The 57,671-nt window shown below is 53.0% G+C and carries 48 protein-coding genes, 4 tRNA genes and 1 pseudogene (2 of these 53 only partly in view); 35 read left to right on the top strand and 18 right to left on the bottom strand.

What is annotated here, in order from left to right:
* The 3 genes from fliD to FE845_RS02765 all read left to right on the top strand — a co-directional run.
* Positions 1-963, top strand: the 3' portion of a protein-coding gene (gene fliD / locus FE845_RS02775; protein WP_200361639.1) for a flagellar filament capping protein FliD. It extends 1,011 nt beyond the left edge of the window; 963 of the gene's 1,974 nt are visible here — the last part of the coding sequence; its start codon lies off the left edge, out of view; it ends in the stop codon at positions 961-963.
* Positions 964-1,017: 54 nt separating this feature from the next.
* Positions 1,018-1,419, top strand: a complete 402-nt coding sequence (gene fliS / locus FE845_RS02770) for a flagellar export chaperone FliS (RefSeq protein WP_200361638.1) — start codon at positions 1,018-1,020, stop codon at positions 1,417-1,419.
* 257 nt (positions 1,420-1,676) lie between these two features.
* Positions 1,677-2,888 (top strand): argininosuccinate synthase, encoded by a 1,212-nt coding sequence (locus tag FE845_RS02765; RefSeq protein WP_200361637.1) that lies wholly within the window; start codon positions 1,677-1,679, stop codon positions 2,886-2,888.
* A gap of 152 nt (positions 2,889-3,040) precedes the next feature.
* On the opposite strand, the gene FE845_RS02760 is transcribed toward FE845_RS02765, so the two are convergent.
* Together FE845_RS02760 and FE845_RS02755 are read right to left on the bottom strand one after the other, a co-directional pair.
* Positions 3,041-4,066 (bottom strand): AraC family transcriptional regulator, encoded by a 1,026-nt coding sequence (locus FE845_RS02760; RefSeq protein ID WP_200361636.1) that lies wholly within the window; start codon positions 4,064-4,066, stop codon positions 3,041-3,043.
* Between the two features lie 309 nt (positions 4,067-4,375).
* A complete protein-coding gene (locus FE845_RS02755) occupies positions 4,376-5,347 on the bottom strand; it encodes a response regulator (RefSeq protein WP_200361635.1) in 972 nt (323 codons plus the stop codon).
* A 116-nt stretch (positions 5,348-5,463) separates the two neighbouring features.
* On the opposite strand from FE845_RS02755, the gene FE845_RS02750 reads away from it, so the two are divergent.
* The 9 genes from FE845_RS02750 to gspD all read left to right on the top strand — a co-directional run bounded on the left by FE845_RS02750 (position 5,464) and on the right by gspD (position 14,390).
* The gene (locus tag FE845_RS02750) at positions 5,464-5,946 is read left to right on the top strand and encodes a YajQ family cyclic di-GMP-binding protein (RefSeq protein WP_200361634.1); all 483 of its coding nucleotides are present in this window, start codon (positions 5,464-5,466) and stop codon (positions 5,944-5,946) included.
* A 78-nt stretch (positions 5,947-6,024) separates the two neighbouring features.
* Positions 6,025-7,371, top strand: coding sequence for an AmpG family muropeptide MFS transporter (locus tag FE845_RS02745; RefSeq protein WP_200361633.1), 1,347 nt, complete (start codon positions 6,025-6,027; stop codon positions 7,369-7,371).
* Between the two features lie 5 nt (positions 7,372-7,376).
* Positions 7,377-7,694, top strand: coding sequence for an MGMT family protein (locus tag FE845_RS02740; RefSeq protein ID WP_200361632.1), 318 nt, complete (start codon positions 7,377-7,379; stop codon positions 7,692-7,694).
* Between the two features lie 116 nt (positions 7,695-7,810).
* On the top strand, positions 7,811-8,353 hold the full coding sequence (locus tag FE845_RS02735; RefSeq protein WP_200361631.1) for an FxsA family protein: 543 nt from the start codon (positions 7,811-7,813) through the stop codon (positions 8,351-8,353).
* Positions 8,354-8,547: 194 nt separating this feature from the next.
* Positions 8,548-8,835, top strand: a complete 288-nt coding sequence (gene groES / locus FE845_RS02730; RefSeq protein ID WP_200361630.1) for a co-chaperone GroES — start codon at positions 8,548-8,550, stop codon at positions 8,833-8,835.
* Between the two features lie 78 nt (positions 8,836-8,913).
* Positions 8,914-10,566: a chaperonin GroEL gene (groL, locus tag FE845_RS02725; protein WP_200361629.1), complete on the top strand. Its 1,653-nt coding sequence runs from the start codon at positions 8,914-8,916 to the stop codon at positions 10,564-10,566.
* 175 nt (positions 10,567-10,741) lie between these two features.
* Entirely contained in the window at positions 10,742-11,533 is a 792-nt protein-coding gene (gspN, locus tag FE845_RS02720) for a type II secretion system protein N (RefSeq protein ID WP_200361628.1), read from the top strand.
* Positions 11,533-12,396 carry a type II secretion system protein N gene (locus FE845_RS02715; protein ID WP_200361627.1) on the top strand — a complete coding sequence of 288 codons (864 nt, stop codon included), beginning with the start codon at positions 11,533-11,535 and terminating at the stop codon, positions 12,394-12,396. Before gspN ends, FE845_RS02715 begins: the two co-directional genes overlap by 1 nt.
* 32 nt (positions 12,397-12,428) lie before the next feature.
* Positions 12,429-14,390: a type II secretion system secretin GspD gene (gspD, locus tag FE845_RS02710; protein ID WP_200361626.1), complete on the top strand. Its 1,962-nt coding sequence runs from the start codon at positions 12,429-12,431 to the stop codon at positions 14,388-14,390.
* Between the two features lie 10 nt (positions 14,391-14,400).
* Here gspD and FE845_RS02705 read toward each other — a convergent pair whose 3' ends face one another.
* From FE845_RS02705 to purE, 6 genes are all read right to left on the bottom strand, one after another.
* On the bottom strand, positions 14,401-16,410 hold the full coding sequence (locus tag FE845_RS02705) for a M48 family metallopeptidase (protein ID WP_200361625.1): 2,010 nt from the start codon (positions 16,408-16,410) through the stop codon (positions 14,401-14,403).
* Positions 16,411-16,421: 11 nt separating this feature from the next.
* Complete coding sequence (locus FE845_RS02700) at positions 16,422-17,009, bottom strand: LemA family protein (RefSeq protein ID WP_200361624.1); 588 nt, start codon at positions 17,007-17,009, stop codon at positions 16,422-16,424.
* A gap of 23 nt (positions 17,010-17,032) precedes the next feature.
* A complete protein-coding gene (locus FE845_RS02695; protein WP_200361623.1) occupies positions 17,033-19,093 on the bottom strand; it encodes a putative bifunctional diguanylate cyclase/phosphodiesterase in 2,061 nt (686 codons plus the stop codon).
* A 269-nt stretch (positions 19,094-19,362) separates the two neighbouring features.
* Positions 19,363-19,941, bottom strand: a complete 579-nt coding sequence (gene sodB, locus FE845_RS02690) for a superoxide dismutase [Fe] (RefSeq protein WP_200361622.1) — start codon at positions 19,939-19,941, stop codon at positions 19,363-19,365.
* Positions 19,942-20,030: 89 nt separating this feature from the next.
* The gene (locus FE845_RS02685) at positions 20,031-21,155 is read right to left on the bottom strand and encodes a 5-(carboxyamino)imidazole ribonucleotide synthase (RefSeq protein WP_200361621.1); all 1,125 of its coding nucleotides are present in this window, start codon (positions 21,153-21,155) and stop codon (positions 20,031-20,033) included.
* A 165-nt stretch (positions 21,156-21,320) separates the two neighbouring features.
* Complete coding sequence (gene purE, locus FE845_RS02680; protein ID WP_200361620.1) at positions 21,321-21,812, bottom strand: 5-(carboxyamino)imidazole ribonucleotide mutase; 492 nt, start codon at positions 21,810-21,812, stop codon at positions 21,321-21,323.
* Between the two features lie 325 nt (positions 21,813-22,137).
* Between purE and FE845_RS02675 the strand changes: the two genes are divergently transcribed.
* From FE845_RS02675 to FE845_RS02655, 5 genes are all read left to right on the top strand, one after another.
* On the top strand, positions 22,138-23,097 hold the full coding sequence (locus FE845_RS02675) for a hypothetical protein (protein WP_200361619.1): 960 nt from the start codon (positions 22,138-22,140) through the stop codon (positions 23,095-23,097).
* Between the two features lie 169 nt (positions 23,098-23,266).
* Positions 23,267-24,076 carry a DUF2846 domain-containing protein gene (locus FE845_RS02670; protein ID WP_200361863.1) on the top strand — a complete coding sequence of 270 codons (810 nt, stop codon included), beginning with the start codon at positions 23,267-23,269 and terminating at the stop codon, positions 24,074-24,076.
* A gap of 130 nt (positions 24,077-24,206) precedes the next feature.
* Positions 24,207-24,282, top strand: a tRNA-Val gene (locus FE845_RS02665).
* Between the two features lie 69 nt (positions 24,283-24,351).
* Positions 24,352-24,428: transfer RNA gene (locus tag FE845_RS02660), tRNA-Asp, on the top strand.
* Between the two features lie 8 nt (positions 24,429-24,436).
* Positions 24,437-24,512 (top strand) — tRNA-Val (locus FE845_RS02655).
* 39 nt (positions 24,513-24,551) lie between these two features.
* Here the strand turns inward: FE845_RS02655 and FE845_RS02650 are convergent.
* Entirely contained in the window at positions 24,552-25,958 is a 1,407-nt protein-coding gene (locus FE845_RS02650) for a 3-oxoacyl-ACP reductase (protein ID WP_200361618.1), read from the bottom strand.
* A gap of 230 nt (positions 25,959-26,188) precedes the next feature.
* Between FE845_RS02650 and FE845_RS02645 the strand changes: the two genes are divergently transcribed.
* A complete protein-coding gene (locus FE845_RS02645) occupies positions 26,189-27,526 on the top strand; it encodes an acetyl-CoA C-acetyltransferase (protein ID WP_200361617.1) in 1,338 nt (445 codons plus the stop codon).
* Between the two features lie 91 nt (positions 27,527-27,617).
* A tRNA-Met gene (locus FE845_RS02640) sits at positions 27,618-27,694 on the top strand.
* Between the two features lie 159 nt (positions 27,695-27,853).
* Here FE845_RS02640 and FE845_RS02635 read toward each other — a convergent pair.
* Positions 27,854-29,299 carry an esterase-like activity of phytase family protein gene (locus FE845_RS02635; RefSeq protein WP_200361616.1) on the bottom strand — a complete coding sequence of 482 codons (1,446 nt, stop codon included), beginning with the start codon at positions 29,297-29,299 and terminating at the stop codon, positions 27,854-27,856.
* Between the two features lie 321 nt (positions 29,300-29,620).
* On the opposite strand from FE845_RS02635, the gene FE845_RS02630 reads away from it, so the two are divergent.
* Positions 29,621-30,355: a ParA family protein gene (locus FE845_RS02630; protein ID WP_200361615.1), complete on the top strand. Its 735-nt coding sequence runs from the start codon at positions 29,621-29,623 to the stop codon at positions 30,353-30,355.
* A gap of 1 nt (position 30,356) precedes the next feature.
* Here the strand turns inward: FE845_RS02630 and ppk1 are convergent, their stop codons facing one another.
* Positions 30,357-32,582 carry a polyphosphate kinase 1 gene (gene ppk1 / locus FE845_RS02625; RefSeq protein WP_227714003.1) on the bottom strand — a complete coding sequence of 742 codons (2,226 nt, stop codon included), beginning with the start codon at positions 32,580-32,582 and terminating at the stop codon, positions 30,357-30,359.
* Between the two features lie 276 nt (positions 32,583-32,858).
* Positions 32,859-33,083, bottom strand: coding sequence for a hypothetical protein (locus tag FE845_RS02620; RefSeq protein WP_200361614.1), 225 nt, complete (start codon positions 33,081-33,083; stop codon positions 32,859-32,861).
* Between the two features lie 346 nt (positions 33,084-33,429).
* Here FE845_RS02620 and FE845_RS02615 point away from each other — a divergent pair, with 346 nt between their 5' ends.
* The 6 genes from FE845_RS02615 (at position 33,430) to FE845_RS02590 (ending at position 39,567) form a co-directional block, all read left to right on the top strand.
* Positions 33,430-34,536, top strand: a complete 1,107-nt coding sequence (locus FE845_RS02615) for a M14 family zinc carboxypeptidase (RefSeq protein ID WP_200361613.1) — start codon at positions 33,430-33,432, stop codon at positions 34,534-34,536.
* Positions 34,536-35,294 (top strand): alpha/beta fold hydrolase, encoded by a 759-nt coding sequence (locus tag FE845_RS02610; protein ID WP_200361612.1) that lies wholly within the window; start codon positions 34,536-34,538, stop codon positions 35,292-35,294. Before FE845_RS02615 ends, FE845_RS02610 begins: the two co-directional genes overlap by 1 nt.
* A 120-nt stretch (positions 35,295-35,414) precedes the next feature.
* Entirely contained in the window at positions 35,415-36,173 is a 759-nt protein-coding gene (locus FE845_RS02605) for a GNAT family N-acetyltransferase (RefSeq protein WP_200361611.1), read from the top strand.
* Entirely contained in the window at positions 36,170-37,006 is an 837-nt protein-coding gene (locus FE845_RS02600; RefSeq protein WP_200361610.1) for a lysophospholipid acyltransferase family protein, read from the top strand. The genes FE845_RS02605 and FE845_RS02600 overlap by 4 nt, the downstream gene beginning before the upstream one ends.
* 77 nt (positions 37,007-37,083) lie before the next feature.
* The gene (locus tag FE845_RS02595) at positions 37,084-38,697 is read left to right on the top strand and encodes a methyl-accepting chemotaxis protein (protein ID WP_200361609.1); all 1,614 of its coding nucleotides are present in this window, start codon (positions 37,084-37,086) and stop codon (positions 38,695-38,697) included.
* A gap of 6 nt (positions 38,698-38,703) precedes the next feature.
* A complete protein-coding gene (locus tag FE845_RS02590; protein ID WP_227714002.1) occupies positions 38,704-39,567 on the top strand; it encodes a diguanylate cyclase in 864 nt (287 codons plus the stop codon).
* Here FE845_RS02590 and FE845_RS02585 read toward each other — a convergent pair.
* From FE845_RS02585 to FE845_RS02570, 4 genes and pseudogenes are all read right to left on the bottom strand, one after another.
* Positions 39,516-40,109 (bottom strand): annotated as a pseudogene (locus FE845_RS02585) (ABC transporter ATP-binding protein); the annotation flags it as partial. The gene FE845_RS02590 and the pseudogene FE845_RS02585 sit on opposite strands and share 52 nt — an antisense overlap.
* A 14-nt stretch (positions 40,110-40,123) precedes the next feature.
* The gene (locus FE845_RS02580) at positions 40,124-41,212 is read right to left on the bottom strand and encodes a FecCD family ABC transporter permease (RefSeq protein ID WP_227714000.1); all 1,089 of its coding nucleotides are present in this window, start codon (positions 41,210-41,212) and stop codon (positions 40,124-40,126) included.
* The gene (locus FE845_RS02575) at positions 41,209-42,195 is read right to left on the bottom strand and encodes a FecCD family ABC transporter permease (RefSeq protein WP_200361608.1); all 987 of its coding nucleotides are present in this window, start codon (positions 42,193-42,195) and stop codon (positions 41,209-41,211) included. The genes FE845_RS02580 and FE845_RS02575 overlap by 4 nt, the downstream gene beginning before the upstream one ends.
* Positions 42,196-42,277: 82 nt before the next feature.
* Complete coding sequence (locus tag FE845_RS02570) at positions 42,278-43,234, bottom strand: ABC transporter substrate-binding protein (protein WP_200361607.1); 957 nt, start codon at positions 43,232-43,234, stop codon at positions 42,278-42,280.
* Between the two features lie 139 nt (positions 43,235-43,373).
* Between FE845_RS02570 and FE845_RS02565 the strand changes: the two genes are divergently transcribed.
* The 6 genes from FE845_RS02565 to FE845_RS02540 all read left to right on the top strand — a co-directional run bounded on the left by FE845_RS02565 (position 43,374) and on the right by FE845_RS02540 (position 52,026).
* Positions 43,374-44,330, top strand: a complete 957-nt coding sequence (locus FE845_RS02565) for a LysR family transcriptional regulator (protein ID WP_200361606.1) — start codon at positions 43,374-43,376, stop codon at positions 44,328-44,330.
* 129 nt (positions 44,331-44,459) lie between these two features.
* On the top strand, positions 44,460-46,481 hold the full coding sequence (locus FE845_RS02560) for a TonB-dependent receptor domain-containing protein (RefSeq protein WP_200361605.1): 2,022 nt from the start codon (positions 44,460-44,462) through the stop codon (positions 46,479-46,481).
* 11 nt (positions 46,482-46,492) lie between these two features.
* Positions 46,493-47,368, top strand: coding sequence for an ABC transporter substrate-binding protein (locus FE845_RS02555; protein WP_200361604.1), 876 nt, complete (start codon positions 46,493-46,495; stop codon positions 47,366-47,368).
* A 121-nt stretch (positions 47,369-47,489) separates the two neighbouring features.
* Positions 47,490-48,659 (top strand): efflux RND transporter periplasmic adaptor subunit, encoded by a 1,170-nt coding sequence (locus tag FE845_RS02550; protein WP_200361859.1) that lies wholly within the window; start codon positions 47,490-47,492, stop codon positions 48,657-48,659.
* Between the two features lie 2 nt (positions 48,660-48,661).
* Positions 48,662-50,596 (top strand): MacB family efflux pump subunit, encoded by a 1,935-nt coding sequence (locus tag FE845_RS02545; protein WP_200361603.1) that lies wholly within the window; start codon positions 48,662-48,664, stop codon positions 50,594-50,596.
* An 11-nt stretch (positions 50,597-50,607) separates the two neighbouring features.
* Entirely contained in the window at positions 50,608-52,026 is a 1,419-nt protein-coding gene (locus tag FE845_RS02540) for an efflux transporter outer membrane subunit (protein WP_200361602.1), read from the top strand.
* Between the two features lie 72 nt (positions 52,027-52,098).
* Here the strand turns inward: FE845_RS02540 and FE845_RS02535 are convergent, their stop codons facing one another.
* Complete coding sequence (locus FE845_RS02535) at positions 52,099-53,334, bottom strand: FAD/NAD(P)-binding oxidoreductase (protein ID WP_200361601.1); 1,236 nt, start codon at positions 53,332-53,334, stop codon at positions 52,099-52,101.
* 300 nt (positions 53,335-53,634) lie between these two features.
* On the opposite strand from FE845_RS02535, the gene FE845_RS02530 reads away from it, so the two are divergent.
* The 3 genes from FE845_RS02530 to FE845_RS02520 are packed head-to-tail and all read left to right on the top strand — an operon-like array spanning position 53,635 to position 57,378.
* Complete coding sequence (locus FE845_RS02530; protein ID WP_200361600.1) at positions 53,635-55,437, top strand: assimilatory sulfite reductase (NADPH) flavoprotein subunit; 1,803 nt, start codon at positions 53,635-53,637, stop codon at positions 55,435-55,437.
* Positions 55,437-57,134 carry an assimilatory sulfite reductase (NADPH) hemoprotein subunit gene (gene cysI, locus FE845_RS02525; RefSeq protein ID WP_227713999.1) on the top strand — a complete coding sequence of 566 codons (1,698 nt, stop codon included), beginning with the start codon at positions 55,437-55,439 and terminating at the stop codon, positions 57,132-57,134. Before FE845_RS02530 ends, cysI begins: the two co-directional genes overlap by 1 nt.
* A 25-nt stretch (positions 57,135-57,159) precedes the next feature.
* Positions 57,160-57,378, top strand: coding sequence for a hypothetical protein (locus FE845_RS02520; protein WP_200361599.1), 219 nt, complete (start codon positions 57,160-57,162; stop codon positions 57,376-57,378).
* 108 nt (positions 57,379-57,486) lie between these two features.
* Here the strand turns inward: FE845_RS02520 and FE845_RS02515 are convergent, their stop codons facing one another.
* Positions 57,487-57,671 carry the 3' end of an amidase family protein gene (locus FE845_RS02515; RefSeq protein WP_200361598.1) on the bottom strand. The gene runs 1,291 nt beyond the window's last position, so 185 of the gene's 1,476 nt are visible here — the last part of the coding sequence; its start codon lies off the right edge, out of view; its stop codon occupies positions 57,487-57,489.

The raw sequence follows: 57,671 nt of genomic DNA, 5'->3' as shown, positions 1-57,671 counted from the left end.
GCCGATGTGGGCATTACAACCGATTATGAAACCGGTGGTTTGACGTTTGATCGAGCTAAATTTGAAGAGCAACTTAAAGCCAACCCGGATGATGTAACGGCGCTTTTTGCTGAGCAGGGGCGTGTATCAGATTCTGGGGTGGAGTTTGTTAAAGCTGGATTGAATACGTCGCAGGGAAACTACGCGATTGATATTACCCAGCCAGCTACACGCGGTGGAGTTACAGGTAGCTCGCCACTATCGTCAGGAGTCACTATTGATGGAACGAATGACGAGTTGGAGCTAACAATTGACGGCAAAACAACGGTTAACCTGCAGCTGACCCAGCAAACCTACGCAACGGCACAGGAACTTGCCGATGAGATTCAGAGCCAACTAGATAGCAATACGGCATTGAGTTCGGCTGGCCAGTCCGTGCGAGTTGGTCTGGACGGGGCAGGAGCTCTTACGTTTACATCTGGCCTATATGGGAGTAGTTCGAACGTTAGTGTTATGTCTGTTGAGGATGGCGCTTCCCTCGGACTATCCGTTCAAACTGGAACACTGGGCAAAGATGTCGCAGGAACCGTAGGTGGCCAGGAAGCAACGGGCGAGGGCCAAATGCTTACGGTTGTGGGTGCTGGCGGCGCTAAGGGCATACAGTTGCGCATTAGCGGGGATGAAGCCCGCACCTATGGCAATGTGAAGTTTATCGAAGGAATCGGTGAGAGCGCTGTTAACTTGGTAACCAGCATTGTGGGGCCTGACGGAACGCTTGATACTAAAACCAGTAGTTTGACTCGCGATTTGGAGCGTATTCAGGAAGAGCGAGTTCGGCTGGATGACAGAATCGCTTCTTATCAGGAGCGCTTGGTTAGTCAGTTTACAGCCGCAGACTCACTGATTGCTCAGTTAAACAACACTGGGAATTATCTAACGCAGCAATTGGCTGCTTTAGCCCCTGAGAACTTTAACCAGAAGTAATTCCGGCTAACGCATTGATTTCTCCGGCGTAGCCGGTGACATACGAGGTTAATCATGAACGGTTTACAAGCTTACCAACGAGTAAATACTCAAACCAGCATCACCGATGCAGATCCGCATAAGCTGATTCAGCTTCTATATAACGGTGCACTGGAGCGTATCAATATGGCCAAGGCCCGCATGCAGGCTAATGATTATGCCGGCAAAGGTAAGCTGATCACCAAAGCTATTGAGATTATTGGCGGCTTACGCAGCTTTCTGGATTTTGAAAAAGGCGGTGATCTAGCCGAACGGCTAGAAGCTCTTTATGACTATATGGAGCGCACACTGTTTGAAGCCAACGCCAAGAACGATGTAGCCAAGTTGGACGAAGTTGCTGATCTGCTGCGTTCCATCAAAGATGGATGGGATGGCATTCGGGAAGAGGCCGTGGGGCAGTCTGCTCAGGTTGGTTAAAGATTGAAATAATCTTCACCCCCTCTCCCCAACCCCTCTCCCGCGAGGGGAGAGGGGCTTTAATTGCACTGCCTGCGACTATGGCGCACCTGTCTCAGGGATAGGCTTTTAGCTCCCCTCTCCCCTCGCGGGAGAGGGGCCGGGGGAGAGGGGGTGATCCCCCTCCTTTCCCCCAATAGCCAACTCCCCCACCATCCCGTACAATACGTCCCTTCTTTTCAATACATCCATTCTGTTCAGTCTGGAGCACAATAAGCATGTCTGATATTAAAAAGGTCGTTCTGGCCTACTCTGGTGGCCTGGATACCTCTGTTATTGTTCGGTGGTTGCAGGATACCTATAACTGTGAGGTGGTAACCTTCACGGCTGACATTGGTCAGGGCGAGGAAGTTGAGCCAGCCCGTGCTAAAGCAGAAGCTTTGGGCGTTAAGGAAATCTACATCGAGGACTTGCGCGAAGAGTTTGTGCGCGATTACGTGTTCCCGATGTTCCGAGCCAATACCATTTATGAAGGCGAATACCTGCTGGGTACCTCGATTGCCCGCCCGCTGATTGCCAAGCGTTTGATCGATATTGCGAATCAAACTGGCGCGGATGCTATTTCCCATGGCGCTACAGGCAAGGGTAATGATCAGGTTCGTTTTGAGTTGGGTGCCTACGCGCTTAAGCCGGGTGTAAAAGTGATTGCGCCTTGGCGTGAGTGGGATTTGAATTCCCGTGAGAAGCTTCTGGCTTACTGTGCCGAGCGCAATATTCAGGTAGACATGAAGAAGGGTAAGAGCCCTTATTCTATGGATGCCAACTTGCTGCACATTTCGTACGAAGGTATGAATTTGGAAGACCCTTGGTCTGAAGCCGAGGAAGATATGTGGCGCTGGAGTGTGTCTCCGGAAGCAGCTCCAGATACCCCTACCTACATCGAGCTAACCTACCGCAAGGGTGACATCGTCGCTGTTGACGGTGTGGAGATGAAGGCTCACGAAGTGCTGGAAAACCTGAACAAAGTTGCTGGCGCTAATGGTATCGGCCGTTTGGATATTGTTGAGAACCGCTATGTGGGCATGAAGTCCCGCGGTTGCTACGAAACACCAGGCGGCACGATTATGCTGCGGGCACACCGTGCCATTGAGTCCATCACTCTGGACCGTGAAGTAGCGCACCTGAAAGACAGCCTGATGCCCCGTTATGCCGAGGTTATCTACAACGGTTACTGGTGGTCGCCAGAGCGTGAAGCGCTGCAGGCATTGATCGATCAGACTCAGGAATACGTCAACGGTACTGTTCGCCTGAAGCTGTACAAGGGCAATGTTGATGTTGTTGGCCGTAAGTCTGAAGATTCCCTGTTCGATGAGACCATCGCGACCTTTGAAGAAGATCACGGTGCTTACGATCAGAAGGATGCAGAAGGCTTCATCAAACTGAATGCACTCCGCCTGCGGATTGCTGCGGGTAAAGGTCGCAAGCTTTAAGTTTTAGCTAAGCGGCTGGCAAACAGTCAGGCAGGTCGGGGCGGGCAGAGCCTCCCAGAAACGTGGAGCGCCAAGGATGGCGCGACCGAGCCCTACAGGGAAGTATTCACGGGCGTTTTCTGGGAGGCTCTGCCCGCCCAGGCCGTTTATGCTCAGCTAACAGGCTTCGATTGACGAAACTCCCCAGGCGTCATTCCCGCCACTGCTTTAAACTTCCGATGAAACGACGTAGTTTCACTGTACCCCAGCCTTAACGCTATATCCGGAATGCTCAGATCGCTGTTCAAAAGGTAATCCTCGGCCATTTTTTGGCGAACCTCATCCAGTAGCTTCTGATAAGAAACGCCTTCGTGGCTCAGCTTTCGTTGCAGAGTTCGGCTTGTAACACCCAGATCCTCAGCCACCATGTCTTGCCGGGTTATGCCGTGCATCAACTGTTTCTGAATGCTCTGTTTTACTTGAGATATCAGGTCTGTATCCGTGTCCAGCGAAGCCAGCTGGGTGAGGGCATGGGCTTCTAGAGTTTTGCGCAGTAAGGGGTCTGGTTGTCGCAGGCGAGTTTCCAACAGTTCCTGCTTTAAGGTTATGGAATCTTCATCGGCACCAAAGTGTACCGGGCAATTCCAGCGCTTTTGGTAAGCCTGTTCCAGATCCGTGCCGGGGGATTGTCGTTTCAATCGCACGTTGTTGGGGGAGGCGGCTGTATCGTCTGCAAGCCAGCGGGCATAGTTAACCCAGGAGGCGAAAACATTGTCTACAACTTGTGGTCGTACAATCGGGTCGTCGTAGTTGCAGTTCCAAGTGAGCTTGATAGAGCCTTGCGCCATGGTAAGGCCAGTTGTGCCCATGTCGCCCACCAGTTTTTCAAACGGTGCAATCCGGGCGACGGCTTCCCCCAGCGTAGCGCAGCTCATGGTGATGTAGCCCAACACACTGTAGGAGCCCGGCTGCACGAAATCCCCGGTTTCCAGACCAAGTATCGGGTTGTTGGTTTGCTGGCATAGTAAACGAATGAAGCTTTGAAACTGCTCACCGTTTATTCGGCCCTCATCGGAATCCAGAATGGCGGAATTAAGGCCTACTTTTTTAAAAAGGGCGGCAGTGTCGGCACCTGCAGATTCGGCGGCGCGGGTGTATTGCCGGAGCGCGGCGACAGAGGCGGTTCCAAGGTATTTCATGTTGGCTGCACAGTTGCTAGATGTTATGGCCAGAGTATAGCGAAACTTGCGCCGAACGACTTGAAGCGAGGGGGTTGTGTCTGGGTAAAAAACAAAAAGGCCAGCTAAGAAGCTGGCCTAAAAAAGGAGAACAAACGAAAGTGCCTGAAAAATTCGTTAATTCGGTGGATTTCCCATTTGGCGGCGGAGGTACAACTCGGCTCCTCCGCCATGGGGGATACTGCTTAAATCCACAATTTCAGAATAGGTCTTTCGCTTAAATATGTCTGTGTGTGATGTGTGTCTCAATGTTACAGATTGTTCTTTGCGTCAGGCGCTTGTTCCCAGCGTTGGTGTGGTATCGGTAAATCGCCGAGTTTCATAGGCATCTACTAAGCCGTGCACAGCTGCTTGCTCCATGTCTTGAATGGATGGCGTGCCATGCTGTGCATCTGCCTTGCATAGCGCCATACTTGCTTCAACGGAAATATAGCCAGCCGTGGTTTTCAGTGCTTTATGGTTAATACCATCGAAAACCCGGCGGAAGGCGGTTGTTGTGCAGTGATCGCTGTTGGAGAAATACGCAATAAGCGCGAACTGGTTGTCGCCCACACGGCATAAAACATCAATAGGGCGAATCAGGGTGCTTAGCCTGCGAGCGATACCAACCGCCAGTTCGGACATTACCGTGGGCGGGTGCTTGCGCTTCAACTCTTGCCAGTTTCGAATCCCGCACAATACATAGGCGGTTGCGCCGCCTCTGGACTCTGCATGCCGAAGCATTTTGGTAAGGCGGTCGCGGCCGTAACGGTGGTTGCACAGCCCGGTTTCCAGATCAATGATGTTGCTGGATTCCAGTTCGCGGTTGTTCTCGATGAGCAGGGCGTTGGCGCGCAACAGTGTGTTCTGGCGATCTGCCATACGATCCGCAGCAAAAATTCGTGGGATCAGTTGCTTGGTCATGTCGGACTTGTAAATGAAGTCATCCACGCCCCGATCAAAGGCCTCCGCCAAGGCTTCTACACTCTCCCGGGCAGTCAGGAGGATCACATAAGTATAGTGATTAATCTGTTCATCCTGCTGGCGCACCCGGTCGGTTAACGCCAACCCGTCCATTTCGGGCATCAGCCAGTCTGCAATCAGCACGCTCACTGGGCGCTGTTCCATCAGTTTTAGGGCCGCCAGAGCGTCGTTGGCTATACGTACGTCGCGATATCCGGCATTTCGCAGGGTTCGGCCAACGACCATACTGCTGAATTTCGCGTCGTCTACTACGAGGATAGGAAGATCCAGGTTTGGCATTGTTACCTACTTTAACCAGTCCATTGTCAGATGCGGGGAATTCCGGGGCTTGGTATGCTTGGCCCTCACTTTAAAGCAAAGAGTATACTCGCTACAGCTCCTGGAGAATAACGATCATGCCCTCTTTTGACATTGTTTCTGAAATTGACATGCACGAAGTCACCAATGCGGTGGATCAGGCCAAGCGTGATCTTGGTAATCGCTGGGACTTCAAGAACGTGGATGCGGATATTGAGCAGGATGAGAAAGGCCTTACCATCAGCGCTCCGGAGGAGTTTCAGCTTGAGCAGCTAATGGATATGCTGCGAATGGCGTTCGCCAAACGCAACATTGACGGCCGTGCCCTTGCTGAAGATGGCGAAAGCAAAGCTGGCAAGCTGGTAAAACAGCACCTGCTTTTGAAGCAAGGCATTGAAACAGACATGGCGAAGAAAATTGTGAAGCTCATTAAAGATGCCAAGCTGAAAGTGCAAGCCAGCATTCAGGGTGACAAAGTGCGGGTAACCGGTAAGAAAAGGGACGATCTACAAACCGCCATTGCGTTGTTGCGAGAGACGGAACTGGATGTACCTCTGCAGTTCAATAATTTTCGCGACTAACCCGGAGGCTCCACCATCTCAACCGGCACTCGCCTGGACCTAATCCGGGATACGCTATACACCTACACCCGTTGGCAGGTGATTGCCTTGCTGTTTCTCGGTTTTTCTGCCGGGTTACCGTTTTTGCTGGTTTTCTCCACTTTGAACGCCCGCTTGGCGGATGTGGGCGTGGAAACCGCCACTATCGGCTTTTTTAGTTGGTTGGGAATTACCTATTCCATCAAGGTGTTTTGGGCGCCGGTTGTGGACCGCCTGAAACTGCCGGTGCTGGATAAGCTACTGGGTAAGCGCCGTAGCTGGATCTTGTTCGCGCAAGCGGGAATTGCAACAGGCCTATACCTGATGGCCCATGTGGACGCCATTGCGGTACCTGAAACCCTAGCGCTTTGCGGGTTGCTGGTGGCGTTTTCCTCTGCAACTCAGGATGTGGCTATAGATGCCTACCGTATTGAGATTGCGGAGGAACGTCTGCAAGCAGCGCTAGCGGCAACTTACATTTTCGGCTATCGGCTGGCTTTGTTGGTTGCCGGGGCTGGAGCTTTGTATCTGGCAGAGTTCTGGTCCTGGCAGGTGTCCTATGAGGTTATGGCTGCTTTGGTTGGCGTGGGAGCTATAACCGTACTGATTGTGAAAGAGCCCAGAGTGAACCACTATTCTGCAGCTCAGGACATAGCGCACAAAATTGAGCAAGAAGCCGCTAAGCGAACCCACCTTGGCCCGCGGATAGCCCGCTTTGCGGGATGGTTTTATGCGGCTGTGGCCGGCCCATTTCTCGATTTCTTTCGCCGCTACAAAGAGTTATCCATTGCAATTTTGTTGATGGTTGCCGTGTACCGCATTTCCGATATCGCCATGGGTGTGATGGCAAACCCTTTCTATCTGGACTTTATGGGGTTCAGCAAAACCCAAGTTGCAGACGTTACCAAGATATTTGGATTTTTCATGACCATCGCCGGCTCCCTCGCGGGCGGTGTTTTAGTTGTGCGTTATGGCACAAGAAAAATTCTGCTTGTAGGCGCCATTCTGACTGCGAGCACCAATCTTCTGTTCGTGTTTCTGGCCCAGTATCCGCCTAATCTGGCCACCTTAGCGGTTGTGGTGAGTGCCGATAATCTCAGTGGCGGTATTGCCAATGTGGCCCTTATTGCCTGGCTCTCCAGTATGACCAGTGCCTCCTTCACCGCCACTCAGTATGCCTTGTTCAGTTCTCTAATGACTCTGCCAGGCAAGTTTTTGGGGGGCTTCTCAGGCATGGTGGTTGCGGGGTTTGGCTATGCAGAGTTTTTCCTGGTGGCGGGCCTTATGGGTGTCCCGGCTATTCTGTTGTCGGTGTTTATGATTCGTCAGGGTGAAAGACTGGATGCTCTGGCGCCGGATCATTCGGGTGGCAGCGAGTCAGACGTTCCTCAACCAACAGGAGGGTAGATGCTATGGAGCAGCGAGATGAGCCGACGAAAGACCAGAAAATTTGGCAGGTTGTTATTGCTATCCCGGCTGGCAAGGTCGCAAGCTACGGCCAAGTAGCAGAAATGGCGGGCCTTGGGCGACAGGCCCGTTACATTGGTCGTGCTCTGGGCAAGCTTCCTCCGGGCCACTCAGTTCCCTGGTATCGTGTTATCCGCAGCAATGGCCAGATTGCCTTTCCCCAAGGCTCCGACATTTATCAAGAACAAGTTGCCCTTCTGGAGGCTGAAGGCGTGGAAGTAATCAATGGCCGGGTAGCTATGGGGCGGTTTCGTTGGCAATAAGCGCCTGAAAGCGCCCGGTTTTCATCGGCCGCCCAGCCAGACAAATGCCCACCAAATCTTGAAGTTTCAGGTTTTGCCCTAAGTTAAATAGTACGTGCCGCGACGACGAGACCCTGATGCCCATATTTTTGTTTATTTTCATTATCATGCCCATCGCCGAAATGGCTGTGCTCATTCAGGTTGGCAGTGCAATTGGTGTGTTCAATACCATCGGCTTTGTGTTGTTAACGGCCGTGATTGGCGCCTGGTTGCTACGCCAGCAAGGGCTGGCGACGCTGCTTAAGGCCAATCAACGCTTGAATAGCGGAGAGTTGCCCGCAAAAGAGGTGGCAGAGGGGTTGATTTTGGCGGTGGGTGGCGTGCTTTTGCTTACCCCCGGCTTCATTACCGACGCTGTCGGGTTTTTGTGTTTGCTGCCGTTTAGTCGGCATTGGCTGGCTGCGCAAGCCTTGAAGCGCATGGTGGTTTCGAGCCAAAGCGGCGGGTTTTATTTCCGCGCTGGTGGTGGCCGTTCCCCGTTCGGAGACGACCCTTCTGGTGATCGCAGTAATCCCTTCGGGCGCCAGCGCCCGTTCGACCGCGAGGGGAGCGGCGATATTATCGAAGGGGAATATCGGGACGAGACAAAAACCGACCGGGATCGCCTCGATAAAAAGTGAAAAAATTTATGGTTGCGGGTGTTGAAAACCCTCGGGCCAACCCCACATAGGTTTCACAAGTTAGCCGCAGGCTGATACTGGCTGGAAAACAGCAAGTTAGAGGCCGGGCAATTTTGTCGGATTGCACTAGCAATTCGGCCATCAACAGCAAATGTCATTGCCACATTAATCTGACTAATTGGAGAAACCGAGCAATGAAGATTCGTCCGCTACACGATCGTGTCGTTGTACGCCGTAAAGAAGAAGAAGAGAAAACTGCAGGTGGCATCGTGCTGCCGGGTAATGCAAAAGAAAAGCCGTCTCAGGGTGAAGTTATCGCCGTGGGTAACGGTCGTGTTCTGGAAAATGGCGAGACTCGTGCGCTGGCAGTCAAAGCGGGTGACACCGTGGTATTTGGCCAATACGCCGGCAATACCGTAAAAATCGACGGTGAAGAGCTGCTCATCATGAGCGAAAGCGATATTTACGGCGTGCTTGAGTGATCGCTGAAGCAATTCGCACGAACAGTCAGTAACCCGATTGATTCAACGAATTCGGTTTAACGAACAGGAATAGAAGACATGTCAGCAAAAGAAGTTAAATTCGGTGATAGCGCCCGTAAGCGCATGGTTGCAGGCGTCAACGTCCTTGCAGACGCGGTTCGGGTAACTCTGGGTCCCAAAGGCCGTAACGTGGTTCTGGAGAAGTCTTTCGGCGCTCCGGTTATTACCAAAGACGGTGTATCGGTTGCCAAAGAAATCGAACTGAAAGACAAGTTCGAGAACATGGGCGCCCAGATGGTTAAGGAAGTTGCTTCCCAAGCCAATGAAACAGCCGGTGATGGTACTACTACCGCCACTGTTCTGGCCCAGTCTATCGTTAATGAAGGTGTTAAATCAGTAACCGCGGGTATGAACCCGATGGATCTGAAGCGCGGTATCGATAAGGGTTTGGCGGAAGCCGTAAAAGCTATCCGTGAAATGGCCAAGCCTTGCGACGACAGCCGTGCTATTGCTCAGGTTGGTACCATCTCCGCCAACGGCGATGAGACCATTGGTAAGCTCATCGCTGACGCAATGGAAAAAGTAGGTAAGGAAGGCGTTATCACGGTTGAAGAAGGCCGTGGCCTGGAAGACGAGCTGGACGTAGTAGAAGGCATGCAGTTCGACCGCGGCTTCCTGTCCCCGTACTTCATCAACAATCAGGACAACATGTCTGTTGAGCTTGATGACCCATACATGCTGCTGGTCGACAAGAAAATCTCCAACATCCGTGAGCTGCTCCCGGTACTGGAAGCTGTTGCCAAAGCTGGCAAGCCACTGATGATCATCGCCGAAGACATCGAAGGCGAAGCGCTGGCAACTCTGGTTGTTAACAACATGCGCGGCATTGTAAAAGTAGCTGCTGTTAAAGCGCCGGGCTTTGGTGATCGCCGCAAGGAAATGCTGCAGGACATCGCTATTCTGAGCGGTGGTACTGTCATTTCCGAAGAGGTTGGTCTGAGCCTTGAGAACACAACTCTGGACGATCTGGGTACAGCCAAGCGTGTAAACGTAACCAAGGAAAACACCACTATTATTGATGGTGCTGGTGCTCAGGCTGATATCGAAGCTCGCGTTGAGCAGGTTCGTAAGCAGATTGAAGACAGTTCTTCAGACTACGACAAAGAGAAGCTTCAAGAGCGTGTAGCCAAGCTGGCTGGCGGTGTTGCCGTCATCAAGGTGGGCGCCGGTTCTGAAGTGGAAATGAAAGAGAAGAAGGCACGCGTTGAAGACGCCCTTCACTCTACCCGTGCTGCTGTTGAAGAAGGCATTGTGCCTGGTGGTGGTGTAACCCTGATCCGCGCTATTGCCGCGCTGGATAAGGTTGACGCGATCAACGAAGAGCAGAAAGCCGGTGTTAACATCCTGCGCCGTGCGATGGAAGCTCCATTGCGCCAGATCGTTTCCAACGCTGGCGGTGAGTCTTCAGTTGTTGTTGCCAAGGTTCGCGAAGGCGAAGGCTCCTTTGGTTACAACGCTGCGATTGAAGAGTACGGCGATATGCTGGAAATGGGTATTCTGGATCCAGCCAAGGTAACCCGCTCTGCGCTGCAGGCTGCTGCCTCTGTTGCATCTTTGATCATTACCACTGAGGCGATGGTTGCAGATGAGCCGGATGACGAGAAAGCCGGTGGCGGTATGCCAGATATGGGTGGAATGGGTGGAATGGGAGGCATGGGCGGCATGATGTGATGCCGTTCATAACTCGCTGATTCCGACTGCGTCTCAAATTGAGAGACGTGGCCTGATCTGCTTTCGAAAACCCCGCGTCGGTTCACACTGGCGCGGGGTTTTTGTTTTTTTGTCATGAACTTGGCGAAAGCGTTTGTTAGACTCGGCAACCGGTCAACTGTTTGTGTGTAACTGAATGAGTGACGCTGAATCCAAGCCTTTCTTTCGCCTCGGTAAGCTGTTTTTGCTTATGCTGCTTGGGCTGTTTTTCTATATCGGTGCACTGATTGTATTTGTTCCTGCCGGCTGGGTGTGGCAGCAGGCTTCTCCTCATGTTTCTTTGCCTCCTCAGGTTCAAGTGAAGCAGGTGGCGGGCAAGCTTTGGGATGGCGCGGCTGGGGTTGTTGTTGCGGGTTTTCCTTTACGAATTGAGTGGGAGCTTGGTTGGCCGTCCATTACGGGTTTGGAGCAGACTGTGCGGGTTTCTGTGGAATCTCTGCAGTCGTCTATTGCGGGCGATATAACCTTGGGCTGGCCTGCAAATGCTCGGCTGAATGCTCGCGGTCATGTGGCCGTGGTTGAGTTTGAAGAACTGATTCGCCGCAGCGGCGGCGCGATGATTGAAGGCGATGTAAGCATCGACCGCTTGATTCTCGAATGGGCGGATGACCGCATGGTTCGTGCGGACGGTCTCGGAAGATGGGCTGGCGGGAGTGTAAGCTGGCCTATGGGTAACCAGACAGGGCAAGCACAGTTCCCACCCATGCAGGCCAATATCGATACCACAAGCGGCGGTGTGGAGCTGGTTGTTTCAGAGCAGGCGGGTAACGGCCCGGCTGCAGATGCCAACATCCTGTGGAACGGTATGATGGAATTGCGGGTTTATAAACGCATGATAGATCTGGCTGGCCAGCCTTGGTCAGACACGGCTAGCCCCGATGATGTTGTGTTCCGCATAAAGCAGCCGCTGTTGCCGGGGGCTCGTTGATGACGGTTACGCCAGCCCCGGAAACCCAGCATCGAATAGCGAAAGCGGTCGCTAACGTGCTCCTTATGTGGCTGGTCATTTATTTGGGCATCGCGATGGCGAATGTCACTTGGCTTTTTGTCTGGCAAGACAAGCCGGTTGCGGTTTCTTCTGGTGCTGACTCCTCTGCGGGTAGGGCTTCCGGGAGTTTGAGTTCAAGTAGCTATCCCATGGCAAGCTACGAGTTTTTTGGTCGCGCGGAAGCGACGGGAGAAGTGGCAGAAGCTGCTAAGCGAGCTGCGCCGGAAACAGGGTTGAGCCTTAGGCTTGAAGGTGTTCTAGTAGGTCAGCGCCCGGAAGACTCTGGTGCTATAGTGGCCGGGAGCAATGGCGAAACAGCCTGGTATCGTGTTGGCGACGTTTTGCCCGGTAATGCCGAACTGGCCGAAGTTGAGTCCGAGCGCATATTGATTCGCCGGGGTGGACGCTATGAGTCATTAACCTTCGAGGAAGATGACTCATCCACAATGGTTGCGGAAGTGGCTCGCAGGCCTGCAGAATCCTCGCCCGAAGCGTTTTTAGAAAACGCACGGCAGCAACTCGATAGTGCTGGGGTGGCCGCTCTAACGCCTTACGGCCTTAGCCCGGTTGATGAGACAGGCGCTTCTGGTTATGTGTACAACGGTTCCAATGCCATGCTGAATGCCGTGAACCTCAAAGCTGGCGATGTGATTACTGCCATCAACGGGCAACGCTTGGGTGATGTGGAGCAGGATCGCTCGCTGTTGGAGAGCTGGCGTGGCCAGACCAGCCTTGATATAGAAATCGAACGTGACGGGTCTATCCTCACCATAAGTTATGCCATACCTGAGCAGTGGCGCTGACAGGGTTCATCGATACAGGACAAAATCGCCAGATGTATAACTACAAGACCAATTTATTGCGGACCTTGGCTCTGCTTATCCTTCTTCCTCTTATGTCGGCAGCCTACGCTCAGGACGAAACCTGGCGGCTGAACCTCAAAGACGCAGACATCCGCGCTTTTGTTACTCAGGTTGCAGACATTACCGGATACAGCTTTGTGGTAGACCCTAGGGTGAAGGGCAAGGTAACGGTTCTTTCCAGTGCCCCGATGAACAAGAACGAAATCTACGACCTGTTTCTAGCCGTGCTCAACGTGCACGGGTTTACGGCTATTCCCGGGGAAGAGGTTATCAAGGTTGTTCAGCAAGTTGATGCGAAGCAGTCCGCCGAAGTGCTGGGGCGTTTTTCAAGTATTCCCTCCGAGCAGCTTATAACCCGGGTTATCCAGATCGATAACGCCAACGCGCTGGAGTTGGTTCCTATTCTGCGGCCCTTGGTCGCAAAGTATGGTCACCTTGCGGGTGTGGCTGCCGCCAATGCCCTGATTATTAGTGATCACGCGTCTAATATTAAACGCATGGAGCAAATTGTTCGGGAGTTGGATAGCCCGTCGAAATACGAAGTGGAAGTTATCAAGCTAAAAGAGGCATGGGTTGGCGATATGGTTGCCTTATTGCAAGAGCTTGCTCCGGATGAGCTTGGTCGTGCAGGTAACGATAACTCTGCAAGAAAATACAGCGTCACTGCTGATGAGCGCAGCAATCGCCTTATTCTTCGTGGCGATGAAACCTTTCGTGGCAAAATGCGCGGCCTGATTGCACAGCTGGACCAGCCTTCTGCCAGTGGTGGGGCCACTAAAGTTATCCGTCTTAAGCATGCTGATGCAAAAGGCCTTAGTGAGCTTTTAAAAGGCATTATGGGTGAGGTCACCAAGGAGGCAGCCGGTGGAAGTGGTGCGGCTGGTGGTGGCGCCAGTACGAAACCTCAGGGTAATTTTGCGGTATTCGCAGATGAAGGGCTGAACGCATTGGTTGTTCGTGGTGAGCCGTCTTTGATGCAGGAAGCGGAGGAAATTGTCGCTGCGCTGGATGTGCGCCGTGCTCAGGTATTGATTGAAGCTGCGATTGTGGAAATCAGTGATGAACTGGGTCAAGATTTGGGCGTTCAGGTAGCTGTCGGCGATGAATCAGGCTCCTCAACACCCGTGATGGGCACCAATTTTGGCAACGTTGGTAGGAGCCTCGGTGATGTACTGAGCGCAATATTGACCGAATCAGCGATTGCGCCAGCGGTTGGCGGCATAACTATGGGGGCTGGCCAAAGAGACAAGGGTGGGGTTAGCTGGGGCATTCTCCTGCAGGCGCTGTCCACCTCAGCGGCGGCAAACCTATTATCGACGCCGAGCATAATCACATTGGATAACCAAGAGTCGGAAATTATTGTGGGCCAAAATGTGCCTTTCCGTACGGGTCAATCTACGGTGGCTGGTGATGGCACTACTAACCCGTTCACGACCATTGAGCGTCGCGATATTGGTCTTACGTTAAAGGTAACGCCAACAATCAGCGCGGATGGGCTTGTGAGGCTGGTGGTAGAGCAAACAACAGAAAGCGTAGCCGATAGCATTGATAACGCATCTGACATCGTAACTAACAAGCGTGAGATCAAGACAACCGTGCTCGCGGATGATGGTGAAACCATCGTGCTGGGCGGTCTTACCCGCGATGATTACACGGTCAGCAAGAGCAAGGTACCGCTGTTGGGCGATATCCCATATCTGGGCCGGTTGTTTTCGTCGGAGTCTGAGCGCCGGGTAAAGCGTAATCTGCTGGTGTTTTTGCGGCCGAAGATCATGTTGGGTAAAGCGGAAGCAGTTACGGTTACCTCGGAGAAGTTCAATAAACTCTGGAAGGTCAATCTCGATATACGCAACAAGCTGGGCCTCCCAGAGGTTAAATCAAACCCGGGTGTGAACGTTTTGTTCAGTACAGGGGAGGGGGAGCAGGCCCCGTAGGCCTGCTTGCTCACACCACCATCGGTGGCATTGGGCAGTCCATTTGGTCTGCCACTAGCCTCATGAGTTCGTACTCCCTCGGCTCAATTACTCCATCGTAAGTGATGCAGTGTCCGCAGGCGTCGATAACAGCAGGCTTTAACAACGGAGAGAGCCCGTTCAGTGATGTCAGTGCTTCCTGCAACTGACGCATGCTTACTTTTGCCAGCATTGGGTGGTCTTCACTACCGCTGCTGGCGAAGCCCGCCATAGCTTCATGGTACAGCGCTTGAGCCTCGTGTTGAGTGTTGCCTACCCCGGCTCGAGCCAAGAGGCTCAGAAGCTGTTGCAATGCAGGCATCACGGTCTTATAGCTGCGATAGCGAACGGGAATGGCCCGGGCAGCATCCACTCCGAGGTGGCGCGAAAGGAAACTGGTAAGCGCCAGCTCAAACAGCGTTACTTTGTTGTCTGCGTTCACTAATACTCTTACCCACCGAATCAAATCCGCCCGTTCTTCAGGATCGAGCTTCCTGAGTGCAGGCATTGCCAGCTCTAAGGCCGGGAAGCGAACGGCGTCACCCATTTTCTGGAGTGTCGGGATCAGCTTTGCAATCAGGTCGGATTGCGGGCCAAATAACGAATGTTCGGGAAGCAATTCGAGCCGTTTAGTCTGCTCTTGTTGGGTCAGATCGCTGATAAGCAGCGCATAACACAGCTGAATGGCGCCCGCCCGGGTATAGAGCAAGCCGCGAAAGGTTGAGGGCAGCTGCTGGAGGAGCTTGATTGCAAAGTCTTCACCTTCAGGGCTGATGGTGCCGACTCTTTCAGAGAGCCTTTGCATACTGTCGGGGCCGGGGGCAGCATGCGTGGCAATTGCGGAGCCGGAAAGCGACGTGCGCCTGCCAGAGACGGTGCCGTAGAGGTCGGTGGCTGCACTTGCGATGCCTGAAACCCCAGCTGGTTGAAATCCCGCCGTTGCGGAGCGCAGGTCGGCTCCCGATTCCGTGTCGCGAAGGCGGCTTTTCAGGCGCGCCATAAGCCCGGGCTGGATGGCGTGAATGCGTTGTTCAATCGGTGGATGAGACGCAAGCAGCGAGGTGAACTTCATGCGTGCCGCTTCTCCAAAGCACATGTGGTTCATGTTGCTGGCATGACCGGTGGTATCCAAATAGCTACCCCTGAGCCCAATTTTAAAGAGGGCGCCGCCAATGCCGTCCGGGTTGCGGGTGAACTGCACCGAAGACGCATCGGCTAAGGTTTCCCGTTGTCGGGATACAGCGGCCTGTATCAATCGTCCGAAAAAAACACCCACATATCCGATTACAAACAGCGCTATGCCAACAACGCCCATGGCGGCTTGGGCTCGTCCGTCCCGGTTGCGGCCGGCGGTGCGCCCGCTGCTGTAAAATGATGAGCGAAGCAGGAACCCTCCAATCTGCCCGATCATCAAAATGCCAGCTAGCAAAGCAATCAGGCGAACGTTTAAACGCATGTCGCCATTAAATATATGGCTGAATTCGTGCCCAACAACACCTTGCAGTTCGTCTCGGGTTAGCTGTGTTATCGCGCCATGAGTGACCACCATAACGGCCGAGCCAGGAGTGTAACCCGCTACAAAGGCATTGATGCCCGTCTCGTTGTCCATGATGTAGAGTTCCGGCACAGGCACACCGCTTGCAATGGCCATTTCCTCTACAATATTGCACAGCGTGCGCTCGTCGCTGTCGCGAGTATCTGGGTCAATGGGGCGGGCGCCAACCATTTTTGCAACTCGACTACCGCCACCGGCAAGATCCGCCCAGCGTATCAATGAGCCCATGCAAATCAGAATTACCACGGCTGCGGCGGTAATCAGACCGTGGCTGGAAACCAGCCAGTGATGGAAGGGTTGGCTGGAGGTTTCGCTGCGGGTTACGAAGTAACCCACCAAACACACAGCCAGAGTGATCAGCACCACAGCTGTAAGGAACAAAACGACCAACAGACTGGTGTTGCGCCGGGCGCTGGCCTGACGCTGGAAAAACCCGGGGTGAGCCATGTGTCAGGGCCTCAAAAGGCCACTTTAGGCGCCTGACGGGCCTCTGGAGACTCAAGTTCCAGCTGGGAGGTTTCTTTGAAGGCAAACATGCCTGCAATCACGTTATTGGGAAATTGCTCGCGGAAGATGTTGTAGCTCATCACACCATCGTTATAGGCTTGGCGGGCAAAAGACACGCGATTTTCTGTGCTGGAAAGCTCTTCCATCAATTGCTGGATGGTCTCATTGGCCTTCAGGTCAGGATAGTTCTCCGCTACCGCATAGAAGTTGGCTAGAGCTTTGGTTAGCAGATTCTCGGCGCCGCCAAGACGCTGAATTTTGGTGCCGTCGCCGGGATCTTTTGCGGCGTCTTTCTGGGCGCTCACCGCATTGTTTCTGGCTTCCATGACTTGTGTGAGCGTTGATTTTTCATGGGTTAGATAGGCTTTGGCAGCTTCTACCAGATTAGGAATCAAGTCGTGCCTGCGTTGGAGTTGCACATCAATCTGCGCAAAGGCATTTTTGAACTGGTTGCGCAGAGAAACCAGACGGTTATAAATAAAAACCAGATAGATTACCGCAACGGCAATAACGATCAGGCCAATAATGGTAGTGCCCATGGCAAATCCTCACAGGTAATGGGTCAGGTGTTATTTTCTACGATTTTCTCGTGAAATCCCTGCACAAACGTCTCGAAATCAGCTGGTCGCAGGGGCTTGCTGAAAAAGTACCCCTGCGCCAGTTTGCACCCCCGTTGGGTGAGATAATACTCTTGCTCTGCCGTTTCCACACCTTCGGCGACAACGGTTAAATTGAGGCTTCTGCCAAGGTCGATGATGGTGTTGGTGATGCGAGTATCTTCTTCATTTACGAGCAGGTCACGAATGAACTGCTTATCAATTTTCAGATGTTGCACCGGCATTTTTTTAAGGTAGGTGAGGGAGGAGTAACCAGTACCGAAATCGTCTACCGCAAGGCTTATGCCCGCTCGATTCAGGGTATGTAATTTGGCTACGGCATCGGACAGGTTGGTCATGAAGCTGGTTTCTGTCACCTCCAGTTCGAGCCGGCCGGCCGGAATATCGTGGCGCTTCAACGTACCCAGAATGTCATCAACAATCGTGCTTTGGCGTAACTGCACTGCGGACAGGTTTACAGCAATGCGCAACGGCAGCCCTTTGTCTGCCCAAAGTTTGGCTTGAAGACAGGCTTGTTCTAGAACCCACTGACCAATTTCGACAATGGAGCCGTTATTCTCTGCAACCGGGATGAAATAATCCGGCGGTACCAGCCCGCGCACAGGATGCTCCCAGCGGAGCAGCGCTTCAGCGCCTATAACCCGCTTGGTCTCCAGATTTATCTGGGGCTGGTAAACAAGGTGCAGTTGGTTAAGCGATAAGGCTTTTGATAGATCGTTCTCTAGCTGTTTACGGTCTCGGATTTCCTGATCGATACTAGCCACGTAGAACTGAAAGTGATCCCGGCCTTTTTGTTTGGCCAGCATCATGGTCTGCTCCGCGCTCTGGAGCAGACGATCGGGCTGGTTGGCATCAGAGGGGTAAAGTGCAATACCCAATGTTGCTGTCATGGAAACGGTCTGGCCCTCTAGGTTTATGGCTTCGCTGAACCCGGCGAGAATAGCTTCGGCAGTATCAGCGGCCTGAAAGCCGTCTTTGAGCCCTTTCTCTACAACAACAAATTGATCTCCGCCAAGGCGTGCGATTGTGAAGCGCGACCCACTTAGAGAATTAACCAGCCTATCTGCTACGGTTTGAAGGGTAAGATCCCCTGAGCGAAAACCGCATTGGTCATTGATGGATTTGAAGTCATCGATGCCGCATACGGTTACGGACAACAGCATGTGACTGCGCTTGGACTCTTCAATATCGGCCTTTAACAGTTCCATGAAACTGTCGCGGCTGAGCAGCCCTGTAAGCTGATCGTAGCGTGCGAGCCGGCTTACTCTGTCTTCAGCTTCGCGATGGCGCTTCTGGCTCTCACCAATGGCAGTTAGCAGAGTGTTGGTGGCGCCCACCCAAAGCCCGAGTTCATCTTTCTCATGGCCAGCTGGCGTAGCAATTAGGCGGTCATCTGGGTGAGCCGGATCTACCTGTTTTACCGAATGTACAATGCGCAACAGTGGGCGGGTTAACAGAATGTAAAACACGAAGAACAGAACCATGCCGAGAATGACCGCAGTAGCAACCACTGAAGTGAAGGTCGCGGTAGCGCGTCCTAACCATATGTGGGCAGCTGGCACCGTATCGTAGTGAACATCAAAATAACCGTACACCAAACCTGAACCGTTGCTGCGTTTCAGCTCTGTGCGGTAATGGCGCTCTACACCAAAAATGGCGTCAGTCAACGGCCTAAAGATGCTCTCGGCCATAGGTCGCTTACGGCTGCTAAGTGGCTCTTCGTTTGTGTGGAGTATCTGGGCTAGGTGGACGGCTTCACGAGCAAACAGGCCGTCCACTACTTGGTCTGCCAGATCAGCGTCAATGCTGAACACAGCTTGAGTTGCTGCATCTTTAACCATGGCGATGGTTTGCATGGCTTCATTGTCCAGATCGGCAGACACGCGGCGTGCATCTAGCACCACCTGTATGGCGCTGAAAATCACACCGCTGATCAGCGCGACGGCCAGTATCCAGCGAAGGATTCTATAGCCGAGACGATTTTCAACCTCAAAAGATTTCCGCATTTAGACCCGTCGTTAGCCTATCCACTAGGCGCCCGTAGACTTGAAGCTGGATTGCGCTGGCGACTTTAGCGAAATGGCGCCAACGGTACGGATTATGGTTTAGATTAAACGACACTGCATCATCAAGTATCGACGATTATTTCAAATAGTTCAGGATACTGGCGTTTCAATTTGTAAATTTGATTAATGATTATACAAAAACGCCCGCTGAATGCGGGCGTCTTACATTCAGCCGTTACCAGCTGAATCTGGAACACTAGCCAAATTGATTAGGCCAGATTTTCGTTCACGAAATCCCAGTTAACAAGATTCCAGAACGCTTCCAAATAGTTCGGACGGGAGTTGCGGTAATCAATATAGTAGGCGTGCTCCCAAACATCTACCGTCAGAACAGGCTTGTCTGCGCCGGTAAGCGGTGTTTCTGCGTTGCTGGTGTTGGCAATGGCAACGCTGCCATCAGCCTTCTTTACCAGCCAAGTCCAGCCAGAGCCGAAGTTGTTGGCTGCCTTGTCATTAAATTCTTTCTTGAAGTTATCGAAAGAACCGAAAGCCTTTTCGATGGCTTCTTTTGCCGCACCTGTTGGCTCGCCGCCGCCGTTAGGGCTTAGGCAGTGCCAATAGAAAGTGTGGTTCCACACCTGAGCTGCGTTGTTGAACAGCGGGCCGCTAGCGCTTTTGATAATATCTTCAAGCGACTTGTTGGCGTTGTCGGTACCTTCAACCAGACCGTTAAGCTTGGTTACGTAGGTGTTGTGATGCTTCCCGTAATGATACTCGAGGGTTTCAGCAGAGATGTGTGGTGCTAGTGCGTCTTTTGCGTAAGGTAGTGCTGGAAGTTCAAATGCCATGAGGTCGTTCTCCCTAGTCTCTCTATTATGGTGAGTGTTACTGCACTAATATAGGGTCGATTTGAGCGATATCAACCCCGTAAGATGATTCAGGCTATACGGTTGCTGTGTAATGAGCTGCTGAATTCAGGGCTGCCGGGTAAAAACTGCACACAGTTCCGAACTCGCCAAACCAGTTCTTCATAACTGTCGGCCAATACGTTGACGTGGCCTAGCTTGCGGCCAGCCCGTTCGCCTTTATTGTAAAGGTGTACATGAGCGTAGGGGAGTTCAAGTAAGCGTTCAACATCGCCGTGTTCTCCAATGATGTTAATCATGCAGCTTAAACCGCGATGCTCAACACTGCCCAGTGGGTGCCCGCTCACCGCCCGAATATGGTTCTCAAACTGGCTGGTCATCGCGCCTTCAATGGTCCAGTGCCCGGAGTTGTGAACTCGGGGTGCCATCTCATTTGCGACCAGTCCATTGGCTGTTTCAAAAAGCTCAAGTGTAAGTACACCTACGTACCCCAGTTCATTCAACAGAGCTTTTATATATCGCTCTGCATCTTCTTGAACGTGTTTTTCAAGCTTCGGTGCTGGCGCAATGGCATACCGAAGAATGCCTTCGTGGTGAACATTTTCTGAAATCGGGTAAAACGCCAGTTGGCCATCTTCACCACGCACAGCGATGATAGACACTTCGCGGCTGAACTCTACAAATTTTTCGACCATTAGCCGTGGGTGCCCAATACTTTCCCATGCGGCTTCTGCATCTTCGGGGCTCTTCAATACAGCCTGGCCTTTGCCGTCATAGCCTTCGGTGTTGGATTTGGCTACAACCGGGCAGCCAAGGCTTTCTGCTGCGGCTTTTAGGGACTCAGCGCTGTCGGCGATTCTCCATTGTGGTGTGGGGATGCCAAGCTCGCCGAACAGTGTTTTTTCGGCTTCGCGGTTCTGGCAAACCTGCAGGGCGCGGGGGCAGGGGTGAACGGGTTTTTCTCTCGCCAGCTTTTCTGCCACATCTACCGGGAGATGTTCAAACTCGTAGGTGACGCGATCGACCCGCGATAGGAAGTCGTCGAGGTATTTGCCTTCGCGGTCGATGATGACTTCACCCAGACCAGCGCTGGGGCTGCCGGACATGTCATAGAAAACAAAGGTTTTGGCCAGCGGATAACCGGCGAGGGCAAGCATTCTTCCCAGTTGGCCGGCACCTAATACACCAATTCTCATTTGTATTCTCCTGCCGTTGTCGGGCATTAGTCAAAGTTTTGGGGGCGTGCGGGAAGGGCTTTCCAAAACTGTGCGGAGCCATGGATGGCGGAGCCAAGCGTACACGGACGTATTCACAGCGTGTTTTGGAAAGCCCTTCCCGCACGCTCTTGCACGGATTTGGGGCTACTGATCTTTCGGGTCAGGATTGTCCAGAATTGTTTGGGTCTGTGTCGTCCGGAATTCATCTACTGCTTTTCGAACACCTTCATCAAAAGTGCCAATAATTTGCGCAGCTAATAGGCCTGCATTTGTTGCGCCAGCGTTGCCGATGGCCAGTGTGCCGACGGCAATGCCGCCAGGCATTTGAACAATGGAAAGTAACGAATCGAGGCCGCTCAAGGCTTTGGACTGTACAGGCACACCCAGAACCGGCAAGGACGTTTGCGAGGCGACCATGCCGGGTAGGTGAGCTGCGCCGCCAGCGCCTGCAATAATCACTTTCAGGCCGCGGTCGGAGGCAGTTTTCGCGTAGTCGAAAAGCAGGTCCGGGGTGCGGTGGGCGGAGACGACTTTGGTTTCATAGGCAACGCCGAGTTTTTCGAGCATGGTGGCGGCGTGTTCCATGGTGGGCCAGTCGGATTTGGAGCCCATGATAAGTCCTACAAGCGGCTGCATACGCAACTGTCCTGTGATAATTGGAAAGCCGAACATTGTATGTTTTGGCTATCTGCCATGCAAGGAAGGTGTTTGGCCTGTTTATGGAGAAGCACGTCGACGGGGGCTCTTCCCCGGGAACCGCTACAAGCACTTCCCTGTGCGCTTGTCTTCGGCCGTCCTTGGCCTTCGACATTCCCGGGGAAGAGCCCCCGTCGACGTGCCCGAAAATATACGCGTCTGCGACCAGACCGAAGGTGTCAGTAGGCTTCGTCATTTCAACACTCTGACAACTGCATGTATTATCAGTGCCAGTTAATTTAACCGTCCATATTCAGGAGCTGTAATGGAACCCATCCGTCCAGATGACGATGAACTGAGAGCCGAGCGGCCTATTGGTGCGCCAGAGCAGAAGGCGCCAGCTCAGAAGAAGCCGAAATCGTCCGCCGAGGGAGGAGGTGGGAAATCCAGACCATCGAAGCCCGCCAAGGGTAACGGCAACGGAGGTGGTAGCGGTCGGTCGGGTTTGGCTGTTTTGTGGTTGTTGGTTATTGCCGTGGCCGTGGCTTCAGTGGCGGGTTGGTATTCCCAAAATCAACGGATTCAGCTACTGGAAGCGCAGCTGGAGGAGGCGGATTATTGGGCGCGTCAGAGTAAGCTGGCGTTGGCGCGGTTCGAGGGGGATCTTTCCGAGACGGGGGAGAGTTTGGAGGAGCGTGGTGCTTCGCTGACTGAGCAGTTGGAATCCCAGAAAAAGCAGCTGGATGAGGCGGATAGTGAGATTCGCAAGCTTTGGGTGGTAGCGAATGAGCGGAATAAGAAACGACTCAATGATCAGCAAGAGAGAATTTCTGCTTTAGAGGCGGGCCTTGCGGAGGGCGAGAAGGCGTTGGCAGATGTGGGATCTACGGTTGAAAAAGTGCAGACGTCTTTGACTGCGGATTTGGCGGCGCTTAAAAAGCAGACCGATACGTCGGTTGCAGTTTTGGAGGGTGCAAACCGACAGGCGACGGAGCAGTTGACTACTTTAGGCAAGCAGTTGGCGGATGTGGATCAGGTGGTTGAGCGCCGGGTGAGGCGATTTGAGCAAGAGCAGAAGCTCGGTATCAAGGGGATTGAGGGGCGCTTGTCAGCTCTGGAGAAAAAGGTTGCTGGGGGTGACGGTAACAAGCAGCTTGAAAATGAGCTTGCGGCCTTGAAGAAAGATGTTCAGGCCATTGATTCGTCTCGCGCCCAATTTACCTCGCGGCTTGTGCGGTTATCAGAAGAGGTTAATCAGCTTCGTAACGAGATGTCAGTGCAGTAACGGTTTGTTATTCATCCCTTGCGGTAGCTCTCATTTATAGCGCTTGGCAGTTGCTATGATCAGGCTACTCACCAAAGGATGAAGAGTTAACAAAATGAAAACCCCTGTGTCTTTTTTTGAGCCTTTTAAGCTGAGCTCACTTTGCTTTCGTGTGTTGTTAATTGCGGCCATGCTGTCGGCGTCTGGGTGCACGATTTACCAGTCTATTGGCAAAAGTACCGGGTCGTTTCTGCACCCGGTTTCCGGCCATGATTTTGTGCACATTGATAACGATAAGTGGGATCGCGAACATGCCGTACTTTACTTCTATCGCACCCACTCTCAGTGGGCCGCTGATGAAATTGAAGCCCCTAGCGTCTACATCGATGACGCCCATTATTTCAATATCCGCAATGATAGCTTCACGTGGCTGGTAGTGAGCCCTGGCGAACGTCATATCGCCATGCGCAGGCCGCTACTGGGGCTGGAAGGGTTGAACTCGTTCAGTCTCAGCCAGATTGCAGACGCCACGTTAGAGGTTGAGCCGGGCGGGATTTACTATCTACGCTACAACGAGGTTTCTGAGCCTACGCGCGCGCATCCTGACCTCGATCCCGAGCACCCTCTGGCGCAGGGTGACCTGCAGCTGGTTACCAGAGAATACGCCATGCAGGAGCAGGAGATCGTCTCAACACGCTTCCTGAATAGTGACTTGTTGGCACCAAACCATGCCGCGGTTTCGATTGTAGAGGCCAATGAAGATGCCGATTACGAACGGCAAATGGCGCTGCTTGAAGAAGAGCGTGAGTTGGAATTGGAGCGTTTGGAGCGCGAAGGGATATATGAGCCTTCGCCTTGGTATTGGCCGTTTGGTGGCGGCCCGTCGGCTCCACTTGAAGCGGATCAAAAGATTGAGAAGCTGGAGCAAGACTATGCTCAGTTAGAACTGGAACGCGAGCGTCGTGAAGCGGCAGAGTCGAGTGGATGGTGGTTTTTTTAGAGTTTCCCGAAAAAGATTTGACACCGCCGAACAAATGCTTAAAATGCGCCTCTCACTTGGTCGAGCAATGAAGTCTGTTCGCAGGCAATATCAGCGTTTTCAAGTGAGTGCCTTTGAAAGGTTATGAAGTGGGTGGTTAGCTCAGCTGGGAGAGCATCGCCCTTACAAGGCGAGGGTCACTGGTTCGATCCCAGTACCACCCACCACTTCTTTCTAAGGCTAGCATCGGGCTCTTGAGTTCGGTGCGCGATTCAGGCTTAATGCCGAATCAATGCGGAGCGGTAGTTCAGTTGGTTAGAATACCGGCCTGTCACGCCGGGGGTCGCGGGTTCGAGTCCCGTCCGCTCCGCCACTCTTTCTGGGTGGTTAGCTCAGCTGGGAGAGCATCGCCCTTACAAGGCGAGGGTCACTGGTTCGATCCCAGTACCACCCACCAGATTTTAAAAAGGGCAAGTCCAATGGACTTGCCCTTTTTTTACTTCCCGATCAGCGATTGCCCGCACACTCTTACAACGTTCCCGTTAACGCCGCCTGATGCAGGGCTGCAATACCAGGCAATGGTCTCTGCAACATCGACAGGCAGGCCGCCCTGCGACAAGCTGTTCATGCGTCGACCGGCTTCGCGCAAGGTCATGGGCATGGCCGCTGTCATTTGAGTCTCAATAAAGCCCGGGGCTACGGCGTTGATGGTAATGCCATTCTTTACCTGCTTTGCCATAGCTTCCACATAGCCGATCACGCCGGATTTTGCGGCCGAGTAGTTGGTTTGTCCGAAGTTTCCGGCAATGCCGCTGATAGACGAAATGCAGACGATCCGCCCACCTTCACGCAGCAGTTCTCGGCTCATAAGCTCGTCGTTAATGTGCTCTTCTGCAGTTAGGTTAACTGCAATGGTCATGTCCCAGAAATGCTCCGGCATGTTGCCCAGAGTTTTGTCCCGGGTAATGCCAGCGTTATGAATAACCAGATCCACCCCGCCAAAATGCTTTTCGACAAAATCTGCAATTTTTGCAGGAGCATCTGCAGCGGTAATGTCACAAGCCAGGGCTTTGCCTTTGATTGCACCGGTTACTTTTTCCAAATCTTCCATTGCGGGTTCAATGTCCAGCCCAATAACCGTAGCGCCATCGCGAGACAAGGTTTCGGCAATGGAGGCACCGATACCCCGCGAGGCGCCAGTTACCAATGCAATCTTCCCAGTAAGCGGGGCCACCGGGTTTGTGGTCGGTGCGTCAGTGGTTTTGCCAATGCGCACAACTTGGCCTGAAACATAGGCCGACCGGGCAGACAGGAAAAAGCGAAGACTGGATTCCAGCTGTTTCTCGGCATTCGGTGCAATCCAAAGCAGGTTGGCCGTGGCGCCTTTTTTGCCCACTTCTTTGCCTAGGCTCCGAGTAAAACCTTCCAAAGCTTGCTGTGCTGCGGCTTGAGGTGCTTTGCGGCAGGTCGCAGGGTCCTGACCAATAACCACAACTCGGGCGTTGGCACCAAGTTTTTTGATGGTAGGATGAAAGAAGTCGTAAAGTGCGCGAAGATCGTCTGGGCCTTTGAGGCCGGTGGCGTCAAACACTAAAGCCGAAAATTTGGTGTCGGAAGCGGCCGCTAAATCCAATGCCTTTGCTTTGTTGCCCGCTTTTGAAGAATCTTCAAGTGTTGCCTTTCCGCTGGCATGGTGCAGTGTTGCAGCGCTGGCACCAAGAACACCGCCAACCACTGCTATAGCTTTTCCGCCATTACCCGCGCCGACCAGCACATCACCTTCAATAAACGGTTGATCTGCGCGCTTGAGACGCTTGAGGGGCGCCGGTGAGGGTAAACCAAGCGTTTGTGCCGCGGTTTTGCCCACGGGCGTATTGACGAGTTTGAGATAGATGTCTGACATGGCTTCGTCCTTGTGTTGGTATGATGAGTGGAGTATGAAAGATTACAGAGTAATGAATCCATCAGCTATGTGATTGACTCAACGCTTATAAGGCTTTGTCAGGCATGCCAATGAGATGGCGGCTGTGGGCGCTAGACTGCATTCATAAACTGCTTCCCCGAGTGCAAGCGTGTGGAGGCTGCACCTTCAAGCCCTCGTACTCTGGAACCCAATAGAGAAAGGATATCATCATGGCACAGGCTCAGAAGTCCAACCAAAAGAAATCCCCAGGCCCTAAAGCGACAGAACAGAAGGCGAGCGGAGTTCGTCGCGTAGCCATTCTCGGGGGCAACCGAATTCCGTTTGCGCGCTCGAACACAGCTTATAGCAAGATTGGAAATCAGGAACTTCTGACATCGGCTTTGCGTGGGCTTGTAGATCGTTACAACCTGCAGGGTAAACGTGTTGGTGAGGTGGTTGCTGGAGCTGTGATCAAGCACTCCCGCGATTTCAACCTGACCCGTGAGGCTGCATTGAGCTGCGGGCTTGCGCCTGAAACGCCGGCCTATGATATTCAACAAGCCTGCGGCACAGGGCTGGAAGCGGCCATTCTGGTTGCCAACAAAATTGCTCTCGGCCAGATTGAGTGTGGTATTGCCGGTGGTACGGACACCACTTCAGATGCTCCTATTGGCGTAGGTGAGGGTTTAAGGGAGATCCTTCTGGATTTAAATCGTGCCAAGACGACGAGTGACAGGCTCAAAATCCTCAGCCGTTTTCGTCCTTCCCATCTAAAGCCGGAAGTACCTCAAAATGGAGAGCCGCGCACAGGAATGTCCATGGGTGAGCATGCTCAGGTCACCGCCAAAGAGTGGGCAATCCCCCGTGAAGAGCAGGACTTACTGGCGTGGGAAAGCCATCAGAAGTTGATGAAGGCGTACGAAGAGGGTTTCTTTAATGATTTGATGACGCCGCTGGCTGGACTTGAAAAAGACAACATATTACGCCCGGACACCACGCTGGAAAAACTGGCAACTTTGAAGCCGGTTTTCGATCGCGAAAACGGCACCATGACCGCTGCTAACAGCACAGCGCTGACCGACGGTGCTTCTTGTGTGCTTCTGGCGAGTGAAGAGTGGGCAAAAGCCAATAATTTGGAAGTGAAGGCTTGGCTGACCTTCTCGGAAGTGGCGGCTGTGGATTTTGTTGATAAAAAAGAAGGCCTGTTGATGGCTCCGGCTTACGCTGTGCCGCGGGTTCTGGAAAAAGCAGGCCTTAGCCTGCAGGATCTGGATTTCTATGAAATTCACGAGGCGTTTGCGTCTCAGGTTCTTGCAACACTCAAAGCTTGGGAAGATCCGGCATTCTGTAAAGATAAGCTGGGCTTGGATAAACCGCTGGGTAGCATTGACCGCGCCAAACTGAATGTTAAAGGCAGCAGCTTAGCCACAGGTCATCCATTTGCTGCCACCGGCGGGCGAATCGTAGCTACACTCGCCAAGCTTCTGGAGGAAAAGGGAAGTGGCAAAGGCCTGATTTCAATCTGTGCCGCTGGCGGCCAAGGCATAACGGCTATTTTGGAGCGATAAATTAGACGAAAGCCAGAATAGGCTTTGACAGATTGGCTAAAGCGCCGTAGTATGCGCGCCACGGTGATCGAGAGACCACCAACCAGTTTGATGCGGGGTGGAGCAGTCTGGTAGCTCGTCGGGCTCATAACCCGAAGGTCGTAGGTTCGAATCCTGCCCCCGCTACCATATAAAAGAAAGGCAGATCAGTTACTTACTGGTCTGCCTTTTTTGTTTTTTGAGTGTCGACAATAACTGAGTGGAAAACCAGATTGGGCGCTTGGCAGCTTCAACTGGCTGCTCGCAGGATCACTGCGCAATGGCCCAGCCACCCCTGTTTATACCGTCTTAGTTGCTGGACAAATCTAATCCGTCGATGATGTACAGTCGGCTTCCGTCGATGGTGTTGATGTCGAGCTTTTTCTGCTCCAGCTCACCACCTGTGGACCAGGTGGCAAAATCGTCATCGTTCAGAACGCCAAGGTGGCTGTCGTCAATGACCCACAGACCTTCCATCTTGTCGTGAGGGAAACCCACCGCAGCGACCATATCTACAACCAGCTTTTTTTCAGCCGGCACGATGCCTGCTTCGGTCAAACTGGTCCAGTCGCCGTCTGCAAGGACTACCTCTTCCAGAGTTTTGCTGTCGATGGTTAGGCCTAGCGCGTTGTCCTGATCTATGTTGCCGGTTGCGGCTATCTCCTCAAGGTTGGTTGCGATCGAGAGGTCGACGCGGTAGACATGCTTCTGAGCGCTGGGGGTGGCGGCACTGGCACCGCCGGGGCCACCATCAAGGAAGCTGCCGTCACGCTCAATGACTAGAAACTCTGTGTTGCTCAGGGCGACGATCTCTGAGTTGGAGTTCTGAGTCTTTTCCTGTTTGTATAGATACTGTCCCACCTCTTTCGTGTTCAGGTTAACCGTGACGATACGGGTGATATCCAGATCTTTGACACTGCTGTCCGGGTTGTACATGGTCGACTGCATAATCCCGACAAGGGTTTTTTCGTCCGGTGTGATAGTCAGGCCTTCCATACCGCGGTTGGCGCGACGATTGGCGAACTCGGCTGGCAGGTTGATGCTCGTGCGAGCGTCACCGGAAAATGCGTTGATTCTGTCGATCTCCACGCCGTTAGCATCATAGTGGACTAAATGCGGCCCATACTCGTCGCTGACCCAGAAGGTGCCATCGCTCAGCGCAACCAAACCTTCGCCGTCAAGGCCGTAGTCGTCCAACCTGAACGAATTAGTGATCTCGTCGTAAGGTTTGGTGTCGTCGATCAGAATGGGCTCACCGCTAGCGTAGTAGGGGGTCTCACCGGTGCCGCCTAGAGCAGCGCTGTTGGGCAAACCGCTGATTTTATTGCCGTCGAGGTCTTTGAGTAGAATGGTGCTGACGTGGTTTATCTGGCCGTTCTCCATCACTTCGAACAAACCGATTCGCGGAGTGTAGTCCGGGCTTGGGAATTTCTTGCCCTTGCCGAAGTCGCCGGTGAAACTGGCGTTGGGGCCTCTGTCTGTAAGGGCATAGAAGTGAGTCGGGTTGCTGGGATGGGCAGTCATTGCGGAGCCGAAACCGCCATTACGTACCTCCAATGGCTGTCGAGATTTTGCGTCGATTAGGTCGCTGCGCAGGACATCATAGGGCAGGGGTACGCCTATCGCCGGAAAACTCTCCAACACTGCTGCAACACCTGCACTCTTTGTTTCGTCGTTGTTCTCATTAACGGTACTGCAACCGGCCAACATGGAAGTGGCCAGCACCGTGGTAATCAACGTCATTGTCTTATACATCAGCTTTCTTCCTTTTTCTTTTCAACAAAACTCGCCGAAACCGCTAGGTGGCAACTGGATGGCGGTGAAGCGCGTATTAATTTACGCGCGAAAAATGACAGTACGGTGACGGTACCTGAGGGGCTGGCCGCTCCTAACAAGGTTGCTACAGTTGTTGGCATCTTCCCTGAATGGAAGCGTGGAGTTTCTGACATTCGCGCCACCTATGGCGGACTTTTTGTTGGCCAGTGGCAGAAGGTGCGCGATACGAATAAAGCAAATCGATGATAGTGTGGCTCCATCAAAGTAAAATGGTTTTCACCACCTATATTGGATGCCTCCATGAAAATGTTAGCGTTGTACAGCATCAAAGGCGGGGTAGGAAAAACTGCCTCAGCAGTGAACCTTGCCGCACAGTCCGCTTTGCATGGTTACCGGGTTCTGCTCTGGGACATCGATCCTCAAGCTGCTACAACCTACTATCTCCGGGCAAAGCCCAAGGTGAAAGGTGGTATAGACAAGCTCATTAAGGGCAAGGCTTCGTTTGATAAGGTGATCTACGACACTGATGTGGAGAGGCTGGACTTGTTACCGGCGTCGTTCGACGCCCGGGAGCTGGATCAACTGCTTGATGAGAGAAAACCAAGTCATTTGCGTAAACTCCTCAAGCCCATCCGGGAAGACTACGATCTGGTTATACTGGATTGCCCGCCCAGCATTTCTGTGCTCTCAGAGCAGGTCTTCTCCAGCGTGGATGCATTGCTGGTTCCGCTGATCCCGACGACGCTTTCCCTGCGCACACTCAAACAATTGCGTAGTCATCTCGATGAGCAGGACTACCCTTGTTCAGTATGGCCTTTTTTTACGCTGGTAGATCGTCGTAAAACACTGCATCTAGACGTCATGGCACAGCTTTCATCTGAGCATAAATTACTCCTGAGCACGGCTATCCCGAGCTCTAGCGTAGTTGAGAGAATGGGTATTACGCAGGCGCCTTTATCCCAGTTTGCCGCCCGCACGCCTGCAGCGGTGGCCTACGCCACTTTATGGGAGGAGATAGCCCAGAGGTTAAGTTGATTTAAGCCTGTGCCGCGTGTGTGTACAGAAGCGTTTCCTGAGCGCTGATCGCAGCGACTTCTTTTATTGGCGTTCGCTTCACATACGTACCATCAACCGTTAAATCCCAGCTTTGGCTGTTGTCGACCATATAGGTCTCCAGATCCTTTCGCACCCGTTGTGCCAGCTTCTTATCCAAGATGGGGAAGCAGGTTTCTACTCGCTGAAACATATTGCGCTCCATAAAGTCGGCGCTGGAGGCCCAGGCCTCGGGCTGCCCTTCATTATGGAAATAAAACACCCGGGTGTGCTCCAGAAAACGGCCGACGATAGAGCGTACCCGGATATTTTCAGAAACCCCCGGTACCCCCGGGCGCAAACAGCACATGCCCCGGATCAATAAATCGCAACGCACACCTGCTTGAGAAGCGCGGTACAGAGCACGGATTAGCTCTGGCTCCGTTAGCGAATTACACTTGATGATCAAATGGGCCTTTTTACCCCGCGCGGCAGCTTTGGCCTCCCGGGCGATCAGTTGTAGCAAACCATTGTGTAGAGCAAAAGGCGCGTGAAGCAGGGTGGAAATGTTGCGTGCTTTACCCATCCCTGAGAGCTGCTGGAACACCATGTTGACGTCTTCGCACAGGGTTACATTAGCGGTAAAAAGGCTGTAGTCGGTGTAAAGTTTAGCGGTTTTGGAATGGTAATTTCCGGTGCCCAGATGCGCATAATAGCGAAGGGTACCGTTCTCCCGGCGAACAATGTGCATCATTTTTGCGTGGGTTTTGTACGCCATTACGCCGTAGATCACAATGGCGCCCGACTCCTGAAGTTTGGAAGCCAATGCCAGATTCTCCGCCTCGTCAAAACGGGCTCTGAGTTCAATCACAACCGTTACTTCTTTGCCATTGCGAGCGGCTTCGGCCAAGGCGTTGACGATGGGTGAGTCCGCCCCAGTGCGGTAGAGGGTTTGCCTGATTGCGAGAACATTTGGGTCATGCGCCGATTCAGACAGCAGGCTCTCAACGGGAGAGAAAGACTGAAACGGATGATGAAGGAGTACATCTTCCTGACGTATTAGATCAAACAGACTCTCATTGCCACTACGAAGGCCTTTTGGAAGACCCGGTACAAAGGGTTTGTAAAGCAGGTCTGGCCGCTCAACCTCACTGATCAGCTGCATTAGTCGGCTCAGGTTCACAGGGCCATCCACGCGGTAAAGGTCGCGTTCACCGAGTTTGAACTGATTCAGCATGAATTCCGCCAATTCCGGCGGGCAGTTGCTCGCGATTTCCAGACGCACGCCAGCACCGTAACGCAGCGCCGATAATTCTCCTTTGAGTGCTGACGCCAGATCAGAGACCTCCTCTGTGTCCACAGTTAAATCGGCATTGCGGGTAAGCCGGAACTGATAACTGCCCTTGATGGTCATGCCCGGGAAAAGGTCGTCCGCATTGGCGTGAATAATAGAAGAAAGAAACACAAAGTCATCACTTGCTTCCTCACAAAGCTCGGGAGGAAGACGAATCAGGCGCGGCAACGAGCGGGGTGCGGGCAAAATCGCCAGACCTCCTTCCCGGCCAAATACATCCTGACCCGAGAGTTCAACAATGAAGTTGAGGCTCTTGTTAACCAGACGTGGGAATGGATGGGAAGGGTCAAGCCCGATGGGGCTAATAACGGGTTTTATCTCGCTCTCAAAATACTGCTTCACCCACTGTTTTTGTTTCTCGGTCCACCTGGAACGCTGAAGAAAGCGTACGCCCTTCTTTGCCAGTTCAGGGATCAGGATGTCATTGAGAATCTGGTATTGGCGCTCAACATGATGGTGGGCAATAGCTGAAATTTCGTCCAGAAGCTGGGAAGGCCGATGACCGTCGATATCGGCCTCTTCGTGCTGAAAGGCGATCCGGTGCTTGATACCAGCCACGCGAATTTCAAAAAACTCATCCAGATTGGATGAAAATATCAACAGAAACATCAGCCGGTTAAGCAATGGATGCGAGGGGTCCAGAGCCTGCTCCAAAACGCGGATATGGAACTGCAGTGTTGAAAGCTCACGATTAAAGTAGAGCTCTGGTGCAGCGAGGTTGGTCTCCACCGGAACGGCTGGCTTGGCGCGGACGCCTCGCCGTGTTCGATTGACCCTCAGCGGAGAACCCTCTGGGCTACTGTCAGACATATCGCTGACGGGCCTGTCCTGAGTTGGGCTATCGGCAGAAAGCCTCTCATCTTGTGTCTCGTGCATCGTTGACCTCGGGTTCCTGAATGAGCAGGCATAAAACAAGTAGAGTGAATCCGAGAGGTGACAGTTTGATGACAATGACTAAGCGGAAATGCGGAATGTGACAAAGTTGTTCAGTGTTTGCTGTAGGTTGTGGAGACGGGCCGCCATTAGGCGGCCCTGAGCCGATGCTATGCTGCTTTTTTGGCCTCTTTCTTTAGCGACTTGATCTTTTTCTCGTGTTTTTCGATTTTGCTTTGACGTGCTTTGATTTTCTGTTTGATAGCTTTAACGGCTTTCTTAGACATCGAGTTTTCCCTTTGCGCTTTTAGGCTCTTCAGTGGGTTTTTTCTTCTTTCTATGCTTCTTGACGAACCCACGAATGAACTGTCTGATTTCGCGAGCGGCACTGGTATCTAGCTGCTCACACAACTCTAGAAACTGCTCGCGTTCTGTACCGCTGATACGAATCAGCAGTTGGCTATCTTTCTTGTTGGTCTTCACTTTCTTTGGTTTATCGGACATAACTGATGCTCGCGAAAAAGTGAATCTCAAAACTGAAAGATATCTACATTGTATATACATTTTGGGCTAGCGCAAGCTTCAATGGTAATTTGGGGGATTCTGCACAAGCGCGCCGTCTCGGCACTCGAAATAAATATCAGTGTCACGAGGTTTTCATTTTGTTCAGTTATGTTTTAGAAAACTAGCTGGAACAGATCCGACGATGCCCGGTATTAGTCTCTATATTCAAGAAACCGTGTCGCATGAAACACGAAGCTCTCAGGTAAAAGATCTGAATAGAAACTGGCGCTGGAGTACCCGAAGCCGGCGTACGTTAAAATCATGGCGGCTTAGGTGAGGTTGAACCATGACTGAACTTAGCGATCTCACCCATATCAAGGCGGTGCCGGAACAACAGAGCCTGCGTGATGGAAAGCAGCGGCGGCAGTTGCGCAGGCGCTTACCTGAGCTGATCGAGTTGGAGCGTACCCTCGCCGAATCACCAAAGCAGTTTTCAGTTCAGGTGAGTGCAAGCATTCCTGTGGGCTCGCATGAGTTTCCAATTTACCGTGTCGACGTTGGCGATGCGCCAGCGGACCGTCCTGCGCTGCTGTTGCTTGGCGGCGTGCACGGGCTGGAGCGCATCGGCACTCAGGTGGTTACGGCATGGCTGCAAAACTTAGCCAACAGGCTGCGCTGGGATGAGCATCTGGCTGAACTTCTGAAGCAGGTACGGTTGGTGGTTGTGCCCCTGCTTAATCCCGGCGGGATGTATCTGGGCCGGCGCAGTAATCCTGCGGGTGTGGATCTTATGCGCAATGCGCCCATTTCCGCCCAGAGCCCGAGCACCTTTCTGGTGGGCGGGCAACGACTATCACCGTCGCTGCCTTGGTACAGAGGCAAGCTTGATCAAGGGATGGAGCCTGAGAACCTCGCGTTGCAGAGTATCATCGAAGAGGTGTTGTCCGGCCGGCCATTCAGCGTATCGCTTGACTGCCACTCAGGCTTCGGCTGGCGTGATCAGATCTGGTTTCCCTACGCTTACCGGCGCCGGCCCATGCGTAACATCTCGTCCGTTATGGCGCTGAAGCTGCTTTGGGAGCAAGCCTACCCCCACCACGACTATCAGTTTGAGCCGCAATCGGAGCATTACGTTACCCATGGAGATCTGTGGGACTACTTTTATAAGCGCCATAATCGTGCGGCCAGTGCCCCTTGGCTTCCGCTGACTCTTGAGATGGGCTCGTGGCGCTGGTTGCGCAAGCGTCCCCGCCAGTTGTTCAGCCGGGAAGGGCTGTTCAATCCTCTGGTGACTCACCGCCATCATCGGGTTCTTCGCAGCCATATGCTTTTGTTTGATTTCCTGCTCAACGCAAGCGCGAATTACGACAGCTGGCTGCCCACCCCTTCTGAAGGTGAATGGTTGCGGGCTGCTGCCAGAACGCATTGGTACAGTAAGGGCGAGAACCTATAATGGATTGGTTGTTAATCCGAGGGCTGGCAAGGGAAAGTGCTCATTGGGGTGACTGGCCAGAGCAGCTTCGGCGGGCGCGCCCCGTGGATAAATTTCATACAGTTGACCTGCCTGGCACTGGGCTAGCTCGGGATTTTCGCTCGCCCACCTCCATTGTGGAGGCTCGCCAGTTCGCTGATCGGGTGACTCGTAATCTGCCACGCCCGCTTGGGCTGATCGGACTGTCTCTCGGAGGTATGGTGGCGCTAGACTGGGCACTCAATCGGCCTGAAGATTGCGCGAGTCTGGTGCTGATTTCTTCCAGTTCCCGATTGAGTTCGCCTTGGCGGCGAATGCGCCCTGTTCAATGGGCACCTGTTATGCGCATGCTGACACAAGTCGACTGTGATAAACGGGAGCGCGCCATTCTGACTCTTACGAGTAACCGCCCCATTAGTGATGAGGTTGCTCGGCAATGGCAGACGATTCAGCGTGAGCGCCCGGTTCGGCGGGGCGATGTGATTCGTCAGCTCTATGCGGCATCCCGCTATAAACCACCACTTAAGGTTCCTAAAATGCCAACTCTTGTGTTGGCGAGTTATCGCGATCGTCTAACAGACTGGCGTTGCAGCCGGGATTTGGCCAAGTCGCTTGAGTGCCCTTTGGCATTGCATCCTGACGCTGGTCATGATTTGCCATTGGACGATTCGCCGTGGTTGATCGAGCAATTGAATGCCTACTTTCCATTCGGTGAAGACGTTCAGGCCCGCACTAACTGAACTGTCATCGCTTCATCGTAAATTCTTCATCTCGTTGTAAAGCTCCATCTTTAATCTCGGCTTAAATCGGTCTGCTGTTGGTCAGCGGGCAGGGAGTCAGCCATTGGAAGGGGTTAACGAATGCAGAGTCAGTCCAGAGCATCCAGCAGCAGCCGAAAGCTTACCTCCGGTGTAGCAAAGGAGCCGGCCCAAATTATTGCGGCCCAACAGCTAAGGTATGAGGTATTCACCAGCGAATATGGCGCTGATATGAAGACGGATACCGGTATTGACGAAGATTGCTTTGATCCTTGGTGCGAACACTTCGTGGTAATGAACCAAAACGGCGAAGTGGTAGCAACCACACGGCTTTTGCACGGTGAGGTGGCTGAAAAAATTGGTGGTTTCTATTCAGAAGAAGAGTTCAATCTTGATCGCCTGAAACAGAATCCCGGCGTGTTTGCAGAGCTAGGCCGGACCTGCATTCGCAGCGATTTCCGCTCGGGAGCGGCGCTAAGCATGCTGTGGACAGAAGTGGCGCGGTATCTGGTTCAGGAAGGCATCGACTACCTGTTGGGTTGCGCCAGCATCAGCATGCTGGATGGCGGTTACAAAGCATGGCGAGTCACCCATCAGATTCAACAGGAGTACCTAGCAGCAGAGGAATTCCGAGTCACGCCTAAGCGCACATTGCCTCACCTTGCCAGCCAGAGCACACAAACAGACAAGGTTGTGATTCCGCCTCTGATCCGTAGCTATATGCGCTTGGGTGCCGAGGTGTGTGGTGATCCTTGCTGGGACCCTGCTTTCCGCTGTGCGGATCTGCTGGTGCTGCTGAATGTGGATAACCTAGCCGCCCGTTATGCGAGGCGCTACAACCTAGAGGCCAAAATCGCTTGAACAAACTAGAGCGGATTGTCGAGAGTGTTCGGTTCGTCACCCGCCTGAGTGCGTTTTTAGTCTTTTTGTTGCTCAGTATGGCAACCCTCGGTTTGGTTCGAATTATTGAATGCTGTAGCCGGCAACGAATCGACCGAACCGTTCTGGTGAATGGGTATTCCGCTGGTTTATGCCGATTGCTAGGCATGCGCATCCAAACCCACGGCGTGGCGAAGAAGGGCGCGGCCTTGCGAGTGTGCAATCATGTTTCTTGGACCGACATTCCCATTCTGGCCGCGGGCCTTCCCTTACGGTTTTTAGCCAAGCGCGAAGTGGCGTCATGGCCCCTAATTGGTTGGATTGCAGATGAAATCGGTACGATTTTTGTCCATAGGGGTGCGGGAGATTCCGCGAAGGTACGACAAGCACTGGTCTCGTCTTTGGCAGGCGGGAGTTCAGTCATGGTGTTTCCCGAAGGAACGACAACCTCTGGTGAACGTGTGAAGCGGTTTCACCCCCAGATGCTCGGGGCGGCCATCGAGGCTAGGTGCTCGGTACAGGCGATAACGATTGCTTACCACCGAGATGGGCAGCCCGACAGGTTAGTGCCATTTACGGGAGATGATGATTTTGTCGCACACCTATGCCGCCTGCTAAAAAAGCCTGCGGTGCGTGTGGATGTGATGTTCCACCCACCTGTAGCAGTTTCCGCTAGTGATAATCCCGCCGACTTAGCCCAAATGCTTCACCAGAAAGTCAGCCAAGGGCTGGCGATATTGCGCGAAAAAAAAGGCGCATCCGATTGCCAAAGTTCACTTCATGACAGCAACGAAAGTGGTACCGAACTCGGTTAGGTTAAGGTGTTTTGTAGCAAAACTGTCATCATCGCGGTCTAGGCTCGTCCTGAACATTTTGAGAGGCAGTTCACGTTATGAGTCTTACCGTCCGTCAGCGATTGCTGGTGTTTTCCGGATTTTGTTTGATTGCGCTTTCTGGTCTGGCATGGCTTTCGGTGTCAGTGGTAGGCGAAGCCCAGAAGGCAACAGATAGCCTCGTACGGGAACAAATGTCGGATGTTTGGCTGCTGACGGATCTTGATCGTAGCCATCGTCAACTCAAAGACCTTGCGTACAAAATAAAAGCTCAGCTTTTATTGTGGAATGAGATCAGCGAACAGTTCGAGGGAACTTCCGCCGCAATACAAGTGCAATGGCAGTCCGCGCTTGAGAACCCCCGTTTGCAGAACTGGGCAAAGGAGAACATGGGGGCACATCAGGTGGTTTTGGATCTTCTTGTAGCGCTGAAAGAACCGATTGATCAAGCGAGCTACTATTCCGCCGGGAAAGTTGTCGATTTTCAGTTGCATCAGGCGCTTGATCCCATGCTTGCAGAAATTGATGCCCAACGCTCGGTGGGCCGTCAGCAGGCTCATGCAGGGTCAGTATCCCTGATTGCATTCCTCGAACAGAAACAGTACTTGTTGCTCGCAGGCTCGCTCTTCGTGTTGCTGGGCGCCTTGCTTCTGACCTATTGGCTCCGCCGGACTGTGACTACCAGACTTCAGTTGATCGCGGAACGCCTCAGGATTATGGAGGCGGCATCGGATCTTTCCACACCACTGCCGATTTCAGGACGCGATGAAGTAACGGCCGTTGCATTGGCAATCAATGGATTGATTGCCAAGTTCACTGTGTTTGTAGAAGAGGTCACCCACGCCGCTACTGCCTTGCAGCAGCGTTCTGCCAATCTGGATGCACAGGCTGATGCAGTTCAGGCTTCATCACAGCATAACAGCCGGCAAATCCATGATGTAGTTTCATCGATGGGTGCCATTACTGAGAGCGCTAGCCAGATTGAAAGGTCGGCACAGTTTTTTCGCGCGCAGGTTACCGGTGCCGTTAAAGGCAATGATGATGTTCAGATTAAATTGCGGGAGAGTGAGCAGGCCGCTGAACATGCGGTCGAGGTAATCAATCGTGTGGCGGAAGCAATTGAGGCGCTTCGAGGCTCCAGCCAAAAAATCGAACAGGTCATCAGCGTGATTGCTGACATTGCCGAACAGACGAACTTACTGGCTTTGAACGCAGCTATCGAAGCGGCTCGCGCTGGCGAGCAGGGGAGGGGCTTCGCTGTTGTAGCAGAAGAAGTGCGAAATCTGTCTCGCCGAACAGGCGAATCTACCAGTCAGGTGCGTCAGTGGGTTGGTGAGTTGGTTGCCCAGGTTGATGGCGCTCATGGTCTACTAGGCGATACCCGGGAGGCGGGCAATTCCAATCGGGAAACGCTGGCATCGCTTAAAACTCATCTTTCGGCGCTCAACAAAACCTTTGACGACCTGAATCATTTTTCAAATGAGGTCGACGAAGCGATTGATGTGCAGCGTGATGAGATTGGCCGTGTGGGGCGGCGTGCGACTGCGCTGGGAGAAAGCGCTGAGTCACTCGAGCAACATATTGGCAGCACAAAGACGGTTAGTGAGCAACTACGTGAACAGTCCGAATCACTAAGAGCCCTGATTGCTCGTTTCCAGATCCAAGGAGCCTAAGCCAGCATGACTTTGAACGGTCAGACCCAAGAGTTGCAGAGAATTATTGATCGGCAGCTAATCTCTACGTTGTTTCAACCAATCGTGGACTGTCAGGAAAGAAGTGTTCTTGGTTACGAGGTGCTTAGCCGGGGCCCTTATGATAGCCCACTTCACGCAGCGCCCGCATTGTTCCAAGCAGGAGAGCAGTGCGATCAGGTTATTAGTTTGGAGCGCGCTTGCCTCGGACATGCCTGGCAAATTCTGCAGTCGTCGCCTTCAATATTTGCTTTGCCCGTCGTGGAAAACGATAGGCCTCTCGGTCTGCTCCATAAGTGGCGTGTAATGGAGGTATTTAGCTCTACATATGAGCGTTCCCTCAATCAGGCAAAGCCGGTAGACAGTCTGACCGCTCGCGACGCGCTTGTAGTAGAGCATGATGAACCTCTGGAAGGCGTCACTCAGTCGCTTTTGGAGGATGATCTTTACTATCTAAAGCAGCATTTTATTGTGACCAGAGATGGTCGATACATGGGCTTGGGTTCAACGCGCTCTCTACTACGCACGATGACCCAGCGCCGGGTTGAGCATGCCAAGCATGCCAACCCCCTTAGTCAGTTGCCGGGAAATGTTCTTATTCAACGGGAAGCCATGCGCAGGCTTCAGAAAAACGAAGCTTTTACCTGCATTTACTTCGACATTGATCACTTCAAACCATTCAATGATGTGATGGGGTATGGCGAGGGTGATGAGGTTATTCTCTCCCTAGCACGACAGTTATGTGCAGTTTTTGACGGAGATACAGACTGGGTTGGTCACATTGGAGGGGATGACTTTGTGGTGTTACCTTGGCTGGCGAGGGTGCGGATTAGCTCAAAGACCTCAATCTGATGCCCCAGATCTAGAGCAGAGGTGGGTTCATCAAGCAGCAGTAATTGGGTTTCCTGAGCAATGCTCATAGCAATCCATGCTCGTTGCCGTTGACCGCCAGAAAGGGTGTCTAGCGGGCGATTGGCCAAATCACCTACGTCGGCTGCCGTGAGTGCCTTCCTGACAGCACGTTCATCGTCTTCTGACCACTGGCTCAGCCAACTCTGGTGCGGGTGTCTGCCAAACCGGATTAGGTCGGTTACCGTAAGCCCTTCCGGCGCGCTGTTGTCTTGTGGAAGCAGCGCGAGTTTCCGCGCAACGTCCCGTGCCGGCAGGGTGTGAATATCAGCACCATCAAGAACGATGGTACCTTGCCGGGGTTTGTGAATTCGTGCAAGCCCGTTTAACAAAGTGGATTTTCCGCAACCGTTCGGGCCCACGATAGCCGTTACCTCGCCGGTGCGTAGCTCGATATCTAAATGTGGGATTATGGTATGCGGGCCATGAGACATCATTAGGCTTTGAGCAGCCAAAGGAGCGCGTGGGCTGTTTATTTTAGACATGGTCATAAACTGGTTCATCGATTAATGTCCGGCGACTTGTGCAGTAATATCCAGAGCAGATAAGGGCTTCCAGCCAATGCTGCGATAATGCCGACAGGAATTTCTAGTGGCGAGAATACTAGGCGACCCGCCAGATCTGATAGCACCATCAAAATGGCACCGGATAGGGCTGAGGCCGTGAGTGGAATGCTGCCGGGCCGGCTGATTGTGCGGGCCAGTTCGGGCCCGAGTAGTGCAATTAACCCCACTGGGCCTGCAACGGATACTGCCAGCCCGGTGAGTAAAACTGAAAGAATCAACCCTGCCACTCTCACCCGGCCAGAGCGAGTTCCCAAACTGGCTGTTACAGGCTCTGGCAACTGCAGGGTTATCAGTGCGCGGTTCAGAAAAAGCGACAGCGTATAGCCCACGATGAGCCCGATGATAAGAGCATTCACCGCCGCGGGTGCGCGAGCGTTAAGGCTCCCCACTGTCCAAGGATAAGCTGCATTGGCATCGTCCAGTGCAACACTGCTCAGCATAACTTGGGTGATGGCTCCTGAAACGGCGCCAATGGCGAGACCAGCGATAATAAAGCGGTAACCCCGCGTACCGGTTGCTCCGGCCAACCCGAAAGCCAATGCAGTTGCAACCGCGGCGCCGACAAGCGCCATGGTATGAGGGGCAGCGCTGATACCCACCCCTACAACCGAGGCAACCGCAAACGCTGTGGCGGCATTGTCGATGCCGATGATCCCAGGTGTTGCTAACCGGTTGCGCGCCAGCGTTTGCATTAGGCAGCCGGCGAGCGCAAATGAAGCGCCCGCAAGAGCGCCGGCCAACAAACGAGGCCCGCGCAGCTCTTCGAGCACGAAGGTGTGCATGGTGGTGCCTTTACCTTGTAGGGCGAGTATGACGTCTGGAATCGTTATGGACAGCGTGCCCAGTGCCAGCGAACTCAGTGCGCAGGCTAGAAGTATAAGAGTAAGGGTGGCGTTCACCACTATTGATCGTTTGTTGATCAGTAGGCTCCAGGGCCTTGTTGTTGATCGCCAGAGCCAATGACCGGATGTTAAATGCAGAGGCGTCTGCCCAGTGTCCGTTGAATCAAGAGAGGAGTTCATAATGCAGGGATCCTTCTGGCACGGATGATCACCATCAATACTGGTGCGCCTATAACGGCGGTTATGACGCCAAGAGGCATTTCAGAAGGTGTAACCAAAAGCCGGGACAGTGTGTCTGCGGCAATAATCATGGCGGGCCCGATTGGCAGGCACAGCCATAGGGTTTTGCGGATATCTGCACCGGCTAGCGACCGAGCCGCGAACGGAACGACCAATCCGACGAATACCAGTGGCCCTGCAAGTGCAGTAGCGCCGCCCACGAGCAGTGCGACGGCGACAATAACCATTAGCCTGATCAGCCCAGGTTTGTGTCCTAGTCCCATAGCGACTTTCTCGCCAAGGGCTAGTGATGCCAGCGGCCGCGCAACGCCGATTACGATTGCTCCTGCCAACAGCAATGAGGGCATGGTGGCGGTAAGTTGATCCCAGCGTTTACCGGCCAGACTGCCGGTGATCCAAAACCTGATTTCGTCCGCTGCTCTCTGGTCAATGAGCATTAACAAGGAACTCAAAGACAGCAGTAAGCCTGTCAAGGTTGCTCCTGCCAACACTAACCGCACCGGGTCTTGGCCCGCACCTTGAATACGTGTTGCGGCAACAACCAAACCGCAACCGGCGAGGGCGCCGACTTGTGAAATCAATGTGGTTAAGGTGGCTGTGCTGGCGCCAAGCAAAATGGCCAAGGACACTGCAAAAGCGCTGCCTGCACTTACACCCAGCAGCCCGGGTTCAGCTAGTGGATTGCGAGTCAGAGTTTGGAGTAGGGCACCGGCGACGCCAAGCGCCAGACCGGTTGCCATGCCAATAACCAGCCGAGGTAACCGCAATTCCATAACAACATATCGGGCATCTTCTGTTCCCTGTCCGGTCAAAACAGCAAACGCTTGCCCTAACTCTAGCGTTCCGGCTCCAAAAAGCAGTGATGCTAGGCATGCTAGAAATAGCATGACCCAGGTGGCTACATAATTGCTATAGGTTTTCATGAATGGTTCAAATATTAAAAAAGCCCGCCGTGAAGCGGGCAAGCAAAAGGACTCGGTAAAATACTGCGCAGCTATAGCCGGATCAGCGATCGGCAGCTACGTTGTCTATGGTGTTAGCTATATCGTTCAAAATTTCAGTTGCGGCAAGAGGGCCGCTGGCGCTGGTCCAAAGCTGGCCGTTTACGGTGACAACTTGATCCGCCCGGTTTGCCTTCAATCGTTGAAATGCTTGTGACTCACGCGCTGCATCCAGAGCTGCATCGCCGTCCGCGTTTAATGTGGCAAGAAATACCCATTGGTGATCAATTAACCCGAGGTTCTCCTGACTCAAAGGGTGGCTGTGCGGGCGGCCCTCTTTGACGATACCTCCTGAGTTCACGTTGAAGCCGGTTGCCTCTAGTAGACTGGCAGAGAACAGACCTTCAGACATCACGAGCGGACCTTGCGGCATCCAGCGAATGAGCGCTGTTTCACGCTGGTTTGGCCCCAGTTTCGTGTCTACTAATTTTGCGACCTCAGCAATTTTGTTTTCCACGCCGGATATCACTTTTCTGCCTGTTTCAGCCCGCCCTAAGGCCTCTGTGAATAGACGAGTTTCTTGCTTCCAAGTCGTTGGTGTAAAAGCGGGAAAGTTAGGGACTATGGTTGGAGCTATCCGAGAAAGCAGGTTGTATTGCTCTTTGGCCAGTTGTGCTGAAGCCAGAATTAAATCTGGCTTCAGGGCGATGACAGCTTCAATGTTGGTTTCACCTGGCGTACCAACAATCCCGACTCCCTTGGCTTTCGGCTGAATGTATTCTGCAACGTCACTCCCGCCACGAGTAATGATTGCACCCACAGGGTTTATGCCTGACGCAATGGCAGCATCAAGAGCGCCTTCATACAAAGTGACCACCCGCTTTGGTATGCCTTCAATACTCACCGGGCCATAAGCGGTTTGAACTATTCGGGTATCGGCATGGGCTGCCGCGTTGGTAAAGGTTGCCGCCAGCACAAGGCTGATCAGCAGGGACTTAGCCACAAAAAGAGGGTTGGGCATGAACGTGCTCCAGTGAATTTACTGAATGCGGACTTAACCGCCAAAATACTGTCTTTCTCACTAATGATAATTGTTCGTATTATCATTTTGAAGGTGCTAAATTGGCACAAGTTGTTGCATAGTCCGGAACGGAGCATTTATGTACGATCTGAAAGAGTTGGAAGCCTTTGTTTCAGTAGTAAAAACTGGCAGCCTTACGGCTAGTACTCTGGAGCTGAATATTCCGAAATCTACCTTGAGCCGAAGGGTTCGTAATCTGGAGACAACCGTAGGGCAGTCGTTGTTACGACGTGAATCCCGCCGTGTTATCCCCAACGAAGCGGGGCGGGTGTTCTATCAGTACAGTAACGATATTTTGGCGCTGGCATCCCAAGGGCGTGAGGCGTTGGATGAGTTGAGCGAGAAGGTCACGGGCAAACTGGTGCTGCGTAGCCATGAATCGTTGGTACGGGGTTGGTTTTTCGAGCTGGTGCAGTCCTTTTTAGCGCGTTATGACGGATTGAGTGTTTCTATTCAGACTCAAAACGAGGTTCCCGAATCTTTAGATGACGGCGTCTGTGTTTGGCTTGGTAGTCCCGGTGACACACCGTTTAGGCAAAAACCGCTGGGTCACTTGCATCAGGGGCTATACGGAAGCCCGGAATATTTCGCGCGTGTTGGCTACCCCAGTGGGCCAGGTGATCTCAAACACCATGCTTGGGTAGACATGCTAGGTAGTTGCGACTCAGGGCTTGTACTTCAGCATCCCTGCGAGGGAGTTTACCCACTTAATCTGCCGGAAAGCGCGTTTACCGTCGATCAATTCTGTGTTCAAGGCGACGCCATAGCGGATGGCCGGGGTTTGGGGTTAATGCCCCACTGGCTAATAGAGCGTCGCTTGCGGTCGCATCCCGGCACTCTTGAAAAATGTTTGCCTGACTGGCAGGGGCCTGTTCTACCCGTATCATTGCTCTATCCCCATGGAGCCTTGCCGAGACGGGTTCGCGCATTTATTAACCATGTTCTAGATTCTGTACCCGCCAATTGGCGGGTGCCAACGCCAGCGATCGCCGTTGGATCCGTACCGGAATATGGAACACACCGTACCAACATTTAAAGGCTTAACTTGTGGTAACGTTCGCCGCCAATGATATTCATTTGCATCTGGAGCTGATTTCAGCATATTGCTGACCTGGCTTCTGGATGTATTGGTTTCGAGCGTTCTAAAATACACAAGGAGTCTTTTATGCGACGTATTTCTCTATTGGCATCGTCCATTGCACTTGCGGGTACAAGTAGCTATGCCGTAGCTCAGTCTGACCCTATGGAGCTTAGTGAAATAGTTGTCACTGCCGCGGGCTTTGAGCAGAATATTTCCGAGGCACCTGCGAGTATCTCGGTTATTTCCGGGGACGAGTTGGCCAAACGTTCCTACAGTAATATTACCGATGCCGTAAAGAATATCCCGGGTGTATACGTCAACGGCGGAGGCAATGCCAAAGACGTTACTATTCGAGGAATGTCTGAAGGCTACACGCTCTACTTGATTGACGGGCGGCCTGTTTCAGCCGGTCGAAACATCAACACGAATGGGAATGATGGCGGCAAGCAGATTGCCCTTCCACCGGTTTCAATGATTGACCGAGTCGAGGTGATCCGCGGCCCGATGTCGTCACTCTATGGCTCAGAAGCTATGGGTGGCGTTATCAATATCATTACCAAAAAAACGGGTGATGCTTGGTCAGGCTCAATAGCCACCGAATACACCAAGTCATTTAGCGATTTGAATGAAGACTCGCAGCAAGTCAATCTTTTTGCCGGTGGCCCACTTATTCCAGGTTTGTTGGGCGCACAGGTTAATGGAGCCTGGGAGGGCTCCGATGAGTCCCACTTCATTGCCGGCGACGATAATGCAGAAAGCACTCCCGACAAGACGGAGAAGCAGGGTGGCGTAAAACTGATCCTCACCCCAGATGCAGCCAACGAGTTCGGCTTGAGTTATAACTCGTCAACACTCGATTATCGTCACAGCCCCGGCGTAAGTATTGCCGCAGACGCGACCCCCTCTAGCTATGAGTATCAAAAAGACGTTTACGCTCTGACTCATCAGGGTACCTATGGCAACCTCACGCTGAATTCTTACTTGCAACACGATATTTCCGAGCGAATCCAACTTGATGAGAAAAAGGAGGAAATGTCTGTCTTCAATACTCAGGGGACTTGGTTCTTGGGTGGCCATATGTTGACCTTCGGCGGCCAGTACAAGTATGAGGATCTGGTGGATGAAACAAATGGCTTGATAGGCACTCTGGATTCGGCAAGCGCCAGCGTTGATCGCTGGATTGCAGCGGTATATACAGAGGTGGAATGGGCGGTAACCAACGACCTGAACGTCACCACCGGTGTGCGTTATAACGATGATGAGCTGTTCGGTGCGCATTTAACCCCAAGGGTCTACGCCAACTATCAACTGACGCCTGCTTGGACGTTTAAAGGTGGTGTATCGACCGGCTATAAACAACCAAGTCTGCCAGAGGCGACAGAAGGTTTTGGTCGCGGTACCGGAGGCGGGGGGTCTCCTGCACCCTATCCCCGTGCATTGATTATCGGCAACGAAGATCTGGACCCTGAAACCAGCACGAGTTACGAAGTTGGCTTTGTGTTTAATGATCGAGCAGCGGATTTGAATGCAAGTGTGATGCTATTCCACACGGAATTCGATGACAAAATTGCCGAAGATCGTTTGTGTGATCTTGGTGGCGATCGTAACGACCCAACAACCTGGCAGTGCTCGTACCAAGGGCGTGATTATGTGTTTTTGAGCACCCGTAAAAACATTGCAGACGCCATGATGCGGGGTGTCGAACTCACTCTTGATTATGGAATTACCCAAACCGTGACGTTTAGTTCCAGCTACACCTTTACCGACTCCGAACAGCAATCTGGCGAGTTCAAAGGTGAGCCACTAAACCAGATACCGAGGCACATGCTCAACGCCGGTCTGGACTGGCAAAGCAGTAATCTGCTCAACCTTTGGCTAGACGCTAATGTTCGTGGTGAAACCAGTGATTACCTCGGCCGTAATAGCATGTCGAAGGGCACCCCAGGTTACGGCTTCGTCGATGCAGGGTTGGTTTATCAGCTTAACAACAGTGCACGAGTCAAAGCGGGTGTGTACAACCTTGGTGACAAGCAAGTCACTACAGAAAGCTATGGCGTTGTGCTTGATGGCCGTCGTCTCAACCTTGGGTTAACCGTCGACTTCTAATGGGAGGGATTATGGCTTTGTTAAAATCAATTGCGTTCACTGCTGTTGCCTTGGTAGCGCTGTCCGCTGGTGCCATAGCCACTGCTCAGGCTAGTAGCGGAGGCCCAACGGTAGCGAGCTTTGATCATGGTGCGCTGGATACTCTGATAGAACTGGGACTGGCTGAAAAAGTGATTGCGGTACCTCTGACTGGATTGCCAGATTACCTGAGTGGCATTGAGCAAGGCCGCACAGATGTAGGCAACCTTAAAACTCCCGATTTGAATGCCGTTCGTGGGGCGGACCCAGATATTATTTTGATCACTGGGCGCCAGAGCGCAAATCTGGAAGGCCTTCAAGCTATTGCCGAGATACGCAATGTTAGCCTTGAGGGGGGGGATTACCAAACCAGTGTTACAGAAAAGGTCATGGGGCTTGCTGCGCTGTATGATCATGAGAGCGCGGCCCGCGATCGCCTTAGTGAGCTGTGGAGCCACATAAAACGCCGGCGTGAAGCTATATCAAACGTTCCGGAAGTGGTGGTGGTTACTCACAATAATGGCCATTTTTCACTGCGCCGGGAGCCGGTTGTTTTTGAGTTGTTAGGCTTGCAAGAGCCGGCACTTCCTGAGGAGGTGAAGCCAGTAACTCGTGGAACAAGAGTGTTCGTTCCGGTGACGCCGGAGGTTATCGCTAAAATGGCGCCGGATGCCCTGTTGATCGTAGATCGCAGCGCGGCAATCGGCGATGAACCTATGGATCTGAGTAGATTGAAACAGGCACTCAAAGCTGCGGGTTCCAACGCACCAGTAACGGTGCTTGATGCCAAGCTTTGGTACCTCTCCGGGGCAGGCTTACAAAGTACCAAGCTGCAGGTAGATGAAGTGATTGCCGCTATCACCCGGTAATAACGGAAATCATCACCGCGTAAATGTTACGTAAAGCCGGCTTCTAGCCATACTACGCATGCACCTTTTTGCCCATAATCCCGCTCAAGCTCTTTTGTATTCGGAGTGTGTCTTGAATGGAATGGGTGATGAGGTGCGCATGTTTTTCCCAAAAAAGTTTGTCTGGCCAGTGCTGCTTGTTCTTGTGGCTGTAATTGCTGCGGGTTGGTGGCTTCAGAAGGACAAGCAGCCCCAGGAGAATTTACTGACAGTGGCCGTGGAGCGGGGAGGGCTAGAAGATCTGGTGACGGCTACGGGTGTGTTGCAGCCGCGGGATTACGTGGATGTAGGAGCACAGGTCTCGGGGCAGCTTAAGCGGCTTCACGTTGAGGTTGGAAAGGACGTGAAAGAGGGTGATCTATTGGCAGAGATCGATGCCAAATTATACCTCGCCCAAGTAGATGCAATCCGCGCACAGCTTCGTAACCAGAAAGCGCAGCTGATGGAGCGGGAAGCACAGCTTACCCTTGCAGAAATACAGAATCGGCGACAGCAGAACCTTTTACGGGAAGAAGCCACAAGTCGTGAAGCAGCACAGATCGCTGAAGCAAGCCTGAGGTCAGCGAAAGCACAAGTTGAGGCCATCAGTGCCCAAATAGAGCAGACGAATTCAACCCTCCGGGCGGAAGAAACCAATCTGGAGTATGCCCGTATCTATGCGCCTATGAATGGCACCATTGTTTCGATTGAGGCTCGTCAGGGCCAAACTCTGAACGTAAACCAGCAGGCACCTGTACTGATGCGCATTGCTGATTTGTCTGTGATGACTGTTGAGGCACAGGTTTCAGAAGCGGACATTGGCAAACTGAAGCAGGGCCAGTCGGTCTACTTCACCACGCTTGGCAATCAGCAGCAACGCTGGGAAAGCCATCTGGACCGAGTAGAGCCCACTCCCGTAGTCGAAAATAACGTCGTGCTCTATAACGCTGTGTTTGATGTGCCCAATCCGAAAGGTCGGTTGATGACACAAATGACCGCTCAGGTCTTTTTTGTTAACGCCAGAACCGATGACGCATTATTGGTGCCGGTAACAGCCCTGAATCAACGTGGGGCAGCTCCAACAGTTCAGGTGTTAGGTGGTGGCGGTGTAATCGAACAACGGAAGGTAACAGTTGGCGTCTCGAATCGGGTGCAGGTTGAAATTCTGGATGGTCTGGAAGAGGGGGAGCGAGTAGTGAGCAACCCGCGCGGTGAACGTGGCGCCAAAAGTTCATCGGGTAATTCACGCAGGATGCCAGGCATGAGGTTGTAATTATGGCGCAACCGCTGATCGAATTGCGAAATATTACCCGTACCTACCATAACGGTGATCTAGCCGTACAGGTATTGCGCGGGATCAACCTGAGCATCCACCGGGGAGAGTTTGTAGCCATTATGGGGGCTTCCGGATCTGGCAAGTCTACTTTAATGAATATCCTAGGTTGCCTCGACCGGCCATCCAGTGGTCACTTTTGGTTCGATGGGCGCGATGTGTCAAAGCTGGATCGCGATGGTCTGGCGCGTTTGCGCCGTGAATCGTTTGGCTTTGTGTTTCAGAGCTACAATTTGTTGCCGGGTATGTCGGCCAGTGCAAACGTTGAAATGCCTGCCAGCTACGCTAGCCTGCGCACGAGTGAACGTCAGAAGAGGGCGGCCGGTCTGTTACAACGGCTGGGGCTGGATGATCGCATGGACCACCGTCCGGGTCAGCTTTCCGGCGGTCAGCAACAACGGGTATCCATCGCCCGGGCGCTGATGAACGGCGGTGAGATCATCCTTGCTGATGAGCCTACCGGCGCCCTCGACAGTCATAGCGGCCGCGAGGTGATGAAACTACTAAAAGAGCTGTCGGATGAAGGCTACACCATCGTCTTGATCACCCACGACAGCAATGTGGCTGAGCATGCGCATCGCAAGATTGAGATCGCTGATGGTCAAATAGTGAGAGATCCTGGCCCGCCAGATGTCATTGCCAGCCCGCGGCTCCAGCGACAGCCTTTAAAGCACAACCCTTCTATTGTCAGGGAACTCTATCAGGGGGCTTGCACAGCCATCAGCTCCATGAGGGGTAATTTGTTCCGTACCGCACTGACATTGCTGGGTATTGTTATAGGTGTAGCTTCAGTGATTACGATGCTGGCGATCGGTGACGGTGCCCGTGAGGCGGTGGTGGATCGCATCAGTGCTATGGGCAGTAACCTATTGCTGGTGCGGCCTGGTGTTCCAGGGCAAAGGAGGGGTGGGTGGAACATTGCCACATTGGTGCCAGAAGATGTTCATGCCATTAATACCTTGCCGAATATCATTGCTGCGGTGCCTGAACTTACGGGTAACCAGACCCTGCGCCACGCTAATGCTGACCATCAGGCAGAGGTGAACGCGACCTCTTGGCAGTTTCCTATCGTTCGCCAGTGGCCAGTCAAGCAGGGCAGTTTTTTTAATCAGGCAGACGAAAGTGGGTATGCTCCAGTAGCCGTTCTTGGCAATACCACAGCTATAGCGTTGTTCGGGCCAGATAACCCGGTGGGACGCTATATCCTGATGAGTAATGTGCTATTTCAGGTGGTCGGAGTGATGAGTGAGCGCGGGGCGTCGCCCATGGGGCAGGATCAGGATGACGTGGTTCTCGTGCCTTATACCACCGGCAGTATGCGGGTTTTCGGTCAGAGGCATTTGCGCAACGTAACCATTGCGGTGGATGACACCTCGCTGATGGATGAGGTTCAGGCGCAAGTACACCAGTTACTACTTCAGCGCCACGGTGTTGAGGATTTTCAGATTTACAACATGGCCTCATTGATTGATACAGTTTCCGAGACTCAAGACACGTTCACCTGGTTGCTAGGTTCCGTGGCAGCGATCTCACTGTTAGTGGGAGGTATAGGTGTCATGAACATCATGCTTGTTAGTGTGACTGAGCGTACACGGGAGATCGGGATACGCATGGCCACGGGTGCTCGCGCCCGCCATATCTTGCAGCAATTTTTGCTGGAAGCGCTGGCTGTTTCGGCATTGGGTGGTGTGATTGGCGTAGGCCTTGGGCTCGGGGCGGCGGCTCTAGTGGCTCATTTTGGTACACCGATAAGCTATTCTTTGTTGCCGGTGTTACTCGCCTTCGGTTGTGCATTTGGTACTGGGCTTCTGTTTGGCTTTCTGCCTGCACGAAAGGCCGCTGGATTAGATCCGGTTACGGCGCTGGCGGCGGAGTAAAGGGTAAAGAAATGCTTATAAACAAAAGAGTGTGTGAGTTGCGGGCGCTGTTGTTGGCGATTGCCACAGCAACACTCATTGGTTGCGCCGTTACACCCCCAATTGAACGGCCTTCGCTTGAGAGCACGGAAACATGGAATATTCCGAGGGATATTGGGGAAAACAGCGTGGCTCCGGATCGGTTCTGGTGGCAGGCTTTTGGTTCAGCTGAACTGAGCCAGCTTATCAGTCGGGCTTTTGAACAAAGTCCTGACTTAGCGGCCATGGCAGAGCGCGTGTTTCAGGCTGAGCAGCAAGCGCGTATCGCAGGCATCCGCCTGTTGCCGTCGTTGGGACTAACCGGAGCTACAGGGTCTCGGGTTACTGATGGGCGCGGCCCTTCCGAGCGCAGCGAGTCAACCTCTGCCTCCCTTACGGCCAGTTACGAGCTGGATGTGTGGGGTAACCTTGCGGCTAGTCGTCATGCAGCTGAGGCCTCTTTTCGAGCGACCGCGTTTGATTACGACACTGTGCGCCTGACCCTCGCCAGTAGCGTGGCCACTACTTGGTTCCAGTTGTTAGGGTTGGAGGAGCAGTTGCGGGTGGCACAGGAAAACTTACGTATTTCCGAGCGAGTTGAGCGAATTGTTGAAGTGCGCTACCGGAATGGTGCTGCAAACCGCGCTGAGTTGCTGCGCCAGCAAACAGAAGTGCTGAATCAGCGGGCCAGCCTGATCCCCCTGCAACTGCAATACCGACAAACTCGGTCAGCGCTGGCGGTGTTGGTTGGAGCTTCACCCTTGGGTTTTGAGGTGAAATCCGCTGACAATACGTTGTTGACCATGACGCTTCCGTCGGTCGATGCGGGACTGCCGCCGGAACTGCTCACCCGGCGCCCGGATTTGGCACGGGAAGAGGCAAGACTTCAGGCCGCTGATGCCAATGTGGAACAGGCGCGCACAGCTCTGCTGCCGTCTTTTTCGATTGGCTTGAATGCCGGTGTCAACAGTACCAATTTGCTTAGCCTGACGGATCCAGTGAAAACTGCCGGCTGGAGTCTCTCGGTGGTCCAGTCTTTGTTCGACGGTGGACGCCTTGATGCGCAGCAGGCGGTCAGTGAGTCGCAGCGGCGGGAGTTGGTTGAAAACTATCGCAGCACCATCCTGACCGCATTGCAGGAAACCGATGATGCGCTGGATCGCGTGCAGACCAGCCAGTACCGGGAAGAGCTGCAGCAAACCGTAAACGAGCGCGCAGCCCGAACACTTGAGTTGACGGAGCTGCGCTATAAAGAAGGCAGTGATGCGCTGCTTACACTACTAGAAGCCCAGCGCACCCTGTTCCAAACCCGAGATCAACTGGTACAGCTGCGGATATCGCGACTGATAGCTGCGGTGGATCTTTATAAAGCACTGGGCGGCGGATGGGAGAAACAGCAAACCGGTAAGTAAGCCAAGAGCCACAATTACCTCTGGTCCTTAAGTTTGTATTCGCAACTTATGACCATAAACGTGCTATCCGCTTTAACGAGCTTTATGAGCTATATCGCGCTCATGTCCCTTCAGCATGTAATCAAAATAGAAGGGAGGCAGGGCGCGCTTCTTAACCTGCCAATAAAATGCAGACTCTTTAAACGGGCTCAGCGGCAGTGTCGGCGTTACCTTGCCGCCATATACAAACTCTGCAAGCATTACTTTGCCATAGCCAGTCACAATGGGGCAGGAGGTATAGCCGTCGTAGCTTGCATTCAGCTGCCCATCGGCAAGTTGGGCCAAAATGTTGGTAGCCGCTACCGGCGATTGTTTGCGAACGGCCGCCGCTGTTTTCGAGGTGGGCAGCGAACTGCAATCACCCAGACTAAATACGTTCTTGAAGCGCATATGCTGCAGCGAGTGCTGGTCTACGTCTACCCAGCCATCGGCATTTGCCAGCGGGCTGTTTTTCACGAAATCCGGTGCGCATTGCGGCGGCGTTACGTGGAGTATGTCAAAGGATTCGGTTATCTCCTGTACATCTCCATTGCCGTCGGTGAAACGGAATGTGGCTTCTTTTTTATCACCATTTACGGCAATCAAATTGTGATTCATCAGCAGGCCAATATTGTACCGGCGAGCAACTTTCTCCAAATAGGGAACAAAGTCAGGAACGCTGAATAGAGCGCCTCCGGCCGCGTAAAACCTTAACTCACTCTGCCCGGCTATCTGGTTTTTGCGGAAGTAGTCTGCGGCCAGATAGGCGATTTTCTGGGGTGCGCCTGCGCACTTGATGGGTGCGGGCGGTTGGGTGAAAAAGGCCTTCCCTCCTCGAAATTGTTTAATGCACTGCCAGGTGTATTCCGCCAGTGACGGGTCGTAGTTGCTGCAAACGCCGTTGCGCCCCAGCGTTTCCCGCAAACCATCTATTTTGTCCCAATCCAGCTTCAGTCCCGGCGTTACCACTAGGGTGTCATAACCCACTATCCGCCCGTCATCCAAGATAACCCGGTTCTGTTCCGGTTGAAGCTCTTGCGCGGCAGCTCTAATCCAACGAGCGCCTTTTGGTAGTGTTTGGGCTTGAGGGCGAGCAGTCTTTGCGAGGGAGTAAGCCCCGCCACCCACCAGCGTGAGGGCCGGTTGATAATAGTGAACATCGCTCGGTTCAATAATAGCGACATCCAAACCCGGTCTTTGACGAAGCAGGGATGCGGCAACGCTGGTACCTGCAGCGCCTGCACCGATTACGACCACCTGATGCGCCTGTGAAGGTGTGATCTGAGACATGTTGAATACTCCTTTCAAGGAGCATTTTTTGTGGCTCCTTGGGTGTGAAACTAAGAGGCGCTAGCTTAAAAGGAACTCGTTATTCTTCGGAATGATTAAGGTCATTTCGTTTAGAGTCATTTGGAATATGTTTAATATCCATTTAAAACAGTGGGTTAGGCTGTATATCGGAATTTTCGATTTATTTGTCCCGTCTATTTCATTTTGTCGCTCATTTTTTGATTCCTAGAGTGCGTGCAGGTTTCATCAGGTTTGGTTTGAAACCAGTAATGTATTTACAGCCCACACGGATCATCCAACATGACGACAGATCTGAACTCATCTCCTCTTTCGGCGAGCCAGCAGGCGCGGCTTGCAGAGCTTCTTGATGGTATAAACGAAGGGCAGCTTTTTTGGCTTGCCGGGTTTTTGGCCGGTAAATGTGCCGGTGCTTCCGCGAACCCGGGTGCGAACACAGCTGGTGCCGAGAACGCACCTCAGTGTGCAGCTCCTGAACTTACGATTTTATTCGGCTCGCAAACCGGTAACACAGAAGAGCTTGCGCAGCAGCTAGCGGCTCGCGCTGCTGATAAAGGCGTGTCTGCCAAGGTGCTGGATATGGCGGACTACAAGCCCAAGCAGCTGAAGAGTGAGCAGTATCTGGCGGTGTTGGCATCTACCCATGGGGAGGGCGATCCACCCGATAACGCGCTGGACTTCCACGAATTTCTCCACGGTAAGAAAGCACCGAAGCTGGAAGGGCTTCGGTACAGCGTATTGTCGTTGGGGGATTCCAGCTACGAGCACTTCTGCAAAACCGGTCAGGATTTTGACAGTAAGCTTGCGGCATTGGGCGCAACCGCATTGGCTGAACGCGTGGACTGTGATGTGGACTACGAAGATCTGGCTGAAGACTGGATCAATAGGGTACTGGAGACCATTGTTAGCGAAGCAGGTGCCAGTCAACCAACGGCTGCGAGCTCAGTAACGGCAGAGCAAGCGCCAGCCTCGATATTTAGCCGCAAGAACCCTTACGCGGCGGTGATTCTAACGAATCAAATACTCAGTGGCCGGGGCTCCGACAAAGAGGTGCGGCACATAGAGCTTTCGCTGGAAGACTCGGGGCTGACCTACAAACCCGGAGACGCGGTGGGGGTGTACCCGGAAAACAACCCGGCCCTAGTTGACGAATTACTGAATACATTGGGCTTTGATGGCGAACAGTTGGTCTCGGCAGATGAGCGTGAGGTTTCGTTGCGGGAAGCGTTGGCTTTTTACCGTGAAATTACCCTTCTAATACCACCCCTCATGAAGCACTGGGCCGACTTGTCGAATGATGATGCCCTTAAAGCCTTGGTGGCAGATAGCACAGAGCTGAGAGCCTGGACGGAAGGGCGCGACCTTCTGGACCTGATTCAAGCATGGCCAATAACCAAACTGGCACCGCAAGAACTGGTTAACCTGCTGCGGAAGCTACCTCCAAGACTCTATTCCATCAGTTCCAGTCAGGCGGCTGTGGATGACGAAGTGCACATTACCGTCGCCGCCGTGCGTTATTCAAGCCATGGCAGGGATCGCGAGGGTGTCGCTTCTACTTGGCTCTCGGACCGCATGAGCGAAGGTGGGCAAGTGCGGATTTATATTGATCCCAACAAGAAGTTTGCGCTGCCGGATGACAGCAAGCCGGTGATTATGATTGGCCCCGGCACTGGCGTTGCGCCTTTCCGTGCTTTCTTGCAAGAGCGGGAAGAACGGGAGGCAAAGGGCGAGAACTGGTTGTTCTTTGGTGATCGCCGGTTCCGCAGTGATTTCCTTTACCAGTCGGAATGGCTTAAGTGGCGTCGCGACGGCTTGCTTACAAAGCTGGATGTGGCTTTCTCCAGAGATCAGGCGGAAAAACGCTATGTGCAACATTGCTTGAAGGAGAACAGCGCCGAGGTGTGGGCTTGGCTGCAACGGGGTGCCAGCCTATACGTGTGCGGCGATGCAGAAAAAATGGCACCGGATGTACACCAGGCCCTGCTGGATATTGCCAGTGAACAGGGTGGGCTGAATCCGGAGCAGGCCGAAGATTACCTGCGCCAACTAAACCGGGATAAACGTTACCAGCGGGATGTGTACTGATGAGTGAGAAACTGCCTGAAGCCGAAGTAATCAAGCGTGAAAGCAACTACCTTCGCGGCACCATTCTGGAAGGGCTGGCGGATCGCACCACGGGTGCTTTGCCGGAGGACGATACCAAACTGACCAAGTTCCATGGCTCTTACCAGCAGGATCACCGCGAAGTGCGAGATGAGCGCCGCCGTCAAAAACTTGAGCCGCTCTACCAGTTTATGGTGCGCTTGCGGTTACCCGGCGGTGTGCTGACTGCAGACCAATGGCTGGGGTTGGACAAAATTGCAGACGAGTGTGCGGATTCAACCCTGCGCCTGACTACGCGTCAGACCTTCCAGTTCCACGGCGTGTTCAAAGAGCAGATGCAGCCGTTCATGCAGAAAGTACATGCCTTAGGTTTAGATAGCCGAGGCGCTTGTGGCGATGTGAACCGCAACGTGATCAGTAACGTGAACCCCCATCAGTCGCAATTGCACGGGGAGATTCATGAATTGTCGCTGGCAATCAGTGAGCGTTTACGCTGGCGCTCTGCGGCCTATGCCGAGATTTGGTTGGGAGAAGACTGTGTTCAGAAGCTGGGTGAGGAAGAGGAGCCCTTCTACGGGTACAAATATCTGCCCCGTAAATTCAAAATCGCACTAGCCGTTCCTCCGGAAAACGACTGCGACGTGTTCGCCAATGATATCGGTCTGATCGCCATTGTTGAGGCTGGCCAAATTCTTGGTTTCAACGTGGTAGTTGGCGGAGGAATGGGGCTGACCTACGGTGATCCGGCTACCTATCCCCGGCTGGCCACAATGGCGGGTTTTGTTCCCAAGGAGCAGATTGTGGACGCTTGTGAAGCCATCTGCGCCATCCAGCGGGATTTTGGTGATCGCACCAATCGCGCCCATGCGCGCTTTAAGTACACCATTGATGACTATGGTATGGACTGGTTTCGGGAGCGCTTCGAGGAATACCACAAGCAAGCCTTTGAAAAGCCGCGCTCATTTAGCTTGAGCCATAACGGCGACCGATTTGGTTGGGTTGAGGGTGAAGACGGTCATCAGCACTTAACGCTACTCATCCCCACGGGTAGGGTGGCGGATACTGAAAACGGGCTGTTGCGAACAGCGTTGCGTAAGATTGCAGAAGTGCACAACGGCAGCTTTCGTATTACCTGTAACCAGAATTTGGTTATCGCGAACGTATCGCCCGAGAACAAGACTGCCGTGGACGCAATCGTGGAAGAGTACAAGCTCGATGCGGGAAACCGCAGTTCGCCCTTGCGCCAGAATTCCATGGCCTGTGTCGCTCTACCAACCTGTGGGCTGGCCATGGCGGAAGCCGAGCGCTTCCTACCCGAGTTTGTGACTCGCGTAGAGCGTGTTATGGCAGAAGAGGGGTTGGAGCCCGATGCTATCAACCTCCGCATTACCGGTTGCCCGAATGGCTGTGCCCGCCCGTATTTGGGCGAGATTGCGCTAACGGGTAAGGCGCCGGGTAAGTACAATCTATACTTGGGAGCTGACTTCTCAGGCCAGCGTATGAACAGGTTGTATCGTGAAAATATAGATACAGATACGGTACTTAATGAACTTCGGCCGCTGTTTCGGTTGTATCAGCAAGAGCGTTTTTTTGAAGAGCGGTTTGGTGATTTTTTAGTGAGGACTGGTATTGTGGAGGAAGAGCGCACACCGGCGATGCTGCACCAACCTTTGAAATAAAACCGGGCCGCGCACAAGGAGTATTATGAGTGACGCAGAAACCAGAGAGTGTGAGCGCCTCGCATTTGTGGCGGGTAGAGATGGAGTACCTGCCGCTTTGGCGTTTGCGCAGCAGGGTGTTCGGCAATACACCGCAGCCATTCGCGAGGCGGAATCGGGTGGAAACCAGTATGGTGCGGCCTACCGAGATAGCCTGAGCGCGTCGCTTACTGTTTATCACTCTTATATTGCGAAAAATGAGTAAGTCATAAAACGCAAACCTCTGGATAACATAGCCGAAGTCGGCGGCATGCGGCTTCAGGAGCCTTGTATTGGCCGGTAGGCTCTCTGCGCAGGGTTGTCCCGGAATTCTTCAAAATCCCTTTGGGACCTCGAACCCGGCCAACCCAGCCTCTTCAAGCAGCTGTGCGAAGCCAATGGTGGTCAGGTCCATTCCCGGTGCCCCGATCACTTGCACGCTAAACGGTAGACCGTCTTTGGTGCGCCCAATGGGCACAGAGGTAGCCGGCAAACCCAGCAAAGTGGCAAAGGCAATCC

Origin of the sequence: Marinobacter sp. 1-4A (assembly GCF_016597725.1) — a bacterium.
Classification (GTDB): Bacteria; Pseudomonadota; Gammaproteobacteria; order Pseudomonadales; family Oleiphilaceae; genus Marinobacter.
Note: the sequence above shows the minus strand (reverse complement) of the source record. Positions and strands in the feature narration are given on the sequence as shown.

What these genes read in the sequence shown, in the direction of transcription:
- fliS (WP_200361638.1), top strand. Translation starts at nt 1,018, where the DNA reads ATGAACGGTTTACAAGCTTACCAACGAGTAAATACTCAAACCAGCATC.
- FE845_RS02765 (WP_200361637.1), top strand. Translation starts at nt 1,677, where the DNA reads ATGTCTGATATTAAAAAGGTCGTTCTGGCCTACTCTGGTGGCCTGGAT.
- FE845_RS02760 (WP_200361636.1), bottom strand. Translation starts at nt 4,066, where the DNA reads ATGAAATACCTTGGAACCGCCTCTGTCGCCGCGCTCCGGCAATACACC.
- FE845_RS02755 (WP_200361635.1), bottom strand. Translation starts at nt 5,347, where the DNA reads ATGCCAAACCTGGATCTTCCTATCCTCGTAGTAGACGACGCGAAATTC.
- FE845_RS02750 (WP_200361634.1), top strand. Translation starts at nt 5,464, where the DNA reads ATGCCCTCTTTTGACATTGTTTCTGAAATTGACATGCACGAAGTCACC.
- FE845_RS02740 (WP_200361632.1), top strand. Translation starts at nt 7,377, where the DNA reads ATGGAGCAGCGAGATGAGCCGACGAAAGACCAGAAAATTTGGCAGGTT.
- FE845_RS02735 (WP_200361631.1), top strand. Translation starts at nt 7,811, where the DNA reads ATGCCCATATTTTTGTTTATTTTCATTATCATGCCCATCGCCGAAATG.
- groES (WP_200361630.1), top strand. Translation starts at nt 8,548, where the DNA reads ATGAAGATTCGTCCGCTACACGATCGTGTCGTTGTACGCCGTAAAGAA.
- groL (WP_200361629.1), top strand. Translation starts at nt 8,914, where the DNA reads ATGTCAGCAAAAGAAGTTAAATTCGGTGATAGCGCCCGTAAGCGCATG.
- gspN (WP_200361628.1), top strand. Translation starts at nt 10,742, where the DNA reads ATGAGTGACGCTGAATCCAAGCCTTTCTTTCGCCTCGGTAAGCTGTTT.
- FE845_RS02715 (WP_200361627.1), top strand. Translation starts at nt 11,533, where the DNA reads ATGACGGTTACGCCAGCCCCGGAAACCCAGCATCGAATAGCGAAAGCG.
- gspD (WP_200361626.1), top strand. Translation starts at nt 12,429, where the DNA reads ATGTATAACTACAAGACCAATTTATTGCGGACCTTGGCTCTGCTTATC.
- FE845_RS02705 (WP_200361625.1), bottom strand. Translation starts at nt 16,410, where the DNA reads ATGGCTCACCCCGGGTTTTTCCAGCGTCAGGCCAGCGCCCGGCGCAAC.
- FE845_RS02700 (WP_200361624.1), bottom strand. Translation starts at nt 17,009, where the DNA reads ATGGGCACTACCATTATTGGCCTGATCGTTATTGCCGTTGCGGTAATC.
- FE845_RS02695 (WP_200361623.1), bottom strand. Translation starts at nt 19,093, where the DNA reads ATGCGGAAATCTTTTGAGGTTGAAAATCGTCTCGGCTATAGAATCCTT.
- sodB (WP_200361622.1), bottom strand. Translation starts at nt 19,941, where the DNA reads ATGGCATTTGAACTTCCAGCACTACCTTACGCAAAAGACGCACTAGCA.
- FE845_RS02685 (WP_200361621.1), bottom strand. Translation starts at nt 21,155, where the DNA reads ATGAGAATTGGTGTATTAGGTGCCGGCCAACTGGGAAGAATGCTTGCC.
- purE (WP_200361620.1), bottom strand. Translation starts at nt 21,812, where the DNA reads ATGCAGCCGCTTGTAGGACTTATCATGGGCTCCAAATCCGACTGGCCC.
- FE845_RS02675 (WP_200361619.1), top strand. Translation starts at nt 22,138, where the DNA reads ATGGAACCCATCCGTCCAGATGACGATGAACTGAGAGCCGAGCGGCCT.
- FE845_RS02670 (WP_200361863.1), top strand. Translation starts at nt 23,267, where the DNA reads ATGCTGTCGGCGTCTGGGTGCACGATTTACCAGTCTATTGGCAAAAGT.
- FE845_RS02650 (WP_200361618.1), bottom strand. Translation starts at nt 25,958, where the DNA reads ATGTCAGACATCTATCTCAAACTCGTCAATACGCCCGTGGGCAAAACC.
- FE845_RS02645 (WP_200361617.1), top strand. Translation starts at nt 26,189, where the DNA reads ATGGCACAGGCTCAGAAGTCCAACCAAAAGAAATCCCCAGGCCCTAAA.
- FE845_RS02635 (WP_200361616.1), bottom strand. Translation starts at nt 29,299, where the DNA reads ATGTATAAGACAATGACGTTGATTACCACGGTGCTGGCCACTTCCATG.
- FE845_RS02630 (WP_200361615.1), top strand. Translation starts at nt 29,621, where the DNA reads ATGAAAATGTTAGCGTTGTACAGCATCAAAGGCGGGGTAGGAAAAACT.
- ppk1 (WP_227714003.1), bottom strand. Translation starts at nt 32,582, where the DNA reads ATGCACGAGACACAAGATGAGAGGCTTTCTGCCGATAGCCCAACTCAG.
- FE845_RS02620 (WP_200361614.1), bottom strand. Translation starts at nt 33,083, where the DNA reads ATGTCCGATAAACCAAAGAAAGTGAAGACCAACAAGAAAGATAGCCAA.
- FE845_RS02615 (WP_200361613.1), top strand. Translation starts at nt 33,430, where the DNA reads ATGACTGAACTTAGCGATCTCACCCATATCAAGGCGGTGCCGGAACAA.
- FE845_RS02610 (WP_200361612.1), top strand. Translation starts at nt 34,536, where the DNA reads ATGGATTGGTTGTTAATCCGAGGGCTGGCAAGGGAAAGTGCTCATTGG.
- FE845_RS02605 (WP_200361611.1), top strand. Translation starts at nt 35,415, where the DNA reads ATGCAGAGTCAGTCCAGAGCATCCAGCAGCAGCCGAAAGCTTACCTCC.
- FE845_RS02595 (WP_200361609.1), top strand. Translation starts at nt 37,084, where the DNA reads ATGAGTCTTACCGTCCGTCAGCGATTGCTGGTGTTTTCCGGATTTTGT.
- FE845_RS02590 (WP_227714002.1), top strand. Translation starts at nt 38,704, where the DNA reads ATGACTTTGAACGGTCAGACCCAAGAGTTGCAGAGAATTATTGATCGG.
- FE845_RS02580 (WP_227714000.1), bottom strand. Translation starts at nt 41,212, where the DNA reads ATGAACTCCTCTCTTGATTCAACGGACACTGGGCAGACGCCTCTGCAT.
- FE845_RS02575 (WP_200361608.1), bottom strand. Translation starts at nt 42,195, where the DNA reads ATGAAAACCTATAGCAATTATGTAGCCACCTGGGTCATGCTATTTCTA.
- FE845_RS02570 (WP_200361607.1), bottom strand. Translation starts at nt 43,234, where the DNA reads ATGCCCAACCCTCTTTTTGTGGCTAAGTCCCTGCTGATCAGCCTTGTG.
- FE845_RS02565 (WP_200361606.1), top strand. Translation starts at nt 43,374, where the DNA reads ATGTACGATCTGAAAGAGTTGGAAGCCTTTGTTTCAGTAGTAAAAACT.
- FE845_RS02560 (WP_200361605.1), top strand. Translation starts at nt 44,460, where the DNA reads ATGCGACGTATTTCTCTATTGGCATCGTCCATTGCACTTGCGGGTACA.
- FE845_RS02555 (WP_200361604.1), top strand. Translation starts at nt 46,493, where the DNA reads ATGGCTTTGTTAAAATCAATTGCGTTCACTGCTGTTGCCTTGGTAGCG.
- FE845_RS02550 (WP_200361859.1), top strand. Translation starts at nt 47,490, where the DNA reads ATGGGTGATGAGGTGCGCATGTTTTTCCCAAAAAAGTTTGTCTGGCCA.
- FE845_RS02545 (WP_200361603.1), top strand. Translation starts at nt 48,662, where the DNA reads ATGGCGCAACCGCTGATCGAATTGCGAAATATTACCCGTACCTACCAT.
- FE845_RS02540 (WP_200361602.1), top strand. Translation starts at nt 50,608, where the DNA reads ATGCTTATAAACAAAAGAGTGTGTGAGTTGCGGGCGCTGTTGTTGGCG.
- FE845_RS02535 (WP_200361601.1), bottom strand. Translation starts at nt 53,334, where the DNA reads ATGTCTCAGATCACACCTTCACAGGCGCATCAGGTGGTCGTAATCGGT.
- FE845_RS02530 (WP_200361600.1), top strand. Translation starts at nt 53,635, where the DNA reads ATGACGACAGATCTGAACTCATCTCCTCTTTCGGCGAGCCAGCAGGCG.
- cysI (WP_227713999.1), top strand. Translation starts at nt 55,437, where the DNA reads ATGAGTGAGAAACTGCCTGAAGCCGAAGTAATCAAGCGTGAAAGCAAC.
- FE845_RS02520 (WP_200361599.1), top strand. Translation starts at nt 57,160, where the DNA reads ATGAGTGACGCAGAAACCAGAGAGTGTGAGCGCCTCGCATTTGTGGCG.